We start from the raw sequence: 57,671 nt of genomic DNA, 5'->3' as shown, positions 1-57,671 counted from the left end.
AGATGGGACATAGTAGCAAATGCGTAGCATTTATCACATACGTGCAAGGAAAATTTGCTGGTGGCGGCGAACAAGTTTTTACTTATATAAAAAGTGACGGATATTGGTATCTTGGAGGAAAGCAGGGAAGTGCAGGTGCCGATATAGTCGCCAAAGCAAGATGTATAGGTTCTCCTGATTAGTGCGATCGCCAAACTGATCAAAATAAATTTTAAACTCAATATGACTCTATGGCTGACCTCATTCTCATCACTGGCGATAAAGCCATGTTTAACCCCGCTTTTGGACAAGCCATTGTCACCGTGCGTCCAGGAGATTTAATTGGCACAGGCAAGGATAAAATTAACCAGAAAGTAGTCTGTGTAGATGGCGACGAGAAAAAAATCATCGTCCCTGGTTGTAGTTATATAACCCCCCAATATACTATTCCTGGAGTGGGGATACTTTCGATTGAATCCCTTGCTGGTAATCAAAAAGCTAAAAAGACCAAATCTGCTGGTAAACCTGTATTGCTCAAGGGGGCATCATTTAAAGCCAAATTTCAAGTAATGGTTCCCGCACAACAACCCTCTGCACCCAGTCCCATACCCGATGCTACCCCCCAATATTCCGGTAGTGGTACATTTATTTCTCTGAATCTAAAAGTTAAAGGAACATAGCCCTTATCAAGCTAGTACCGCAAGGCGGAATTAAAAATTAAAAATTAAAAATTAAAAATGAAGACATCGTAAGGGTTTTGTTGATTGGGAATGGGTGGTTTATTTCCGCCGTGCTGTACTAGGTTTTTAGGACTTGTGTGTACACAGTAGTTTGAAAAGGGGGGAAACCGGAATCAAAGTCCCCTAATTTATTGGGGGATTTAGGAGGATCTAAAATTTTTGATCCTGACAAGAGGACTTTTCAAACATCTTCTAAATAGTTTTTACTCGTGCTCCTTCAATGTGTTCCGAGAGTGAGAAAAAAGGGATAATTAAATAATGAAAGAACAACTGGAAAAACGTCTTGCTGAACTCAAGGCAGAATTGGTATCAGGACAAAAAGTCATGGCAGACTTAGAGGCGAAACAAGCAAATCTGCGCGATACCTTACTACGGATTAGTGGAGCAATTCAAATTTTGGAAGAAATTACATCTTCCACTGAACAAAATGGAAATCAAAACAATACATACGTACAAGAGGAATTAAACGTTCAATAGACATTTATGGTTCAAAATTTTTCCCACATTATGTATAATTCACAGCACACTGAATTTCTTTATGAACTGGAATTTAAGCTGTGTAATACCAATTTAATGTGAGGTTGCACATATCTTGATCCCCCTAAATCCCCCGATAAATTGGGGGACTTTGATAGATGTTTTTCCGGTTTTCCCCTTATTAAGCTACGGTGTACACACAAGTCCTAAAAACCTAGCTTGATAAGCGTTTCCTCGTTCCCAGTCTCTGGCTGGGAATGCATTCATTGAGTCTCTGACTCAATATCTGACTAGAGGCAGAGCCTCTAATCAGGCATTCCTATGCAGAGCATAGGAACGAGATAAAAGAGGGATATAATTCCCCCTCACAAGGCCAAAATCAGCGAACGTACAGTAACTAGAAAAGTTTTCCCCAAAAACGAACACCATTGTTTAAAGCACGGTGCTTCTGTCAGTTCATGCTAAAACTTCTTCACAAGCAATATTCAAAGATATTTCTTTCCAAGCATCCACTTCTTCTTTGATATACGTGACCATAGCATCAATTGCTTCGACTGTATCTGCTCCTAATGCCAATCTCATTGGCGGGTTATCACTATCAACAGCTTGAATTATTGCTAGTGCTGCTTTCTTTGGATCTCCTGGTAACTTGCCAACTAACTCCTCTACACGCTGGTGGATATTACTAATTAAAGGCTTATAGTCCTCAATTTGAGTTTCAGTTAAAACAAAAGAACGTCTGAAAAAATCTGTACGCAGCCCCCCAGGTTCAACTATGGTGACTTTGATACCAAAGGGTGCAACTTCATTAGCTAATGAACCGGAAATTCCTTCTAGTGCAAGTTTGCTACTGCCATAAATTCCACCACCAGGACTTGCTGCAAAGCAAGCGATTGATGAAATATTTAGGATATGTCCACTACGTTGCTGTCGCATATAAGGTAGTACTGCCCGCAGCGTTTCTAAGACACCAAAAAAGTTTGTTTCAAATAGACGGCGAACTTCCACATCGCTAATTTCTTCCAAAGCTCCCGCAACTTCACATCCGGCATTGTTGACAAGTACATCAATGCGTCCAAAGTGAGCAATTGCCTGTTTTACTGCCTCTTGCACTTCTTTGGGTTTTGTCACATCTAGTTGCACTGCTAGGGCACGTTCTGGAAACTTGAGTGCTAAATTTTGAACCTGCTGTGGATTCCGCGCTGTTAGCACAACTGCCTCTCCCTTCTCCAACAATATCTCTGCCAACGCTTGACCAAGACCACTGGAAGTACCAGTGATAAACCATACTCGTGACTCAGAAATAGACGAAGTTGCCATAAGAGATTCTCCATTTTTAGGAAGCTTTAAGTTTTAACTAGAGTTGCTAGTTATCAAATTTTGCTCAAGGTGCAAAAGTTTTCTAAGTGTTATGCCCACTTTCCTGCATTTTTTGCCGGAGACTAAGTGGCCTCATGTCAGTCCAAACTTCTTTGATGTAATCCAGACATTCTTGTTTCAGACCATTTTTACCAACATCATTCCAGCCAGCAGGATTTTGGCGATCGCTTGGCCAAATTGAATACTGTTCTTCATGATTAACCACAACTTTGTAAATTGTCGTATCCTCTTTGTCATCTTGATACATAATTTCTTCTCTTCTAGTTAAAAATCACTTTTGATTTACTTCTGTTAGACCAATGGGGTGCAATACTGTGTAGGTTTTGCCTAACAAAGCACTCCGGGGTCGGTTGGGTTGAAGAACGTAGACCCGAAGGGGCTTCTCGTTCGCGTAGCTTCTCCGACAGGATAAGAGTAACCCAACCTACGAATCTTCTTAACTGAATCCCCGAACAATTTTCCAAGTGTTGAGTTCCTAATTCCCAGCCCCCAATCCCTTTTTCAATTCTGTGTGGCACAAATTATTCAGCTCTAAAAATGTCAATGTAAACACAATTAACATAAATAAAATATCTGCTAAAGTCATTCCATAATATATACCCCTTACTTTCCAAAAGTTAGCAAAAATTAGTACTATCGGCACATTTAAAACTAGAGTTCTAATTAAAATAACTGTTAACACAGTTTTACCTTTCCCTCTAGCTTGAAATAAAGTATTTCCAAATAATGCCAAAGGCCATATTGGTGTTAATACACTAAGAAGTCGAAAATTTCTTACATCGTAATTTGTAAAATTAACCTCTGGCAAAAGTATTTTTAAAAAAACTGTTGGTGATAATTGTAAAGGCAACCAAATTAAGATTAATAAAATAGTACCAATGATTGCAAAAGTTAAATAAGCTTTCTTAATTCGTTCATAATTTTTAGCTCCATCATTGATGCCAATAATAGGTTGTAAAGCCTGTGCAAATCCACCTATGGGGATAAATACTAATGAAGCTACTCTTGTAGTTGCCCCAAAAAAAGCAAGATCATGATGTGTACCATAAAGAGAAATTGATTTAAAAATTACCGAACCTTGCACTAATTCCATTACTGGAAAAAGTAGTGCGGATACTCCTACTGATAAGATTGCAGGTAGTAAGTCTATTGCCATCACCATTTTTTTAGGATTAACGGGAATAGAGCTTTTACCAGAAATGAAATAAGTTAAATTGAGGATTGTATTCACTGCCATTGCAATAACTGTAGCCAGAGCAATGCCTTGAATTCCCCAATGAAAAACACTAATAAATAAAATATTCAATAATATATTAACTATAACAAAACTTAAGTCAAATATTGTAGATAATCTGATTTTACCTTCTGATTTGATAATTTGGCTAGAAGCTCCCCCTAGCATATAAAATATTGAACCCAGTATATAAGTTTTAAAATATTCTGTACCCGCAATAGCAACTTCATCACTTCCTCCCATGAAGATAATTAACTCTTCACCAAATCTGTACCCAATGCTGGTAATAATTAAGGAGAATGCAGTACCCATTACAATTAAGTTACCAAATATTTGGGATTGAGTTTTGATATCTCCAGAACCAATAGCGCGACTGAGAACAGAACCAGAACCAACACCAACTAAGAGAGAAAAGCCTTCTATTATACCTATAAGTGGCAGTGCAAGTGTAATACCTGCAAGAGCCGTTTCACCAATAAATTGTCCTGCAAATAAAGTGTCAAGAAAATTGTTCAAGCTAAACATCAATATTCCCAAAGTACTAGGAATTGATAACTTGAACATCAATTTAACAAGGTTGCCTTGAAGGATTTCGTTTGTAACTTGAGACTGTAATTGTGAAGTCATTTTTAAGTTCTCGGTTTGCTGCTGTTTACTCAATCTTGACCAAACGGCTGACGCGATATTGTTTCACTGCTTGTAATTCCATATCTGTTGCTGAGTTCAATGCACTCATAACTTCACTACAAACTTCAACTCTGGCTTCATAGGCACCTGATAGACTTCCATCAGGTGCTGCATAATCAATACGTACTTCTGCCCAATTAGGCTCTTGATCTTGAGTAACTTTTTCTATGTCCAGTATTTTGCCAGCTTTCAAATAATTACGCCAAGTCCAGTCTGACTGCATCCAAATTTCCCGCTCTGTGATTTGCTCAAATTTAGTGATACCTGCCCATCCCCGATAGTATTGACGCAATCTAGAAACTGAAGCATTTTGTTTGACTAGTAAATCCAGAACTTCAGGGTTTAAATGTCCCCATAAGCACCCTTGAGGTAAGTCAACTAAAGTAGGTGCAAACTGATGCCCACCAAAGTGATTTGTTTGCCAGACTCTTAAGTTTCCATTAGCAGCAGGTGCATATTCTTTGCGTAATTGCCGATATAGAGGAGTTCCAAATTTACCACAGGCAAGGTCAACTTGAGCGTGAGTACAAACCATCAGTTCGCGGATATGACTGGTTTGTTGCTGATACTGTTGAAACTTGGATAAATCGTTGGGCTGTTGTACTAATTGTTGGAGTATTGCTGTGACTAAATTAATTGCTTCCTCTTCTGGAACAAGAAACTCTTGTTTTTCAAATTGAGAAAATTGTTGTGCGGGACGGTAATAATATAGGACACGGGTAAATTTTGGGATAGAATAATCGCGATCGCGAGCAATCAACATCGGTCTTAGTTTGATTCCATGCTTCCCGATTAACTCTTGGAATAGACCTATCAGAGGCTTTATTTGCGGATCTTCCTGAAAAATGTTTGCAGACCAAGGTTGAGGAAGTTCCATAATTAGCCAATAGTCGCAAGTACCTGCTGTTCCAATTGGGTCTTCTTTATTAGCTTGAGAAACCAACGAGCAGAAACGACAATCTTTTAGGGAAAACTGGTCGGTTTTTTGGGTCTGCATATTTAATCCCATCCCATATTTTTTTGCATCAACCCATAAAATTTTTCATAAAAATGCTCATGGGAAAATAACCTTTTGTAAAGGAAAAGTAATCTAGTTTCCCATTTGGATGGTGTGACAAAATATTGTCTTTTGGGTTTGCGAGCTTCTAATGCTTCTAAGATTGCCTCTACGACTTTTTCAGATGGCATTCCATTGCGATTGCCTTCTATAGTAAGTTCTTTATGTATTCTTTGATTTTTACCATATATGGCTTTGGCTTCAGGTGACATATTAGCTAAGGTTTTCTGATAGCTTGCCTCTACTTTTTCATGTACTTCTGTGTTAAATGATCCTGCTAGGATAGAAAGAACTTCAATTTGGCTAGAACGCAATTCCATTCGCCAACAATCTGTAAGGGATTCCAACGCAAACTTGGAAGCAGACAAGTGTCCAAAATATGGTGTAGCTACTCTGCCACCAACAGCACTAATGTTGATAATCCGACCTTTAGCTTTACGAAGCAATGGTAAGAATGCTTGGGTAACGGCAATATAACCAGTCACATTGACTTCAAATAACCATCTCACATCCTCAATGGGAACACACTCCAATGGCCCGTGTACTACTGCAACAGCATTATTTACTAAAGCAAATAATCCTTCATTGTCGGTTGCTAGTGAAACAAAGTCTAGAGCAGATTGAATCTGTTCGGCTTTTGTGATGTCTAGGATAATCGGAGTTAAATTACCAGATGCATCATGTTTTAATGATTCCGCATCTTTTTCTGTACGGACTCCAGCAAAGACTCGATATCCTTGTTTATCTAGCGTCAGCGCAGCGGCTCGACCTAAACCTGATGATGTCCCTGTAATTAGCACAGCGCCTTTTTTACTTTGAGCCATATTTGTTACCTCCATAATGAATAGATATTGGAGCCAGGATAAAGACGTGATAAGGATAAATTCAGAAAAACGAAAAACCCACTTCAGAGATTAAAGTAAGCCAGCAACAAGTGGTTGTGACTGTCCTTGATGCTGCCGCCGACCATGCATGAACATTTTTACCCCACTAGCTGGACGACAAAGGTTCATATTATCTACAATTTTTGGTTTTTCTGGTTGTTTGTTTACCAAAGTCAGTTGATAGCGTGAAAGAATTGTTGCCAACACAAGCTTCATTTGAAACATACCAAAAGTGCCTGCAATACAACCACGGGCACCACCCCCGAAGGGCAAAAATTCGTAAGGGGAGAATTGCTTTTCTAGAAAGCGCTCTGGTCGAAATTGTTGAGGCTGTGGATATAAATCTTCTCGCTGATGCGTCCGATAAATGTTACCAATGAGAACTGTTCCCGGATTCAACTCATAGCCCATAATCTCAACTGGTGACTCTACCAACCGCGGCATCATAAATAAGGCGCTTGGGTAAATTCGTAAAACTTCGTTACAAACAGCATTGACGTAGGGTAATGCCACAATGCTCATGGGGTCTGGGTTATCACCTAGGCTATCAAGTTCCTCAAGCAGTCGTTCACGAATAGCAGGTATACGGTGAGTCCAATACAAAGACCAGACAATCACAAGTGCTGCACCTTCTGTAGTTGCGAATATAGGTAATACTAAGAGGTCGCGCACTTCTTCATCACTTAATGGTTCACCTGCTTCATCACGAGCAAAGATCAGGTCACTGAGCATGTCAGTGCGTGACGTATCTGCTTGCTGGCGGCGTTCTTGGACTTCGGTATATAGAAGTTGGAAAATTTCTTGCCTGAGGTAACTACGGTATCCCCACGGACTCCACCGACCTAAATCCCGTCGCCCAAAGGGAAGTTTTGAGGTGATATCAAATAGGGGTGAAGTTACATGTTTATACATCAAAGTAAAGAGATGCTTGATTTTTTCATAGCGCTCTCCTTCACACAATCCCATCACAACTTCTATGCCTACTCGCAAGGTGATGTCTACCACTGTAGAATAGGCGAGAAACGGTTTGCCGATCGCCTGTTGATTGATAATTTTCTCTGTAAGTTCGCAGATACGTTGCCCACAGGTTTGCATCCGCGCTCCATGATAAGTCTGCATTAAAAGTTTGCGCCGATGTCTATGACGTAAGCCATCAAGTTGCAAAACTCCTTGTTCTCCCACCATAAAAGCTGCTTCTTGGTTTAATGCACCAGCAGCTGTAATTTGTTCGGTATTAGTGAACAACTCTTTAATTCCTAAAGGATTGCTAACGTAAACTATTGGTGTCGAACCAGACATTACAGTGATGATGTCACCATAGCGTTTGGCAATAGCATCCATATAGCCTAAAGGGTTAGCTTCAAATTGCAGATTTAGTAACCAGGAGGGGGTTTTTGGGCCTGGAGGTAGTTTTGTCATTGTTTTTTTACTTCTATTCTCTAGTGGATACTGCATAATTTTTTTAAATTTTAAGCATATTTTTTACTTCCATAGCGAATAGATATTGATCTACAATTTCTAGAGACTAAAGTAAGCCAGCAACAAGTGGTTGTGACTGCCCTTGATGCTGCCGCCGACCATGCATGAACATTTTTACCCCACTAGCTGGGTAAGAAATTAGACCGCCAAATTTTGGTTTTTCTGGTCGCTTGTCAACTAAGGTGAGTTGATAGTTGGAAATAATTGTTGCTAATACAAGCTTCATTTCAAATAAGGCAAAACTTCCGCCAATACAAACACGAGTACCGCCGCCAAAGGGCAAAAATTCATAAGGAGAGAATTGCTTTTTTAAAAAGCGTTCTGGCTGAAATTGTTGCGGTTGTGGGTATAAATCTTCTCGCTGATGTGTCCGATAAATATTACCAATTAATACTGTTCCTGGACTCAATTCATAGCCCATAATTTCAACTGGCGACTCTACCAACCTGGGAAAGGCAAATAATTGCGTTGGGTAAATTCGCAAAGCTTCATTACAAACAGCACTAAGGTAAGGTAGTGCAACGATATGCATGGGATCTGGATGTTCACCAAGGTTATCGAGTTCTTGCAGCAGTTTTTCTTTAACTACAGGTAAACGGTGAATCCAATATAAAGCCCAAGCGATCGCAGTTGCTGATGCATCTTGAGCTGCAAATATGGGCGATAATAGAAGATCACGTATTTCCTCATCGCTTAATGCTTCACCTGCTTCATCACGAGCAAATATCAGATCGTTGAGCATATCGGTGCGTGAGGAATCTGCTTGCTGACGACGTTCTTGGACTTCAGTCTCTAGCAAACTGAAAAGTTCCTCCCGTAGATGAAGTAGGTATCTTCTGGGACTCCACCGATCTAAACCCTTTGGGAGAAAGGGTAACTTCATCATCAGTTGGTAAAGAATTGATTGTTGATATTTAATAATTTCAGCGAATAAATACTTGATTTTTTCATAACGTTCTCCCTCACGCAATCCCATCACCACCTCTATACCTACGCGCAGGGTGATATCTTCAATAGTGGGGTAGGCGACGAAATGTTTGGCGAAAGCCAATGAACTCATAATTTTTTCTGTAAGTTCGCAAATACGCCGTCCACAGGCTTGCATTCGATCTCCGTGAAAAGCTTGCATTAAAAGCTTGCGACGATGTTTGTGGCACAAGCCATCAAGTTGCAAAATTCCTTGGTTTCCTGTCAGAAATGCGAAATCTTGGTTTAATTCACCCCTAGCTGTAATTTCTTTAGTATTAGTAAAAATCTCCTTTATCCCAAAGGGATTACTAACGTAAACTATCGGTGTAGAACCCAGCATGATGGTAACGATGTCACCATAGCTTTGGGATATAGAATCCATATAGCCAAAAGGGTCAGTCTCAAATTGGAGATTGAGTAGCCAGGAGGGGGTTTTCGGCCCTGGAGGTAGTTTCATCAGTCTTCTTGACTCCTGTTGTCTATAAATAGAGTGGCACTAAGGGACTTCCAAATAAAAAAATATCCCATCGTTTTAAGGGCAGGGGGGCAGGGAGCAGGGGGAGGAACAGTCGTGTTGAGTCCAGAAATTGGAATAATTTATTTCTTGGAAGTCCCTAAGAAAAGATACAGCCCTTGCTCTGACTGTTTCTCAGCTTCTACGGCTACGGTGTACACACAAGTCGAAAAAAGTTCGATTTCCTATTTCTCTCGTTCCCATGCAGAGCATGGGAATGGCTGATGCCTCCATAGACATTGAGTCAGAGACTCAATGAATGCATTCCCAGCCTGGAGGCTGGGAACGAGATTACACAAGCCTTTGGGCTTTTATTATTGCCATTCGTCTATAATACATTATCTAAGGCATTATCAATATAAATTCTCAATTGTTTGGCTAATTCCTGAATCTGAGGTTCGACAAAAATTGAGAAATGATCTCCTGGAATTTCCACAACTTCAATAGGTAGACGGGAATATTTACCCCAACCTAATAAAGGATCGTTAGTCTGAAATTCTGGACTCTCAAAATCATGAATAATTTCCTCACTAGCTCTAAAAAGAGTCGTTTTGTGAGGATAAATCTGAGGAATATAATCTCGCATGGCTTGGACATGGACTTTGAAAAGTTTGTAATGTTGGATAAAATCTTGAATTTCTGCATCACTAAAGATAAAGTTAGCTTTTTTATTGACTAAATGCAGTTGCTCTTTTAGTGATAAATCCCGAAGTTCTTCAAAAGGAAGGGAAAAATCGATATTATTATCGGTTTTGATTGATTCAGCAATGCGGAGTAAGAACTTAGCATCATCATCATCTGTAGGTTTAATAGCTGTTTCTGGTAATATGGCATCGATAACAACTAACAAACCCACTGCTTGACCCTGCCTTTGTAATTGTTGGGCCATTTCAAAAGCAACTACACCACCATAACAAAAACCTCCTAAAAGATAAGGGCCATGTGGTTGTACTTGACGAATTTCTTTGAGGTAGCGAGTTGCGGTTTCTTCTACAGAAATAATTTCTGGTTCTTCTTCTCCAAGGGTATGTTCTAAACCATAAAATGGGTATTCTTCACCTAGCCTTCTCGACAAGTTAAAGTAGTTATTAATGGTTCCACCAGCGCCATGCATACAGAAGAAAGGAGTCTTGGAACCAGAAGGTTGAATTGCTACTAAAGGAGAAGCAGAACCTTCACGATATGGCTGAGTGACAATAATCGCTAGTTTTTCAATTGTTGGGTTTTCAAATAAAGTAGACAAAGGTAGATTGTGCCCAAATTTGTCCTGAATTTGAGCCATTAAACGTACAGCTAAAAATGAGTGACCACCCAAGTCAAAAAAGTTATCTGTGACTCCAATAGGGTTGCTATTTAGGAGATTTTCCCAAATTTTTACTAAAGCTAATTCTGTAAAATTACGGGGAGAAATAAATGAGTTTGCAATATTTAAACGGATAATTTTATCCGTGGCAAGAGCTTGCTTATCTACTTTGCCATTGGGTGTAAGGGGGAGCGCATCTAATACCACAAATGTAGCAGGTATCATGTAATTTGGCAGCTTTTGTTGCAAATAAGGCAATAGCTGTGCTGCAATATCTTGATTATCTGTGACTAAATATGCAATCAAACAGCGATCGCCTTCAGGAGCATCGTGGATAATAATGATACATTCTCGTACATCTTTGTGTTGTGCGATCGCAGCGGCAATTTCTCCTAGTTCCACTCGAAAGCCACGAATTTTTACTTGGTCATCACGACGACCACAATACTCCAGATTACCATCGCTGAGGTAACGCCCTAAGTCACCTGTTTTATAAAGTTTTTTTCCTGGAATAAATGGGTGATCAATGAATTTTTCTTGGTTTAATTCTGGACGATGTAAATATCCTTTGGCTAATCCATCTCCACCTGTATAAAGTTCACCAATAATTCCTGGTGGTGTTAATTGTAAATGTTGATTCAATACATAAACTAGAGTATTATCAATCGGGCGACCAATAGGAACACTATTTAAATTATCTGGCAATAAACTAGTGTCGTAATAAGTAACATTAGCAGAAACTTCTGATGAGCCATAAAGATTGATTAGTTTGGCAAATGGCAGTACTTTTTGGAAAGTTTGAACTAACTCCAAAGATAGGGCTTCCCCACTAGCTATCCAAAGTTTTAGTTGCGATAAATTTCTAGTAAGATGACTGTAAGTATCTAAAAGTAACCGCAGCAGTGAGGGAACAAGTATAATTCGCGTCACTTTGTTATCTGCTAGAGCTTGAATAAATAGTTGCGGTTCTTTGACAGTTGCATTACTGATAATCACAGTAGCAATTCCCTGAAGCAAAGGAGCAAAAATTTCCCATACTGAATCTACAAAGCTAATAGCTGTCTTCTGGCAACAAACTTCTCCTGGGGTAAAGGGATAGGTTTTCCACAGCCAGTGCAAGCCATTGACAGTACCGCGATGAGTGCCAAGAACACCTTTAGGAGTCCCAGTAGAGCCGGAAGTATAGATAATGTAAGCAAGACTCTCGGCTTTTGCAGTGTTAATGGGGTTTTCTAGACTTTCTTGAGCAATTTCGTGTTCGTGAATATCCAAGCAAACAATTTTAGCTGAAGATTCAGGTAGCTTTGTTAATATTTCTTGTTGAGTGATTAACACCGCAGCTTGGGAGTCAGAGAGCATGAAATTCAAGCGCTCTAGAGGATAATTAGGATCAAGAGGAATGTATGCACCTCCAGCTTTGAGAACAGCTAAAATTCCTATAACCATTTCTGGTGAGCGTTCTAGACATATCGCTACAAGGGTTTCTGTTGTGACACCCAGTTTTTGTAAATAATGAGCAAGTTGATTAACCCTTTGGTTGAGTTGACGATAAGATAATTGTTCAGACTGACTAATTAAGGCTAATGCATCAGGCGATCGCTTGACTTGTTCCTCAAAGAGTTGATGAATAGACGCATCTTGGGGATAATCTGCATGAGTCTGATTCCAGTCAAATAAAAGTTGCGATCGCTCTTTTGCAGTTAATAATGATAATTCTGAAATAGGCTGCTCTTGATTATCAATAATATTTTCTAATAACGTCTGAAAATGTCTAATAAATTGGGTAATTGTAGCTGAATCAAAAATATCAGTGTTGTACTCTAAACACCCTGCCAATCCCTCTGGAGATTCAGACAACGACAGAAAAATATCTAGTTGAGCCGTACCACTATCGAACTCCAAAGTACGCAAAGTGAGACCAGAAACTTCCTGCACAGACATTGGTGTATTTTGCAGGACAAACATCACTTCATAAAGTGGATTCCGGCTTAAGTCTCGCTCAGGTTGCAATTCTTCTACAAGCATCTCGAAAGGCAAATCTTGATGTGCATAAGCATCAAGTGTCACTTCACGCACGCGATGTAAAAGTTCGCGGAAACTGGGATTACCACTAAGATTATTACGCAACACCAAAGTATTCACAAATAAACCCAGCATCTTTTCTAATTCGGCTCGATTGCGGTTGGCAATTGGAGAACCGATGAGGATGTCTTCTTGGTTGGTGTAGTGATATAGCAAGATGTTAAATGCTGCCAGCAAAGTCATAAACAAAGTGGCATCTTCTCGCTGACTTAATTGATTGAGTGCATCTGTCAGACTTTTAGAGAATGCAAAGTATTGTTTAGCACCAGTAAAACTCGTAATAGTAGGTCGTGGACGATCTGTAGGTAACTGTAATATGGGTAATTCGCCACTTAGTTGTTGCTTCCAGTAATTGAGTTGAGTTTTGAGCAAATCACCTTGCAAGCGATCGCGTTGCCAAACTGCAAAATCTGCATACTGGATCGGAAGTTCCGATAAGGGATTCGGCTGATTTGTTGAGAATGCTGCATACAGCGTTGCCAACTCTTTCAAAAACACACCAATAGACCATCCATCTGTAATAATGTGGTGCATGGTCAAAAGGAAAATATGTTCTTCTTCACCTAAGCGGAATAAAGTCGCTCTGACTAAAGACTCTTTAGCTAAATTGAAAGTTTTTTTTGCTGATTCTGCTGCAATTTGTTTAATCTCTTCTTCCCAATCTCCACCACATAAATGCTCAAGATTGACAATAGGTAATTCCCAGGTTACATCTGGTGTAATATGCTGGGCTGGCTGTCCATTGACGAGTATAAAACTTGTCCGCCAAACTTCATGCCGCCTGATGATTTCATTCAAACTTTGCTGGAGTGCTTTAATATTAAGCAACCCCTGTAAGTGAAAAGCGCTCGGAATATTATAGAAAGAACTCCCGTGGTAAAGTTGGTCAATAAACCATAGCCTTTGTTGAGAAAAAGACAAAGGAACATGATTAAATACTTGACGTTTGGGAATAGTATCAGCTTTAAACTTTCCTCCCTTCCATTTTTCTAAAAGGGCTTTTTTAGCTGGAGTTAAATTAGAGTATTGTTGTTCCATTGTTAACAATTATTTGATATTTTTTTAAGTAATTTATACATAAACACAGTTCAGAATGAGCAACAAAACCCTCATGTAGAGAAACGATTTATCGCTCATGTAGAGACGCGATAAATCGCGTCTTCAAAGACTACGATACACCAGCCAAAAGAACAGCAACCTGTTCTTCTGATAATTCTTCAATCTTCTCTAGAAGAAGTTGTTCAATCATTTCTGCCTGTTTAGCTGGTATCATAGCTTGCACTAACAGGTCACGGAGTGGTAACTCTACTGGAAACTTGGCTCGCAATCGAGAAACTAGTTGAGTTGCAATGAGAGAATCCCCTCCCAACTCATAGAAGTTATCGTAAATACCAACTTGTGCAATTCCAATAACTTCTTGCCATATTTCAGTTACTTGTTTTTCCAACTCATTAGTCGGAGCAACATAGGAATTACTGATATTAGGTCTGAAATAGGAATAGGATGAATCTAATTGATTAGAAGGTTTTTCATGTAATGCGATTGGTTCGCTACTAAAAGAAGGTGATGATGATTTTGCATCAATCCAATAACGTTGACGTTCAAAAGGATAAGTAGGCAAAGGCAAACGCAAATGCCGTTGATGAATATAAAACCCAGACCAATCAATCTCAACACCAAACAACCACAACCGACCTAAAGCTTGCAATAAATAAGCAAAATCAGATTGTTCTTCTTTAATATGGGGTAAACAATTCACCACCAGTTGTTTAGAATCAGATTGTAAATGCTGTTTTGTCAAAGTAGTTAACGTCCGTCCCGGTCCCACCTCCAAGAAAACACCCTCAAATTGTTGCAAAAGTTGCGATATACCATCAGAAAAACGCACAGTCCGCCGCAAATGTTCACCCCAATAGCTGGGATTAGTCGCATCACTATCACTAATCCAAGTTCCAGTCACATTGGAAATAAAGCGAATACTTGGCAAATTCAGTTTCACCTTGCTCAAAGCATTGACAAACTCCGGCAGAATCGGTTGCATCATTTCACTATGAAAAGCGTGAGATGTGTGCAACATTCGACATTCAATTCCTTGGAGTAATAATTGATTTTGCAGTGCAGTTATAGCTTCACTCTCACCAGAAACCACACAAGAAGAGGGGCTATTAACCGCTGCAATTTGCGTATCATCAGTTAAGAGCGATCGCAAATTTTCTACTGGTAGTGGAATTGCTAACATACTACCTGTGGGTAACTGTTGCATCAGTCGTCCCCTAGTGGCAACTATAGCCAAAGCATCTTCTAGAGAAAAGACACCCGCAATGGTTGCAGCGACATATTCCCCGATGCTATGCCCAATCATTGCTTCTGGATGTACGCCCCATTCCATCCATAATTGAGCTAGGGCATATTCAATCACAAATAATGCTGGTTGAGTAAGGGCGGTTTGTTGTAGTTGTTCGGTAACTTTTGTTTCGTCTTGGAAAAGTATCTGGCGGATGTCAAGATTTAGGTGTTGCTGAAGAATCTCGGCGCAAGTATCTATATTTTGCCGAAATGTCGGTTCAACTTCGTAGAGTTCCTGCGCCATGTTGACATATTGCGTCCCTTGTCCAGAAAACATGAAGATAACTGGACGGTGACTGGGTTTGTGGTGGTAGGTAAATACACGTTGCGGATTTTGGCTGGTTAATGCTTCCACCGCATCGTTTTGATTACAACATACTAATATACGTCGATGTTCAAATGCTTGACGACCAACTTGTAGGGTGTAAGCGACATCTGCGAGGTTAATTTGAGGATGTTCTTGAAGATGCCTGACTAGATTAGCTGTAGCTGTTTCTAAAGCCGTGCTAGTTTTGGCAGAAACTACCAACAATTGATACCTTCTCCCCTGCCCCCCTGCTCCCCTGCTCCCCCGCCCCTCTGCCCCCCTGCCCCTCTGCTCCCCTGCCCCTCTGCCCCTCTGCCCTAAATCCGGGGCTTGCTCTAAAATCACGTGGGCGTTTGTACCACCAATGCCGAAGGAACTAACTCCGGCGCGGCGTGGTGTGCCGTTGCTTTCCCAAGGTGATAATTTGGTGTTGACGTAGAAGGGGCTGTTGGCGAAGTCTATTTCTGGGTTGGGTTGTTGGAAGTGTAGACTAGGTGGTATTTGTTGATTTTTTAGGGCTAGGACTGTTTTAATTAAGCCTGTGACTCCTGCTGCTGTGTTTAAGTGGCCTATATTGGTTTTTACTGAGGCGATCGCACAAAAGTTTTTTTGTTTAGTACGGGCTGCAAACGCCTTTTTCAGGGCACTAATTTCAATCGGATCGCCTAAAGCTGTACCTGTTCCATGAGCCTCAATGTAAGTGATAGTTTCCGCAGCAACCCCAGCGATCGCTTGAGCCTCAGCAATCACTTCAGCTTGACCACTCACACTCGGAGCTGTATATCCTACCTTAGCCGCACCATCGTTATTGATGGCTGAACCTTTAATTACTGCGTGAATGCAGTCACCATCTGTCAAGGCATCTTCTAATCTTTTAAGGACAACAATACCCGCGCCATCCCCAAAAATCGTTCCTTGGGCATTAGCATCAAAGGCGCGACAGTGGCCATCAGGAGAAGTTATACTTCCTTCTTGATAAAAATAACCTTGCTTTTGCAGAGATTCTATAGAAATCCCACCTGCCAAAGCCATATCGCACTCATAGTTTAGCAATCCTTGACAGGCTGAATGCACAGCAACTAACGATGTAGAACAGGCAGTCTGAACATTGATACTCGGCCCTTTGAGATTTAATTTATATGAAACTCTTGTAGCTGCAAAGTCCTGACTATTGCCATATATAACTGCCAAACCCCTTGATTGGATAATATCAGGGTGGGAACTGAGATTACTCAGAAAATAGTTACTCATATTAGTTCCCACATAAACACCGGTTAAGCCTTTGCCTGAACTTGGGTTATAACCGGCATTTTCCAATGCTTCCCAAGCACACTCAAGTAGAATCCGGTGTTGAGGATCGATGATCTCGGCTTCCTTTGGTGAGAAATCAAAGAAAGGCGCGTCAAACATCTCGATATCTGACAGACGAACACCAGCTTTTACATAATTGCGATCGTTCAGCCATGCTGGATCTACGCCTGAAGCCTCTAGTTCTTCATCACTGAAGAATGAAATTGACTCCTTTCCTTGACATAAATTATCCCAAAATTCATCAATGCTTTTGGCTCCAGCAAAACGACCAACCATACCAATTACGGCTATGCCTTTGATGGAATCTTCTTGGATTTGTTGGTTATCCATTTACCTTCCTCCTTTGTTGCATTAATTGTCTTTTTTCTTGCATAGCCGCTTCTTTTCTGCTGGCACGTTGATCGGCTTGTTGAAATGTTGGTTCCTCAACTTGTTTTTTGCCGAGATATTCAGCCAAGGTACTTACGGTTGAATATTCAAATAATTCAGCAACGGACAAATTTTTATTTAAGGATTTCAGAATTTTACTGCGAACTTGAATTATTAAGAGAGAATCTCCTCCTAATTCAAAAAAGTTATCATTCAGTCCGACAGTTCTGATTCCTAGAATCTCTTGCCATATATTAGCAATATTTTGCTCAATTTCATTTCTTGGAGCAACATATAGATTTTCTAAATCAGGTCTGTCATGAAGTAATAAATTTGCTGCTCTTGCTGGTAAAGATTCCAGCTTTAGCCATTGGTCAGTTCTAGCTTTAAGTTCTCCAGTTGAGACAATTATATGATTAAACTGACTACAGTTAAAAATTCTTTTAAATGCTTTTATACCTTCTTCTGGCTGAATAGCTAATTCATCTAAACTTACACCTACAGATGTACTTTGTTTATCTTCTTTTTGAAGTTGCCAACCATCCCAACTTATGCTTGTCCATGAAACTGGATGATTTTGATTATGTTTGTGTACAAAAGCGTCCATAAAGATATTTGCTGCTGAGTATGCAACAAATCCTAATCCTCCTAATACAGATGATAAAGAAGATAGTAATAAACAAAAATCAAGCTGTTTGTCTTGTAAAACTTTTTCTAAAACTAAAAGTCCATGTACTTTTGGTTGGAATTGCTGCTCACAATCAATTTTCCGGATCTTTTCAATAGACTCGCCGCCAAGAATACCCGCAGCATGAATCACACCATTTAGATTACCAAATTGCTGTTGAGCTTGAGCGATCGCATTTTGCATTTGTTCGGGGTTGGTAACATCAGCATTCACTACCAAAACTTCTGCACCCAACTGTTCTAGTTCTTTTACTTTGCGAATTTTGCAGCTAATACTATCAGTTTCATCGTGAGCAATCAACCATTTGTCCCATTCATCTCGGCTAGGTAAAATCGAACGTCCTGTTAATAGTAGTTTTGCTTGTACAGTTTGTGCTAAATATTCTGCTACAACAAGTCCAATACCTCCAAGTCCACCTGTAATCAGGTAGGCTCCCTTTTGCCTTAATTGTGATTTTCCTAGATTAGCTTCATCAAAGTGTACTGGTTCAAAACTTTGCACCCAGCGATTCAAACCTCGGTAAGCAATCACTTTATCAGAATTAAAAATAGTTAATTCTGCCAGCAACTTTTCTACAAATTTTTCTTCTTGCCAACTACCAATATTAGGCAAATTAACATCAATGCTACGACAATTAAGATTTGAATATTCTTGAGATATAACTTTAATTGTACCAAGTAAAGTTGCTTTTTCTGGACAAAGTACTTCAGTTCCTGTTACTGCCTGTAAATTGTTAGAAATGACTGTAATTTGAAAATCATCCGTAATTTCTTGTTTTGACAAAGCTTGGGCAAGAAATAGTAGACTATAAAATCCAGCTAGCTGTGCTTTTTCAACTTCTTCTATTTTCAATTCTTTGTCATTGGCAGGTGTGACACTCCATAAATGAACAATGGACTTTGGTAATTTATGTTGTGTTAATAGTTCTTTGATTAAAGTATCGTAGTCATAATTATACTGAGGATTAAGAGTATATTCACCTTCATTAATTCTTGTGAACTCTGTTCCAACTTTAACAATAATAACTTTTTGTTTTTTTTGTTTTAACTGTTTGACTAATTTAGCACCCAAGCCACACTCATCAATAAATACTAAAGTACAAGATTGTTGAGATGTGTATTCAAGCGGTGCTGAGACTAAAGATGGTTTCCAGAAAGGAATATAGAACCAGTCAGAAATATCAGGCTTTTTACCCAGTGATACTGAACTAGGATAATTATCTGGTTTTTGTTTTTTGGGTTCAATCCAATAACGTTGACGTTCAAAAGGATAAGTAGGCAAAGGCAAACGCAAATGCCGTTGATGAAGATAAAACCCAGACCAATCAATCTCAACACCAAACAACCACAACCGACCTAAAGCTTGCAATAAATAAGCAAAATCAGATTGTTCTTCTTTAACATGGGGTAAACAATTCACCACCAGTTGTTTAGAATCAGATTGTAAATGCTGTTTTGTCAAAGTAGTTAACGTCCGTCCCGGCCCCACCTCCAAGAAAACACCCTCAAATTGTTGCAAAAGTTGCGATATACCATCAGAAAAACGCACAGTCTGGCGCAAATGTTCACCCCAATAGCTGGGATTAGTCGCATCACTATCACTAATCCAAGTCCCAGTCACATTGGAAATAAAGCGAATACTTGGCACATTCAGTTTCACCTTGCTCAAAGCATTGACAAACTCCGGCAGAATCGGTTGCATCATTTCACTATGAAAAGCGTGAGATGTGTGCAACATCCGACATTCAATTCCTTGGAGTAATAATTGATTTTGCAGTGCAGTTATAGCTTCACTCTCACCAGAAACCACACAAGAAGAGGGGCTATTAACCGCTGCAATTTGCGTATCATCAGTTAAGAGCGATCGCAAATTTTCTACTGGTAGTGGAATTGCTAACATACTACCTGTGGGTAACTGTTGCATCAGTCGTCCCCTAGTGGCAACTATAGCCAAAGCATCTTCTAGAGAAAAGACACCCGCAATGGTTGCAGCGACATATTCCCCGATGCTATGCCCAATCATTGCTTCTGGATGTACGCCCCATTCCATCCATAATTGAGCTAGGGCATATTCAATCACAAATAATGCTGGTTGAGTAAGGGCGGTTTGTTGTAGTTGTTCGGTAACTTTTGTTTCGTCTTGGAAAAGTATCTGGCGGATGTCAAGATTTAGGTGTTGCTGAAGAATCTCGGCGCAAGTATCTATATTTTGCCGAAATGTCGGTTCAACTTCGTAGAGTTCCTGCGCCATGTTGACATATTGCGTCCCTTGTCCAGAAAACATGAAGATAACTGGACGGTGACTGGGTTTGTGGTGGTAGGTAAATACACGTTGCGGATTTTGGCTGGTTAATGCTTCCACCGCATCGTTTTGATTACAACATACTAATATACGTCGATGTTCAAATGCTTGACGACCAACTTGTAGGGTGTAAGCGACATCTGCGAGGTTAATTTGAGGATGTTCTTGAAGATGCCTGACTAGATTAGCTGTAGCTGTTTCTAAAGCCGTGCTAGTTTTGGCAGAAACTACCAACAATTGATACCTTCTCCCCTGCCCCCCTGCTCCCCTGCTCCCCCGCCCCTCTGCCCCCCTGCCCCTCTGCTCCCCTGCCCCTCTGCCCCTCTGCCCTAAATCCGGGGCTTGCTCTAAAATCACGTGGGCGTTTGTACCACCAATGCCGAAGGAACTAACTCCGGCGCGGCGTGGTGTGCCGTTGCTTTCCCAAGGTGATAATTTGGTGTTGACGTAGAAGGGGCTGTTGGCGAAGTCTATTTCTGGGTTGGGTTGTTCAAAGTGTAGACTAGGTGGTATTTGTTGATTTTTTAGTGCCAGGACTGTTTTAATTAAGCCTGTGACTCCTGCTGCTGTGTTTAAGTGACCTATATTTGTTTTTACTGAGGCGATCGCACAAAAGTTTTTTTTGTCAGTACTAGCACGAAAAGCCTGTGTCAAAGCCTTGATTTCAATGGGATCTCCTAATGCAGTGCCAGTACCATGTGTTTCTATATAGGCGATCGTCTCAGGTTCTACTCCTGCTAAAGCAAGGGCTTCTAAAATAACTTCCCTTTGTCCATCGACACTGGGGGCTGTATATCCCACCTTTAAGGAACCATCGTTATTAACAGCTGAACCTTTAATTACTGCGTAAATCAAGTCACCATCGGCAATGGCATCCTCTAATCTTTTCAAAACCACTACACCCAAGCCATTACCGCCATTAGTTCCTTGAGCTTTAGCATCAAAAGCTCGGCAATGTCCATCAGGAGAATGGATTCCCCCTGGTTGATATTGATAACCAGACTTTTGCGGCACCATTATAGAAACGCCACCAGCCAAAGCCATATCACTTTCACCATTCAGTAAACTTTGACAAGCTAAATGAACAGCAACTAAAGATGTGGAGCAAGCAGTCTGAACATTAATACTCGGCCCCTTCAGATTCAATTTATATGAAACTTGTGTGGGTAAAAAATCCTTATCATTTCCAATCAAAATTTGAAAGCTATCTACTGACTCCATCAATTCCCGGTTGGGATATAAGTTGGAAAGTAGATAATTACTGGCAGCGACACCAGCAAAAAGGCCAATTTGACCATCATAGTTTTGGGAGTTATAGCCAGCATTTTCTAGAGCTTCCCAAACACATTCTAAAAAAAGACGATGTTGTGGATCTGTAATTTCAGCTTCCCTGGGAGAAAAACCAAAAAATGAAGCATCAAATAACTCTACATCTTCTAGTACACCACCTGCTTTGACGTAACTGCTTTGGTTTAGCAATGCCGCATCTATTCCAGCCGATACTAGTTCTTCATCTGTGAAAAAAGAAATAGACTCTACACCATCTCGGATATTTCGCCAAAAATCAGCAATATTTTCGGCTCCAGGAAAACGCCCTGACATACCAACGATAGCTATTTCTTCTTGAGCATTTAAGTTATTAATATCGGTTAAAAAGTTCATTACCAAAACCTTATGTAATCTTCTAAATCGTCACTATTCTAAATAAAATCGGATACATTTATTTTCGCAGCAATTTGAATTTGATCATTTAGCACTGCATCAATATCTTCTTCTTTAGTTAACGGATTAGCAATTACTGCCCGCAGAGCAATAACAGGAATTTCTTTGCCTAAACTAGTGGCTGATTTTGTAGTCCGTGAGATAAAAGTATTACCAATTTGACGCTGTCTTTTCTGCAAACATTCATTAAAATTATTGATTAGTTGATTGTCAATTTCAGTCAACTGTTTTTTGGCAACTAACTCTCTTAATGGCTCTGGAATATATCTATAGAGAAGCAAGTTAGTATCAGGTTCTGCCAACAACTCAAACTCAGGCATACTACAAATACGATCCGCCATATATTGAGTTTTCCTAATTCCTTCATCAATTAAAAATTCATATCCTTTGAGTCCCAGCAGATTCAGTCCAGCGTGTAAAAATAGAGCCATACCAGGCCGAGATCCTTCTAAAGCACGTTTACCTAAATCAAATGACCCTTTACGCATGGTATAGCTTGCTTGCTTTTCGATGGCTGTTGCTATATAAGGATCGCGCAAAAAAACCATCCCAATACCCATTGGTAGATATAGTTGTTTATGCCCATCAATAGTTACTGAATCAGCTTTTTCGATACCAGCAAGTTTATGACGATGTTGTTCAGAAAAAATAAGTGGCCCACCCCAAGCAGCATCCACATGAAAATGAACATTAGCTGCTTGTGCAATGTCGGCAATCTCAGACAATGAATCCACTCCGCCTGAGTCTGTAGTACCAGCAATGCCTACAATTGCAATAATTAGCAAGTTTTGGTCACGACACTCTTTAACAGTTTGACGCAACTTCTGGATATTAACTCGATTGTTACTATCAGTGGGGATTCTAATTAAACTCTGCGTACCAATACCCATTAAATCCGCAGCTTTATCAAAGGAGAAATGCATCAATTCAGAACCAATAATCACTGCTCCTTTGTAGCCATAGAAATCTAGAGCCGCGGCTAAACCTTCTTTTTCTATACCAAGAAAATCATTTTTTGCTGCCAAAGAAGCGTTTCGGGCACACCAAAGTGCCGTGATATTTGCCACGGTTCCACCAGAAACTAAAATTCCTAGGGTACTTAAGTTATGTTGAATATGTTGAGCGTAGAAATTATCAGAAAAGTTATAAATTAGTCGATGTAACATTGCTAAAGCTTCGCGTTCACAAAAGCTTAAGGCTTTAGCAGTTTCTATCTTGACAGCATTTTGATTCATTGCTGTCATCAATTTTGCCATTGGGCGCACAAAAGAAGGAAGCGCCGAGGTCATGTGACCAATAAATCGTGGCGAGGATGTATGGATTGAATGAGCTACAACATTGTTACTTAAATTTTGGATATAGCTCTCAAAATCAACAGGTTGGACAGGTATTTGACTATCAGAATAATTGTCTAGTAAAAAATCTAAATCAATACGACTATTAGCATCGGTTGTACTTAAGAAATCTTGAGATAAATCATTAACTATTGCATCTATTTGTTCTTCGATATATATTCCCTGGCTTGATGAACTAAATAGTTGCATCACTTGTTTTTCAATATCATCATGTAATTTTTGCTCAGTTTTCACAAAATAATTTTGGTTCGACATTTCTTGTTTACTTAATGTCATTTTATATCCTTGGATAGGTTTCTTTTTTTGTGCATTTTTGTTGAATAAGTTCGTAGTCAGCCTGGATTTTTAAGCACTAAAGTGTTTACTACAAACCTTGCAAAATTAATGGGACTTGTGCTTTGTCGCTGCTCGATGTTCTTTTCTAGCTTGTTTGCGTTGCTGTACTGAAGCTGTTCGGCTTTCGGGGCGATGAGAATGTTGGGTAAAAGATGGCTGTTCGCTTGACTCTTGAATTAGATATCTAGCTAAGTGACTAATAGTAGGATATTGAAACATTTCAATCATAGAAAAGTCTCGCTGAAATGTTTTTTGCAATTTGCTATGAACTTGAACTAATAACAATGAATGACCACCGAGTTCAAAGAAATTATCATGAATTCCTAAATTTTCAACTTGGATTACTTCTTGCCAAATATCAGCAATAGTTTTTTCTACTTCAGTTTGAGGTGGCTGATAAACTGCTTGCAATTCTGGACGTGCAGTATTAGGTGCTGGTAAAGCTTTGCGATCGCATTTACCATTGGGTGTAAGAGGTAGCGCTTCTAGCAATACAAAAGCTGCTGGCACCATGTAACTTGGTAACTTCGATTCTAAGAAATTCCGCAACTCTGAAATTGATAGTGTTTGCCCGATGTGCGGGACTATGTATGCTACTAAACTTTGAGTATCTGTTGCCACAACTACAGTTTCTCGTACTGTTGGGTATTGGCTAATGAATGCCTCAATTTCTCCAAGTTCGATGCGGAAGCCACGAATCTTCACTTGGTAGTCAATTCGACCAATGTACTCAATTTCTCCATTGGGTAAATAGCGTGCCTTATCACCTGTTTTGTACAAACGTGTTCCCGGTTGTTCGCTCAAAGGATTGGGGATAAATTTTTCTGCGGTTAGTTCTGGACGGTTTAAATAACCCCGACCTACGCCTACACCACCAATATATAATTCGCCTGGTACTCCGATGGGGACAGGGTTAAGATTCTCATCCAAAAGATAAATTTGGATATTGGCAATTGGATAACCAATGGGAACTGTCTTTTGAGTAGTAAGACTATTTTTACACTGCCAAAAGGTGACATCTACAGCAGCTTCTGTCGGGCCATAGAGATTGTGCAGTTGGGCGTTGAGTCGATCGCCAAAGCGTTGTTGTAATTCTACTGGCAAAGCTTCACCACTGACTATTACCCGCAGTAAGGATTCACAGGTTTCCAAATTTTCTGCTTCGAGAAACACTTGCAGCATCGAAGGTACAAAATGAATTGTGGTTATTTGCTGCTGTGTAATCACATTCACTAAATAATTAGGGTCACGATGTCCTTGTGCTTTTGCTATTACTAACCGCGCACCTGTTATCAATGGCCAGAAGAATTCCCAGACTGAGACATCGAAGCTGAATGGTGTCTTTTGTAAAACTCTATCTGTGGCTGTTAGTTGATATTGGTCTTGCATCCACAGTAAGCGATTGCAAATTCCTCTGTGGGTATTCATCGCTCCTTTGGGTTTGCCTGTGGAACCGGAGGTGTAGATGACGTAAGCTAGGCGATCGCTACTAAGATGGTAATCTGGGTTCTGTTGGCGATGTTGGGCGATAATTTCCCAGTTGGTATCTAAGCAAATTAGTTTGGCTTTGTGATCTGGGAGATTTTCTACTAGCTGTTGTTGTGTTAATAAGACTGTTGGTTGTGAGTCTTCTAACATATAAGCTAGGCGCTGTTGAGGATAGCTTGGATCTAGAGGTATATATGCGCCACCTGCTTTGAGGATGGCTAATAGTCCGATTACCATCAAAAGCGATCGCTCTACACTAATTCCCACTAGCACTTCTGATTCTACTCCCAATGAACGCAGGTAATGCGCCAATTGGTTAGCTTTGGTGTTGAGTTCGCGGTAGGTTAATTGCTCATCTGCAAATACTACTGCTACGGCATCGGGTGTTTTCTCAACTTGCGCTTCAAATAATTTATGAATGGATGTTTCTTGCGGATATTCAGTTTGCGTGTTGTTCCATTGGGCAAACTGTGTCTTCTCTGCTTGAGTTAACAGTGGTAATTCTGATAAACGCTGCTGCGGATTGCCTACAATGCCTTCTAGTAAAGTCTCTAAATGATTTAATATTCGACTAACAGTAGCCCTTTCAAAGTGTCGGGTATCGTATGGAATCAACAGATGCAATGAATCTGCATCAGGCTCGACTACTAAAGTTAGGGGATAGTTCGTCTTTTCAAATGAGCGAGATTCGCTGATTCCCATGCTTTGAGCTAGGTTGCTTTGATTGGAATCTACTAGATAATTATTAAAAACTAAAAGGCTATCAAATAGTGATAAACCACGAGGGATCTCACTCCATTGTTGGATTTGTAGCAGTGGGCTGTATTCGTACTGACGCATTTCCACTTCTTGGGCTTGCAGATTTTTCAGCCAAGGCAAAAGAAAAGCATTAGCAGGTACTTCTACTCGGAGTGGCAGCGTGTTGATAAAGAGTCCCACCATAGATTCTGCCTCTAGCAACGCAGCCGGCCGGCCTGAAGATGTGGCTCCAAAAACTATATCTGACTCACCGCTATAACGGCTTAAAAGTAAAGCCCAGGCTCCTTTAAGTAAAATATTTAAGGTCAACTGATGCTTGCGTGCAAAAGATTTGAGGGCGGTTGTCAAAGAAGCCGATATCTGAATCTGTTGTCGATCATAAGCTTCTTTTTGACTAGAAAAACTAGCTGAAGTTTTACTTACCGCAATTGGTGTCGGTACGGTGAATCCTTTAAGTTTCTGTCGCCAGTAAGCTTCTGCTTTCTGCAAGTCTTGCTGTTGTAACCAAGTAATATATTCTCTGTAAAGCCGCGGACGTTCTAGATATAAATCTTTACCTTGGCAGAAGGCTTGATAAAATTGATAAAATTCGTTCCACAGCCAACTAATAGACCAGCCTTCCATGAGGATGTGGTGAAAGCTGAAGACGAATTGATAAGTATCATCAGCTACCTGAATCAATGTCAGGCGGATTAAAGGAGCTTGGGAAAGGTCAAAGCCGCGATCGCTATCTGCTTTTAAGAAAGCTTTTAGCTGCTTTTGTTGCTCTTGTAAGGATAAATTTTGCCAGTCTTGAAATTCCCACGGCAAATCTACTTGCTGATGAACGACTTGATAAGGTTTATCAAGATTTTCCCAATAAAAAGAGGTACGCAAAATCGGGTGACGATCTACAACTCGTTGCCAAGCTTTTTGGAAGGCTGAGATATCAAGTTGAGTTTGCAAGGTGAAACAAATCTGCTCGAAATACACCACCGAACTGGGTGCAGCAAGTTTGTGAAAAAGCATACCCTGCTGCATGGGTGAAAGTTCATAGATATCTTCAATATTATTGTTCATGAAAAATTCCTCCTGCCTGATTGACCAACTTGAGCCAGCAACTTAGCCAAATTTTCTTGATTGATATTTGCTGCCGCAAAGTCTGAAGGGGTGTAATCTACAGTTTCCAGCGATCGGCAGTGAGCAATTATAGACAAGAGGGCTTTGATAAAATTGTCAGATAATTTTTCTATTGTCTCTAGTCGATGCACATTCTTGCTGTAGTACCAATTAAGCTGCAACTGACCTTCGGTAATTGTCCCAATTAGATGTAACTTATGAGGACGAGTTGCTTGCAGACTGCGCGTCGCGTCAGGTAAATCTTCGGTCAATTGGAACAAGGAATTTTGGGGTAAGCTTTTAGCAATTTGACCAACGTAAAGGAATGCTACCTCTGCTTGGGGAAGTGACCGGATTTTTTCTTGAACTACTGCATCTTTATTTAAATAACGCAGTACTCCATAATCAATGCCTTCACCAGAAATACTACGTAGCTGTTCCTTAACCACTTTTAAGGCATCGCCTGGACGATCAACTTTTTCCAAGTCTAAAAGTACCGGATAAGTAGTAGTAATCCAACCTACAGTCCTGGAAATATCAACATTATCTATCCCACTGGTACTGACTTCTCGCCCATTTTCTTCAAGATCAACCAAGAGTAAATTTTCGCCTGTCCATTGGGCAAAAGCTTGGGCAAAAGCAGTAAGCAGAACTTCTTGTGTATTAGTCCGATAAACTGCTGGAACCTCCTGAAGCAGGGCTTGAGTATCTTGGTTACTCAGCGTTACTGTCACAACTTGTTCTGATGCGACATCGTTGATACTCCCAGAATAGTCTACAGGCAGAGGAGAAACTTGTTTGTGGCGATCGCTCAACCAATAATTTTGAGCTTTCTGTAAATTTGCTGAGTGGGCGTATTCCTCTAACCGCAAAGCCCATTGTTTGTAAGAGGTTGTCTTTGGTGGCAGATCAATCGCTTTTCCTTGACGGATTTGCTGATAAGCCGTTTGCAGATCCTCTAATAAGATTCGCCAAGAACCGGGATCTACTCCCAAGTGATGGCTAGCAATGAACAAGTGGTTTGATTTATTTGCACCCAAGTTAAAAAGCGCCATCCGCACAATCGGCCCTGTTGACAGGTTCAGGCTAGCTTGTAGTTGAGCAGCCGTTGTCTTCAATGCCAGTTGTTGAGCATCTGATGCCAATGCCGATAAATCTATATGTGTAAATGGTACTTCTTCCAGGCTAGCGTTCACTGCTTGCCAACCACATTCTGAGAATTTGAACCGCAAGCGAAGGGCATCATGATGTAATAGTAATTGCTGCCACGCTTGTTTTAACATCGCTGGCTCGATCACTTCTGCGGCCTCTAACAAAATTGATTGGTTCCAGTGGTGTGGTTCTGAAATATTCCGTTCAAAGAACCTATGCTGAATCGGTGTCAGGGGTAATGAACCAGTTACTAAACCTTGTTCAGCCTGAACTACTTGGGTTGTGCTTACCACCTCTGCTAATTTGGCAATGGTTTGATGTTCAAATAATTGCTGAGGAGTTAACCGCAAACCGACTTTAGCAGCTCTGGCACTGACTTGAATGCCAAGTACAGAGTCGCCACCCAACTCAAAAAAGCTATCGTGAATGCCTACTTGCCCAATACCAAGGAGTTCTTGCCAGATATTGGCGATCGCTTGCTCAACTTCACTTCGAGGGGCAATATATGCGTTATCTAGATTTGGTCTTAAATAAGATGAAGCGGAACTAGTTTTAGGTGCAAGTTGAGAATCTTGACTAAATTCAAGTTGAATCCATTTTTTGATGCTAGTTTCCAAGTCTACTGTTGATGTGACTATCTGTGTAAATTTACTTACAGCTAAAGCCCGTTTAAAAACCTCTAGTCCTTCTTGCCGCGTCATCATCGAGTCCGCACCTTTAGGCAAGGTAACTATTTCAGATGATTCTTGAGTAATCCAATCGCCATAATTGATGCTCAACCAAGGAACTAGACTTGTTTGATTGTGTTTGTGTATAAAAGCATCCGTAAATATGTGTGCTGCTGGATAGGCAGCCATACCCATTACTCCCAAAACAGATGCTAATGACGATATGACTACGCAAAAATCAAGCTGTTTTCCTTGTAATATCTTTTCTAAGACAAACAATCCGTAGCCTGTGGAGTGTAATTGATTTTCACACTCAGTTTTACTAATCTGTTGAACAGTGTTGTAAACTCTCACAGTTGCAGCATGAATCACACCATGAATCTCGCCAAAGCGGTTTGATGCTTGAGCTATGACTGCTTGCATTTGTTCGAGATTGCCAACATCGGCGCGACAAATTAAAACTGATGCACCCAATGCTTCTAATGCTTGTATTTTTTGAATTTTGCGACTGATGCGATCGCTTTCATCATGAGTTGCCAGCCATTGATACCACTCTGGTTTCGCGGGTAAACTCGAACGACCTGTAAGAATCAGCTTAACACGGGCTGTTTGGGCGAGATATTCTGCTAGCACCAAACCAACATCTCCCAAACCACCAACGATTAAATATACTCCCCCTTCTCTGATGGGAATTGTTTCTTGATCTGGTTCTTCTAGTCGTATTGGTTCAAAAGTTTGCACCCAGCGATGTTTACCACGGTAAGCAACTATATTTTCGGTTGCCGTTTGAGTAAGTTCTGTTACAAGTTGTTTTACGAGTTGATTTTCTTGGGATGTTTCTGGTTCAGGAATGACTACATCAATGTGACGACAAGTGATATTGGGATACTCTTGGGGAATTACTTTACAAATTCCGATGACAGTTGCTTGTTCAGGACACAACTCTTCATCGCCATTTACCTCCTGCACATTGTTGGTTGCTACCAGAATTTGGACATCTGTAATTTCTTGTTTGCCCAATGCCTGGGCTAAGAAAAGTAAACTATAAAAACCATTATTTTGACACTCTTCAAAGAACTGATGCTTGGATTCTCCTTGTGGTTTGGGAGTCAAACTCCAAAAATGGGATATTGCATTTGGTTTGAAATCCCATAGTTCCTTCAGCAAGGCATCATAGTCACAGCTAGCTTGGGGATTAATTGTGTAAGCCAAATCGCCTAACTTGGTAAACTGCTCTCCAACCGTCACAGTAATGACATCATGCCCTTCTAATTCCAACTGTTTTGCAACTTGTGAACCAATACCAATAGTATCAATAAAGACCAAGCAACATAATTTTTGTGCTGATTTTGATGATATGTGCAAAGAGCGTTTCCAAGAAGGGATATAAAACCAGTCAGCAATATTGGGTTTTTTCTTATGTAATGTTGGTGGTGATAGCTGTGCTAAAGCAGCTTCCGGGTTAGCATCAATCCAGTAACGCTGACGTTCAAAAGGATAGGTCGGTAAGGGAATGCGATTGCATTGTTCATGAACATAAAAACCAGACCAATCTATTTTTACCCCTGCCAGCCACAGGCGGCTGAATGTGTTCATTAAGAAGGCGACATCTGATTGTTGCTCATAAGAATGCCGCAGGGAAGGCAGCATTAATGATTTAGCTTTATCGTTACTTTCTAGACATTGCGATGCAAAACTAATTAATGCTTGACCAGAACCAACTTCCAATAAAATGGGATGATCTTTTTGCCATAATTGTTGAACTCCATCAGCAAAGCGTACTGCTTGACAGAGATGCTGCACCCAATAACTGGGGTCTGTTGCTTGATCTGCTGTAATCCAAGTTCCTGTGACGTTAGATAAATAGGGAATTTTCGGGGGTTTGAGGCTGAATGTGTTCACCAAATTGTGAAAACTTGGTGCGATCGCCTCCATCATCACAGAATGAAAAGCATGGGAAGTTTGTAACCGCTTACCAACTAAACCCTGTTGGCTCAACTGTTGTTCTAAGGCTTCAATAGCATCTGTGTAACCTGCAATCACACACAACGATGAGCCGTTAATTGCAGACAGGGAGATTTTATCATTCAACAGGGGCTGAATTTCTGACTCTGAGAGAGCGATCGCTAGCATTGCCCCACTTGGCAACTCTTGAATCATTTGCGCTCTTTTCGCTACCAGAGTTAAAGCATCTTCTAGAGATAAAACCTCGGCTAGAGTTGCCGCTACATATTCACCAATACTATAGCCAATCATTGCCGAAGGACGAATCCCCCACGATATCCACAACTGAGCTAAAGCGTATTCGATGACGAAAATAGCTGGTTGAGTGAGAAAAGTTTGATTCAGCTTTTGAGTGGCAACATCTGCTTGTTCCGTCCCCCGACCTAACATTTTTCGCAAATCAAACCCAGCAGAGAAAGTATTTTGCTGATTTCCATTGTTACTGTTGCGATTGGGATACAAAACATCTCGCAAATCAAGATGAAGATGCCCTTTAAGGAATTCGCAACATTGGTCAACACAGGCACGAAATGTTGGCTCAGTTTGATAAAGTTCAAGAGCCATATCAACATAGTGAGTTCCTAGCCCAGAAAACATGAATGCTACAGGGCGTTCTTGAGTTTTTTGAGTATTGGTAAAAACTCGCTTTGGTTCTTGAAGTGCATTGACAGCATCTTGAATATCTCGGCAGACAACTGCACGCCGATAGTCGAAATTTCTACGCCCAATCTGTAATGTGTAAGCCACATCAGCCAGGTTTAAATCGGGATGTTCTCGCAAATAATTAGCAAGATTTGTTGTAGCTGTTTCCAACGCCGATTCTGTTTTGGCAGAAAGAACTAATAGATGATATTTTCTCCCCTGCTCCCCTGCTCCCCTGCTCCCCTGCTCCCCTAAAGCCGGCGCTTCTTCAAGAATCACATGGACATTCGTTCCCCCTAAACCAAAGGAACTAACTCCTGCACGCCGGGGAATACCATTTGTTTCCCACTCAGAAAGTTGGGTGTTGACGTAGAAAGGACTATTGGTAAAGTCAATTTCAGGATTTGGCAGCTCAAAGTGTAAGCTTGGTGGTATCTGTTTGTGCTTGAGTGCCAGAACGGTTTTAATTAATCCCGTCACACCAGCGGCAGTATCCAAATGCCCGATATTGGTTTTGACTGAACCAATGGCACAAAAACCTTTTTTCTGAGTACTTGAGCGAAAAGCTTGTGTCAGGGCAGCGATTTCTATCGGATCTCCTAAGACTGTTCCAGTCCCGTGAGCCTCAACATAAGTGATGGTTTCCGCTTCTACTTCGGCGACTATTTGGGCTGTTCTAATTGCCTTTGCTTGGGTATCGATGCGGGGCGCTGTGTAGCTGACTTTAAATGAACCATCATTATTGATTGCTGATCCTTTGATTACAGCATGAATAGTGTCGCGATCGCTAATAGCCTCTTCTAATCGTTTCAACACTACAATACCTACACCCTCGCCGCCTACAGATCCCTTGGCTTTGGCATCAAAGGCACGGCAATGTCCGTCAGGAGAAGCTATTCCTCCTTCTGTGTACATATATCCGGCTTTTCTTTCCGCACTGATAGCAACACCACCAGCTAAAGCAATATCACATTCCCCATTCAGCAAACTTTGGCAAGCCAAATGAACAGCAACTAATGAAGTTGAACAGGCAGTTTGTACAGCATAACTAGGCCCCTCTAAGTTGAGTTTGTAAGAAACGCGGGTGGTTAAAAAATCTTTATTACCTGCAATCACAAGTTGCTGAGAATCAACCGAGTTGATGATATTTTGATTTAAATAAATATTAAGTAAATAGGTGTTTAAACTAGAGCCAGCATAAACTCCGACAGCACCTTTATAAGTTTGTGAATCATATCCAGCATTTTCTAAAGCTGACCAAGCACACTCAAGAAAAATTCGGTGTTGTGGATCGGTAATTTCTGCTTCTCTAGGATTAAAGCCAAAGAATGAAGCATCAAATAATTCTGCATCTTCTAATATAGCCTGTGCTTTGACATAGTTAGGGTCATTTAATATAGATGAATTTATCCCTGCTGATAAGAGTTCTTCATCAGTGAAAAAAGAAATTGATTCTCTGCCATTTTGGAGATTATCCCAAAACTCATCAATATTTTTAGCTCCAGGAAATCGCCCTGATAAACCGATAATTGCTATTTCTGAGCCATTTAGAGAAGTTGAGTCTGTCGGAATACTCATAATTTTACTTTATCCTTAAATATTATTTTCAATAGATTTCAGCTTTTGCAGACGTTTTCTTTGTTGAGATTTACCGCCGGCAATTTTTTCGGTAACTATTTCTGTTACATCAGAAGATATTTGTTGACTTTTAATTTGATTAATATAATCTGCTAAAGAGCTTATGGTGGGATATCTAAATAAGTCAATTACAGATAAATCTTTCTTAAATATTTCACGCAATTTGCTGTGAACTTGAACCAAAAGCAATGAATGGCCACCGAGTTCAAAGAAATTATCATGAATTCCTACAGATTCGATTTGAAGGGCATTTTGCCAAATATCGGCAATAGTTTGTTCTACCTCTGTTTGAGGTGGCTGATAAACTGCCTCCAATTCTGGGCGTGTAGTATCTGGTGCTGGTAAAGCCTTGCGATCGCATTTACCATTGGGTGTAAGAGGTAGTGCTTCTAGCAATACAAAAGCTGCTGGAACCATGTAGCTTGGTAGTTGTGACTCTAGAAAGTGACGCAGTTCAGCAATTGCTAGTGTTTGCTCTGTTTGCGGAACTATGTATGCAACCAAACGTTGAGCATCTATTGCCACAACTACAGTTTCGCGGACTGCGGGATATTGACTAATGAGCGCTTCAATTTCTCCCAGTTCAATACGGAAACCGCGAATCTTCACCTGATCATCAATACGCCCCAGGTATTCAATATCTCCATTGGGCAAATAACGCCCCAAGTCACCAGTCTTATATAAGCGTTCGGAATTTCCCCAGCTTCCCTGCTCCCCTGCTCCCCTGTCTCTTCGGAAGGGATGAGAAATAAACCTTTGGGTTGTTAATTCTGGTCGATTTAAATAACCTCGTGCGACACCAGCACCACCAATATACATTTCACCCTTGACTCCAATTGGTACTGGTTGTTGATATTGATCTAATAAATAAACTTGTAAGTCAGGGATGGGACGACCAATGATGCTTCCTAGTCCTATTTCTAAGTCTGCCTTTGTTATTGGCCGATAGGTAACATGGACAGTTGTTTCTGTGATCCCGTACATATTGACTAACTGAGGAAAGCTATCATCATGACGCTCAAACCAAGGTCTTAAACTTTCCAGTTGCAGCGCTTCTCCACCAAAGATCACCAATCGCAGATTTAGCTCTTTGGCAGTTCCCAAAGATTCTTCTACCTGTATGAGTTGAGAGAAAGCGGAAGGTGTTTGGTTAAGTACCGTCACTTGCTGTGTTACCAACAATTTGTAAAAGTCTTCGGGCGAACGACTTAGCCAATAAGGTACTATTACTAATTTTCCGCCATATAGCAGCGCCCCCCAGAGTTCCCAAACGGAAAAATCAAAGGCTATGGAATGAAACAGTGTCCAGACATCATCTTGATTAAATTTATACCAGGGTTCAGTTGCTATAAACAGACGAACAACATTGCTGTGATTGACTAACACGCCTTTGGGTTGACCTGTTGAGCCAGATGTATAGATGATATAAGCCAAGTTATCAGTTGTACAATTACTGATTGGATTTTGTTCGCTGTGCTGAACTATTGTTTCCCTATCTGTATCTAAACAAATAATCCTAGTTTGATCTTGGGGTAAATTCTCTATCAGGTGTTGCTGGGTTAGTAATACTGACACCTGAGCATCCTGCAATATGAAAGCTAACCGTTCTGGTGGATATGCCGGGTCGAGTGGGATATATGCACCGCCTGCTTTGAGGATGCCTAATATTGCAATCACCATAGAGAGCGATGCCTCCGGCAACGTCTCCGACGAACGCTCTACACAAATTCCCACCAGTACTTCTGATTTTACTCCCAATGAACGGAGATAATGCGCCAATTGGTTAGCTTTGGTGTTGAGTTCGCGGTAGGTTAACTGGTGATTTTCATATACTACTGCGATCGCATCGGGTGTGCTTTCTACCTGAGACTCAAACCATTCATGAATGCATTTTTCTGGCAGATACTCACTCTTAGTATCATTCCACTCCACGAATAGCTGATGTTGTTCAGGTTGTGTTAATAGTGGTAATTCTGAAAGCCGTAGCTTCGGATTTGCCACAATACCTTGAAGCAATATCTGCAAATGTCCGGCTATTCGGCTGATGGTGCTGGCTTCAAATAAATCAGTGTTGTACTCTAGTGTGCCAAATAGTCCCTGTTGTGTTTCTGTGATTTCTAAAGTCAAATCAAATTTGGCACTACCACTTTCAATAGCCAAAGAACTTAAAGTTAGACCAGGCAACTTTAAATCTGACATGGGTGCATTTTGCAGCACAAACATCACTTGAAATAGTGGTGTGTGGCTCAAGTCTCGCTGTGGTTGTAGTTCTTCTACCAAAAGTTCAAAAGGCAAATCTTGATGTGCATAAGCTCCCAATGCCACTTCCCGCACACGGGTTAGTAACTCTTCAAAGGTAGGATTACCAGCGAAATTAGTTCGCAAGACCAAAGTATTGACAAAAAATCCAATTAACCCTTCTATTTCTGCCCGATTGCGGTTAGCGATGGGCGAACCGACCACAATATCTTCGCTGCTAGTGTAACGCCATAGCAGAGTTTGGAAAGCTGCTAACAAGGTCATAAATAAAGTACTTCCTTGCTGCTGGCTGAATTGATTCAGAGCTACGGATAACTCTGAAGATAGTTCAAATGAATAGGTTGCACCCCGAAAAGTCTGAATCGCTGGTCTGGGATGGTCAGTGGGTAACTCTAATACTTTTGGTGCGTTTTCTAAGTGCTTTAGCCAGTAAGATATCTGAGATTGTAGGACTTCTTTTTGCAGCCATTGCCGCTGCCAAGCTGCAAAGTCTACATAGTGAACAGGAAATTCAGCTAAGGGTAAGGGTTGCTCATCGCAGAAGGCTTGATAAAGTGTTACCAACTCACGTACCAGCACACCGATTGACCACCCATCAGAGACAATGTGGTGCATTGTGAATAACACTACATATTCTGCTTCACTCAGGCGTATTAGTTTCACCCGCAATAACAGGTCATTTTTAAGATCAAATGGTTGTTGTGCTTCTGCTAATGCTAGTTGTCTAACTTGAGCTTCTTGTTCATTTGTAGACAATTCACTGATGTCAAATATGGGCAATGTTAATGATGTCTCTGAAGAGATGATAGCTACGGGTTGCCCTTCTTTTGCCTGAAAGTTAGTCCGTAAAGCTTCGTGACGGCGGATAATTTCGTTGAAACTTTGTTGTAGTGCCTTGATGTGCAATTGTCCTTGGAGTCGGACAGCCGCAGGAATGTTGTAGAAGGAACTATTGGGATCTAACTGAGCCAGAAACCATAACCGTTGCTGGGCAAAAGATAGGGGTAATTCGTGTAAACGCGAAATTCGCTCAATGTTTGCTATTTGACTTTCTGAGCCTATCCTGGTGGCTTTTTCGATGTCTTTAGCCAGCCCAATTATTGTTGGTTTTTCAAATACGCGCCGTAAGGGAAACTCTACTTGAAAGACTTGCCGAATTTGAGAAATTAGACGAGTCGCTAATAGGGAATGCCCTCCCACTTCAAAGAAGTTATCGTAAATGCTGATCTCAATACCAAGTAACTTTGTCCAGATACTAACTAGTATCTCTTCAATTGGTGTAGAAGGAGCGACAAAATTTGATTGAGATATTAACTGTGTTTGACTAGGTGTAGGTAAAGCTTTGCGATCAACTTTACCATTAGGTGTGAGTGGTAGTGCTTCTAGGATCACAAAAGCTGTTGGCACCATGTAGCTTGGTAACTTCGATTCTAAGAAATTCCGCAACTCTGAAATTGCCAGCGTTTGCTCGGTGCGTGTAACTATGTATGCTACTAAACTTTGAGTATCTGTTGCCACAACTACAGTTTCTCGTACTACTGGGTATTGGCTAATGAGTGCTTCAATTTCTCCGAGTTCTATACGGAAGCCGCGAATCTTCACTTGGTAGTCAATACGTCCCAGGTACTCAATCTCTCCATTGGGTAAATAGCGTGCTTTATCTCCGGTTTTGTAGAGACGTGTTGCTTCTTGGCTAAAGGGATTGGAGATAAATTTTTCGGCTGTCAGTTCTGGACGGTTGAGATAACCCCGTGCCAATCCTTTGCCGCCAATACACAGTTCGCCTGGTACACCAACAGGAACTAACTGATGATATTGATCTAGGATATAAAGTTGTGTATTAGCGATCGCACCACTTATTGGTACAGTACTGTTAACTGTTTTTACTAGACTAGCTGCTGACCAAATGGTGGTTTCAGTCGGGCCATACATATTCCACAGGGCATCACATCGGTTGAGTAACTGATTTGCTAATTGTCCCGGTAAGGCTTCGCCACCACACAAGATTTTTAACGAATGATTGCCACTCCAACCAGCTGCCAAAAGTAACTGCCAAGTAGCTGGTGTAGCTTGCATGACTGTAGCTTTTGAGTCAGACAATTTTGCTGACAACAATGCTCCATCTGAGGCAGTTTCTTGACTGGCAATTACCAAACAAGCGCCTGTGATGATTGGTACAAAAAGTTCTAACGCCGCAATGTCAAAGGATATGGTAGTAACAGCTAGTAAGATATCTTGCTCTGTTAACCCTGGTTTTTGGCGCATAGCTTGCAAGAAGTTGCTTAAAGCGCTGTGGGGAATCTGGACACCTTTAGGTTTGCCTGTGGAACCAGAGGTATAAATTACATAAGCTAGGTTGTCAGCACTTAGTTTACGAAGTATATTGTCTTGGCTCTGTTGGGCAATCAAGTGCCAATCAGCATCTAAACATACTACTTTGGCTTTGTGTTGGGGCATTACCTCCATTAGTGAGGCTTGCGTCAGCAACACTGCCACTTGCGAATCTTCTAGTATAAATGCTAACCGTTCTTGGGGATAACTTGGATCTAATGGTAAGTAAGCACCACCTGCTTTGAGGATGCCTAACAATCCAATTATCATATCAAGCGAACGCTCTACACAAATCCCTACTAGTACTTCTGGTTTGACACCTAAAGTTTGCAAATGGTGCGCTAACTGGTTTGCTTTAACATTTAGTTGCCGATAAGTAAGTTGTTCTTCCTCAAAAACCACTGCCACAGCGTCCGGTGTTCTTTCTACCTGCGCTTCAAATAATTCCTGGATGCACTTATCTTGAGGGTAATTGATAGTAGTATCATTCCAGTCAAGCAACAGAGTTTGACGCTCTGTCTCTGTCAACAGTGGCAAATCTAATAAGCGCTTCTCTGGATGGGTGACAATAGCTTCGAGCAAATTAGTAAAATGCCCAATCATCCGGTCAATAGTGGCAGCATCAAACAAGTCTGTGCTGTACTCCCACCAACCCCAAAGTTCTGGATTGGCATCTACCACAGACAGTGTTAAATCGAATTTTGCTGTTTGACTATGATTTTGCAGCCATTTTAAAGTCAAATCAGGTAACATCAAATCTTTTTTGCTGTCTTCTAGCCAATCAAACATGACTTGAAACAGAGGTGTCTGACTCAGATGGCGCTCAGGGTGAAGTTCTTCTACTAGTCGCTCGAAAGTTATATCAGCATGAGCATAAGCATTTACGCAGACTTCGCGTACTCGCTTGAGTAATTCTAAAAAGCTTGGATTCCCAGAAAGGTCAGTACGTAGTACCAGAGTGTTGACAAAAAAACCAATTAACCCTTCTATATCAGCATGGTTGCGGTTAGCTATAGGGGAGCCAATGCAAATGTCTTGTTGGTTTGTGTAACGGTACAACTGTGCTTGAAATGCCGCTAATAGGGTCATAAATAGAGTGACCCCTTGGCGGTTGCTTAAAGACTTAAGCTTTTGAGTTAAGCCTGATGATAGCTTAAAAGTTGCGATCGCACCCTTGAAGCTTTGCACCGGGGGGCGAGGACGGTCTGTCGGCATTAAAGTAGTAGAAGCATCTGCTAATTGTTGCTTCCAATAAGCAAGTTGAGTTTTTTCTCGCTCCCCTTGTAGCCACTGATGCTGCCAAACAGAAAAGTCTGGATATTGAATGGGCAGTTCTGAAAGTGGGGAAGATTTTCCAGCACAGAAGGCTGCATATAGTGCTGCTAATTCTTGGGTTAGCACTTGTACCGACCAGCCATCACAAACAATATGGTGAATACTGAATAACAGTAGATGTTCTTGTTCACCTGTCTGCAATAACATTCCTTGCAGCAAAGGGCCGGATGCTAAGTCAAAAGGTTTTTGGATAATATCATTCGTCAATCGCTCAACTTCAGATGCTTGCAATGCTGCTGTTTGTTCACTCAAGCTCACTACTGGCAAGGCTACAGTTAAAGTTGGATGAATCACTTGAACTGGTTGCCCTTCTAACAACTCAAAGGTTGTACGCAGAGATTCATGACGACTAACAATTTCATTAATACTTTTATTTAATGCTACTAAATTCAATACACCTTCTAAGTGTATTGTTACTAATTCATTATAAGCAACGCTTTGGGGTTCCAGTTGTTGAAAAAGCCATAACCGCTGTTGAGCAAAAGACAGAGCCACAGGACTCTGCTGAGAACGTCGAGGAATAACTATTTGTGGGGTATTAGACTCAGATTCACCCCGTAAACGCTTTTCTAAAATTGCTCTTTTTGCAGGTGAAAGTTGAGAACGTCGTTGAGAAATAGTGTCTTTTCTAATATTCATAAATATTGTGTTGAATTTTTAATAAATAATTACTATGACACTTCTAAGTCACTTGCAAAAAATTCTTTATTCCTCGAAGTCTCTGTCTATTATGATTTAAGTATTTATCTCAAACTTTACATAGGGAGGTACTGGCTGTATTCGTTTTAAATCGTTCTCAAAAATAACTATATTGCCACTATTTTTAATTTCTTTAAAACCTGCAAATTTATAAGCTATATACATCATGCGATTACGATTATTTGACACAAACTCTGCAAGCAAACGCACATTGTTACTTTGCGCTAGACTCATGACATAGTTCAACATAATTGTGCCAACTCCCCTAGACATAACGCGACAAGACATTAGCAATAGCTTGATTGTCCAGACATTTGCTTGGCATTCAATCAAAACTAATCCTATTTGACCGTAGCTCCCATATTTATCTTCTAAACTGGCAATTAGCAGTTTGTGGTTCTCCGAGGAGCGAAAATGATTGAGTTCATCATAAGAGTAGGTGTAACCAGTTGTGTTTAATTGGTTGGTTCGTAATGTTAATTCTTCTGCTCGTTGTAAATCCTCTTCTTTGGCAAAAGATATCGTGAAATTCATATTGAGAGTAGCTAAGAATTCCTCTCCTGTGCCAATAAATTCTTTTTCTGCTTGTTGACGTTCTATATCACTAAGATACATCAATCTTCTCATGCGAGAATCTTCTGTAATAAAACGGGGATTCATCACTGGCATATCTAAAATATGCTCTATTTGATCTGCATTGATACAGAGGATATCTGGCAAAGAAAACTTGACTTCTTCGAGTTCAAATATCTGGTCATCAATGAAAGCGATCGCATCCAGACCAATATTTAATAGTTTAGCAATTTCTTGTACAGAACTAACTTTAGAATTCCAATTAATTTGAGGATATAAAAAGTATTCTTTTAGCCCAAATTCTTGGAGTTTAACTAAAGCTGTAGAATCATCATTCTTACTGGCAATTGATTGTAAAAGACCGCGATTATCCAAATCATGAATAATCTTAACTATACCTCTTCGTAAAGAGACTTGCTCATCTTCCAACAAAACTCCATGCCAAAGTGTATTATCTAAATCCCAAATCACACATTTAATAACTTTTTTATCTGCCTGTTGAAGATTTATAAGTTGGCTGGTATCACTAATCATATTTTAAACTCTCTCTACTAATTTCTTACCCATAACATTAGGCACTGTTGATAGAAGATAATTCTGATAGCCTGACTCAGCAATAGTAATTTCTTGAATTTGCGTACTACCTTCAATAACTTCCATAATTTTAGAGTCTCGTAAATACCTTTCAACTGGGTATTCACTACTACACCCATTACCACCATGAATTTGTACAGCATCATTCGCTATTTTTGTAGCTGTTGTAGAAGCAAAATACTTAGCAATTGAAGTCTCTATAATCGAGTTGGGATCGTTAATCTCTTTGAGATAACCAGCTTGATAACATAGCAGTCTTGCAGCTTTGACATTAGTTATCATCTGAGTGATCTTTTGGCGAATTAATTGATGCTCTTTCAGATAAACATCAAACTGTTTTCGCTCGCTTGTATACTGAATACAGGCTTCTAAACAAGCTTGGGCAATACCTACACAACCCCATGCTACACTATATCTCCCATAATCAAGTGCAGAAGCAGCAATATAAGAAAATCCAAAACCTAATTTACCTACTAAATTTTCTAGAGGCACATAACAGTCAGCAAACTGCAATTCTGCTAACATTGAAGCCTTAACACCTAAAATCCCAGAAATTGGTTTGATTGACAACCCTGGACTATTTTTTTCAACCAAAAAAGCAGTAGGTTTACCTTCAAATTTGGCAAATACTAAAAACACATCTGCTATCTGTCCATAGGTAATCCATTTCTTTTGCCCATTTAAGATATAACCATTTCCATCAAGTGTTGCTGTTGTTTCTACACTTTTAGCATCGCTACCTACATTTGGTTCGCTTAATGCAAAAGCGCCGATAATTTCACCAGATGCTAATTTTGGCAGCCAATATTCTTTTTGAGATTTAGTACCCCATTTACTAAGAGTATGAGCAACCATGCTGTGAACTGTGAGCAAACTCCTAATAGAAGAACATCCTCTGCCAATTTCTTCGTTGAGAATCCCATAGGTGATCATATCCATTTTTTGACCACCAAATACTTGAGGTATCATAGCACCTAAAAAGCCATGATTAGCTAATTTTCTAATAATTTTTGGTGGCGTAAATTCCTGGCGATCGCATTCACTTGCATGAGGGCATATTTCCTCGTTTACAAAGGCTCTAAATTCAGCTTGAGCATTTTTTTGCTGAGTAGATAATTCTAGTTTCATATCCTGAATTTCGCAATTTTATCTCTGGACTAAGATAGCGGTTTTACGTTCAATTAAGTTGACTATAGAATTGATAGTTCGGAAATTTTCAAACTCCAAATCTTCGTTTTCTATCGCAATCTGAAACTCTTGTTCTACAAACAAGACAAGCTGCATAGCAAACATAGAATTCACAAAACCTAGAGCAAAAATATCTTCGTCTGGCTGTAAATCGTGATTACCAAAAAAACGAGAAAGGAATGTTTGGACTTTAGTGTTAATTTCGCTCATTTCTGAAAAATCCTATTTATTGATAAACGTAAAAGCCTTTACCACTTTTCTTACCATGTAATCCGGCATCTACCATTTTTTTGAGTAAGGGGCATGGTCTGTACTTGCTATCATTGAAGTTTTCATATAAAACTTCGATAGAAAATAAAATGGTATCTAGTCCAATTAAATCTGCTGTTTCTAGAGGCCCCATCTTATGACCGAAACAGCCTTTAAATATTTTGTCTATATCTTCTACAGCGGCGACTTGATCTTGCAATAAAAACACAGCTTCATTAATAGTTAACATCAGTACTCGGTTGGAAACAAAACCCGGCGAATCATTGACGAGTATGCATTCTTTCCCCATCTGAGCCAGAAACTTTTTGCCTGTTTCAATTGTTTCATCAGAGGTATGATAACCGCGAATCACTTCCACCATCGGTTTCATGGGGACAGGATTCATAAAATGCATCCCAATAATTTTATCGGGACGCTTAGTAACTGAAGCAATGCGGGTAATGGGAATTGCTGATGTGTTAGCTGCAAATACACAATCTGCTGGACAAATAGAATCTAGCAGGGGATAGACCTGCTTCTTAATATCCCATTTTTCTGTGACATTTTCTACTACAAAATCAGCATTTTCCAAAAATTTAAAATTTGTAGAAAACTCAATTTTATTTAAGATATCCTGTGGACTTTCTGTACTATCACTTTTTTTGAAAAAACTTTGGAAGCGAATATTATTTCTGATCTCTTGTTTAGCTTTATCTAGAATATCTTCAGAAATATCTACTAAAACTACCTGATGACCTGTTTGGGCGAGGTTTTGTGCAACCCCTACGCCCATGACTCCTGCTCCCACTACGCCTACTACTTGAATATTCATAATTGAAACTCACCTTCCTTTGATATCTAGTACAGCTTGGCGTAAATCAGCCACCCATTCGGGTTCGCAGTCGCTTATGGGGGAAACCCCCAAGACCGCGCTGTCTCACCATTTTAAATGTCTGAAACCTTTGCAAACAATTAATTACGAATTACGAATTCCGCCTTGCGGTACCAGTGGTTTATCGCATTAGTTCCGAGTGATGAATAAGTTCGTAGTAAGGACTTTAGTCTGGGATTTTTAAGCACTGAAGTGCTTACTACAAACTCATCAAAATTAATAGGACAGACTACTAGTAACGCATGGCATAAATAAGCCATTACGAATTACGAATTCTGCCTTACGGTACTACTTTTTGAATTTCAGATGCGGATGGCATAAACGTTGTACATAATTGAATGTTGATATAAATCTTCTTGTTCAGTTACAACGTTGTAACCTTGTTTTTTCAGCAGACTGGTTATATTTTCTAGCCGTCCATCTGTGTCATGTACTTCGATCACAATCTGCTGAATTTTTTCCCAATCTTGCTCTTGGATACCTTGAATAACATCAAGTTCGCTTTTTTGGACATCAATTTTTAGTAAATCGATGCGCTCAACTTTTTGTTCACGGATAATTTCGGAGAGAGGTTTTAACTGACAGGTAAAATTCTGCTCTCTCAACCTTTCTCCCAATAATTCATCAGCATATTCCATCACCTCATTCATGCCATTCATACCACGTTCTAATTGATTGACCATGATGGCTTTTAAGACTTCTTTCTCTTCTTCTTTTTCAGCATAGAAGGAAGACATCCCGGAACTATGAGGATAAAAGGTAAAGGTTGCAGTTTTAGGTTCGTTAGAAATTCCTAAGTTGAATAGCTTAACATTTACCTCATGTAAAGTAGTGTTGAGACGTAAAATTTCAAACAAAGGAGGTGCTGGTTCAAAAGCATAAATAGTAGGGTTTTGGCATTGTTGAGATGCAAAAAGTGTAAACATACCTATATTTGCACCTACGTCAAATATACAGGCGCGATCGCACAACTTAATCCCATGTTTGAGATACACTTGATTATTAAATATGTCCTCATAAAAATAGTCAACTTCAGCTTTGCTTTGGTAAACAATTTCTAGATTATTGGGCAGTTTGTAGCGTCGCTGATTGACAACTTGAGGTACTTGTTGTTCTGGAGTAATTGTAACTTGATTTGCCGCTTCATTTTCGGTTAATTCTTCTAATTCTCCAATTAACATATCTTCAATTACCAAGGATAACTCGGATACAGTTGGCGCTTCAAAGATGTGACGCAAAGATAGTTCGACCTCAAAATCTTTACGAAGCTGGGAAACCATCTGAGTTGCTATTAAGGAATGTCCACCCAAATCAAAAAAGTTATCATCAATGCCGATTTCTTCAACACCTAGTAATTCCTGCCAAATATCTGCAATTTTTTGCTCAAAAGCATTACTAGGAGCAATATATGCAGTTCCTAAAATAGGCCTGGGATGTGCTTGTTTGCTTTGATGAGACTGTTTGGAATTTTCTAAGAACAGGGGTACTGCAAAAACTTGATGTTCTGCGATCGCAGTTTGTAGGTTTTGCGTTGATACAATTATTTGAGGTAGTGTTTTAGACAGAATTCGGTTAAATGCATCTATACCTTCTAAAAAAGATATACCATATTGCTGTCGCATTTGCTTAAATTCGGCTTGCATAGTTGGTGCAAATGACAACAATGATTCTTGCCAACTGTCCCATTGCCACCAATCCCAATTAATTGAGACAGTAGGAATTTGCTGTTGGTAAAAATTGTAATGAGCAAAAGCATCTAAAAAAGCATTAGCTGCACAATAATCTACTTGTCCTATACCACCTGTGATTGCAGTGTTAGAAGAAAATAAAACCAGAAAATCTAAATTTACTGCTTGCAAAACAGCATTTAACACCAGTGTACCCTTGAGTTTGGGCTGAAAAACTTTTGCCGAGGATTCGGTAGTTTTGAGTTGAATTAAACCTGCACCTGGGACTCCTGCTGCATGAATCACACCGTTAATCTTGCCAAAGCGATCGCGTACTTCATTAATCGCGTTCTGCATTTGTTCAAGGTTTGCAACATCTGCTTTCAGAACTACAACCTCAGCACCTAATTCTTCTAATAGCTGAATTTTTCGGATTTTTGTAGTTAAAAAATCCTCTTGTTCGTGACTTGATAAAAATTCCTCCCACTCGACTTTTGGGGGTAATTCCGAACGTCCAATCAGGACTAATTTTGCTTTTACTGTCTTTGCTAAATATTCTGCGATCGCTAATCCAATTCCTCCTAATCCACCTGTAATGACGTAAACTCCTTCTTCCCGTAACTTAGTAGATACGCTTGGTTTTTCGATTGCTAATGGTTCAAAATATTGAACCCATCGCTGATTGCCACGATAGGCAATAACTTGGTCAGAAGTTATTGTACCAAGTTCTATCAAAAGATGATCTATTAACTGCTGCCATTGCTGTGTACCAATTTGGGGAAGTGCAATGTCAATACTGCGGCAGGAAATGTGGGAATATTCTTGCGGAATAACTTTACATACACCAAGGATAGTTGCCTTCTCTGGGCATAAATTGCTTTCATCGAATAACTGCTGCATATCATTAGAAATAACACTAATTTGCAGCGAGTCGTTAATATTTTGTTCTCCTAGTGCTTGTACTAGAAATAGCAAGCTATAGAAACCGATATCTTGAGTTGCATCAAAATAATCAAGTCGCGATGCTATATTTTGCTGTGGTGTAATGTTCCACAAATGAGCAATTTGTTGAGGGATTTTGCCTGAATCACGAATGCTTGTTAATAATGCCTCATAGTCATCTCTACTTTGAGGATTAATTGTATATTCCCAATCACTAATTTGACAAAACTCCTCACCAATTTTGACAATTATAACATCTTGATGTTTCTCTTGTAGCTGTTCTATTATTTGGTTGCCAATACCACAAGTGTCAATAAAGACTAACCAGATTAACTTTTCTTGTGCAAGATATTCAGCAGGAGCAGAACGTTTCCAAGAAGGAATATAAAACCAGTCGCTAACATCCAGCTTTTGTTTTATGGCTGCTTGATTAGTTTGGTCATTTCTGATGGATTCTTTTGGTTCAATCCAGTAGCGTTGACGCTCGAAAGGATAAGTAGGTAAAGGAATACGATAACGATGCTCATGTTTATAAAATCCTGACCAATCTATTTGGAATCCTGCTAACCACAGCCGGCTTAATGTGTTGAGTAAAAATGGTAAATCTGGCTGTTGATCGTAGGAATATCTCAGGGAAGGTAGGACAATCTGATTGATTGCTGGATTATTTTCTATACATTGGAGTGCAAAGCTACTAAGAGTCTGACCAGTTCCTACTTCCAACAAAATTGGATGTTGTTGTTGCCACAATTCTTGTACACCCGGAGCAAATAATACAGGTTCGCATAGATGCTTAACCCAATAATTGGCATCTGTGGCTTCTGCTGCTGTAATCCAGGTTCCTGTAACGTTTGATATATATGGAATTTTTGGTGCTTGGAGGTTGAATGTTTTGACTAACTCATGTAAATTAGGGGCGATCGCTTCCATCATCACAGAGTGAAAGGCGTGAGAAGTTTCTAATCGGCGACAAGCTAAACCTCTTTGAGTTAACTGTTGTTCTAAAGCCTCTACAGCGTCAGTTTCACCAGCGACTACACACATCGATGAGCCGTTGACTGCTGAGAGTGAGAGTTTGTTACTGAGTAGAGGGGATATCTCTGTTTGGGAAAGCGGAACCGCCAACATTGCTCCACCCGGCAATTGTTGAATCATTTCTGCTCTGGCGGCAATCAGTTTTAAACCTTCTTCTAAAGATAAAACTCCTGCTAAAGTTGCTGCTACATATTCACCTATGCTGTAGCCAATCATTGCTTGGGGGCGAATTCCCCAGGATATCCATAATTGTGCTAGGGCATATTCAATCACAAAAACCGCTGGCTGGGCTAGATAAGTTTGATTGATTTGTGCATCTGTTTTTGCCTCGGTGCGACCCAACATTTTTCGCAAATCCACACCGGGAGATGACTCTTGATTTATTTGTTGTTGAGAATTTCTATTTGGATAGAGTACATCTCGCAAATCTTGATTCAGAAGTGGTTTGAGGAATTCACAACAGTAGTCAATTTGTTGCCTAAATGTCGGTTCAACTTGATAAAGTTCAAGAGCCATGTTGACATATTGAGTACCAAGTCCTGGAAACATAAAGGCTACAGGACGTTCTTCAGTTTTTTGAACAGTGTTAAGTACACGCTTTGGATCTTGAAGTGCAGCGATCGCATCTGCGATATCATGACAAACAACCGTCTGCCGATGCTCAAAAGCTTGTCGTCCACACTGCAATGTGTGAGCAACATCCGCAAGCTTTAAATCAGGATGCTGTTTGAGATAATCTACTAAATTTGCAGTAGCACTTTTGAGCGCTGAATCTGTCTTTGCAGAAAGTACCAATAACTGCCAGGGACGAGAAGAACTAGACTCTGGAAGGATAGGTGCTTCTTCTAAAATGACGTGAGCATTAGTTCCTCCCAGACCGAAAGAACTGACACCTGCACGTCGGGGAGTACCATTCCTTTTCCATTCGGACAGTGTGGTATTGACATAAAAAGGACTGTTAGCAAATTCAATTTGGCGATTGGGCTGCTCGAAGTGCAAGCTAGGAGGGATCTGTTTGTGTTTGAGGGCTAGGACGGTTTTAATTAGACCTGTTACCCCAGATGCAGTATCTAGATGACCAATATTAGTTTTTACTGAACCAATAGCACAAAAGCCCTTTTTATCAGTACTAGCTCGAAAAACTTGTGTCAGCGCTGCAATTTCAATCGGATCACCCAACGCTGTTCCAGTTCCGTGAGTTTCAATGTAGGAGACGGTTTCAGGTTCAATGTCAGCTAGAGCCAGAGCTTCTGCGATTACCTCTTTTTGACCATTCACACTAGGCGCTGTGTAACCAACTTTCAGCGAACCATCGTTATTGATTGCTGAACCTTTAATGACCGCATGAATACAGTCGCCGTCAGCCAAGGCATCCTCTAATCGCTTCAAAACCACAATTCCTACGCCGTAGCCAGGGAAAGTTCCTTGTGCTTTGGCATCAAAGGCGCGACAATGCCCGTCTGGAGATAAAACTCCTCCATGTTGATAGAAATAGCCAGTTTTTTGTGGTACAGATGTTGTAACGCCACCAGCTAAAGCCATATCACATTGGTAGTTTAGTAGGCTTTGACAAGCTAAGTTAGTAGCAACCAATGAGGTGGAGCAAGCCGTCTGAACATTAATACTTGGCCCCTTTAAATTTAAGTGATAAGAAACGCGAGTTGTTAAAAAATCTTTGTCATTTCCGATTAGCGTTTGCTGACCAATGAGTGATTCTAGAAAATCTCGGTTTGGAGCAATATTAAAAGCTAAATAACTATTCCAGCCAGTACCTGCATAAGCACCAATTCGACCAGGATAAGTTTCGCAGTTGTAACCAGCATTTTCCAAAGCTGACCAAGCAGATTCTAAGAAAATCCGGTGTTGGGGATCTAAAGTAGCAGCTTCTTTTGGAGAAAAGCCAAAAAAAGCAGCGTCAAATAACTCTATATCTTCTAGTATGGCTCCAGCCTTGACATAATTTGGGTCATTCAAAACAGCAGAGCTTATCCCAGCTTCCAACAATTCTTCATCTGTAAAAAAAACGGTTGACTCTACCCCATCCCGAAGATTATGCCAAAATTCATCAATACTTTTAGCCCCAGGAAAACGCCCCGTCATGCCGATAATAGCTATTCCTTCTAGAGAATTTGGCATTTCTGAAATACTCATACTTTTGTCCCTAATTCTGGTTTATTTGCGTGATTTATGAGCTTGTTTTTGTCGGTTTAGAGCCATTTTTTGTTTATCAGAACGGTTACGAATCTCTTTAAGGGAATGTTGTTCTTGCTGTTCTTGACTCAGATGTTTTGCCAGCAAACTGATACTAGGATATTGAAACATTTCTACCACTGAAATATCGCGTTGCAATTTATCTCGTAGTTGCGCGTTTACTTGAGAAATCAGCAAAGAATGACCGCCTAAATCAAAAAAGTTATCGTTAATACTAACTTTCCCAATACCAAGTACTGTTTGCCACGTACTAGCAATGGTCTGCTGTAGCTCTGTTTCGGGCGCTACATAAAGATTGTTTTGAGTAGAGTAACTTTCCGGTAACGGTAAGACGCGACGATTGACTTTGCCATTGGGGGTCAAAGGAAACGCGTCTAAGAATATAAAAGCCGTTGGCAGCATATACTCAGGTAGCTTTTCTCTCAGAAAATCTCGGAGTTGAGGTACTCGTTCACGCGCTAAACTTCCTTGCCAAGGAGTATTAGCGTAATCGTGCCAAGGACGAGACAAAGGAGGCAAAGCAGCAGGTAAACAGAAACACCGAGCAGCATTAGGTGTAGAGCGTTTGAAGATCACGTCATAGCGATCGCCTATATTATTACCTGACCAAGTAATTTGGACTGAGTAAGGAAAGTCTTTTTCTAATGTCCAGAATACTTCCGGTTCTATCCCTTGATCTTCAAAGGAGCTTAAAATCTGCTTGATCTCACCTGCGGTTTCTGGTACTTCACTGTTTTTTAACCACTGCACTAGCTGAATATCTGCGATCGCACGGGCATTTGGCACACCGCTAAGACCTAAAAATTGCGGTGCAGTTTCTCCCAAAATACGACGGAGAGAGGAAAGAGTTACTTTTTCTTTATCCCAATCCAACCAAGGTATTTCCGCTCTGGGAACTTGTTTATCGTCTATATGGAGAACGACATCGTAACGGAACTTAGTTAATTCATTCTGGGAACAACCACGCTCTAGCAAAATATCAACATGACTAATTTTAGGTAGATGCTGTTTGAGAGCAGTAAAGAAAGCAGGATCAATGACTAATTGTTTTTCCTCAAACAACTGTTTCTGCACACGCTGTTGCAATTGTTCTTTAGAAAGAGTCTCTGCTGCTCGATAAAGTTGCACTGAGGCGTGAAATGCTTCTAATAAAGGCAGACTGCGAACATCTCCTAAAAAAATGAAGCCGCCTGGTTCTACAGCATTAACTGCCTTTTCCAAAACCTGAAGCAAATAGTCAATGCTGGGAAAGTACTGAGCTACAGAGACAATCAATACTGCATCAAAGCTATTCTCTGCCACATCTTCAAAATCTAAAGCACTTCTCTGGCTAAGTGTGACTCCTGCTAATGATTGCTCTAGCTTCTCCAACTGCTGTTGTAGAATTTGCAGGGCATTTTGTGAGGGGTCTGTTGCCCAGTATTGCTGGCAATGAGGAGCAATATTCAAAAGCATCAGACCGCTACCCCCACAACCGATTTCTAAAACACGGTTGGGCTGCAAAGCTAAAATTCGTTCGGTGGTTTGTTCCATCCACTCGCGCACTTCTTCATCTGGAATAGACGCTCCTGTATAACTACTTTCCCAACCCTTGACATAGAAGCCAGAGTTTTGAGTGTCATCAAACTGGTTGTAGAGGCTATCAAAGACCGTTTGCCACTGCAAGGTTTGCTGAGTATCTAATGTTTCTACCGTTTCCAGTTGATACTGCCCGACAACATAAGCAAGCAAACGCTGATGGCTTGAGTCATCATTGTGAGCAACAACCACTGCTTCTCGAACAGCTGGATGTTGATTAAGTAAGGCTTCTATTTCTCCTAATTCAATGCGGAAACCCCGAATTTTGACTTGATAATCAATACGTCCGAGAAATTCTAGGTTGCCATCGCTTAGGTAGCGAACTAAGTCGCCTGTCTGATAAAGACGTTCCCCAGGTTTTGAACTGTAGGGGTTAGGAATAAACCTTTGTGCTGTTAAATCTGGTCGGTTCAGGTAGCCTCTAGCAACACCAAAACCTCCAATGTACAATTCGCCAGGAGTTCCTAGAGGTACTAGTTGTAGATAAGGATCGAGGACGTAAGTTTTAACTTGGGGAATAGCTTTGCCAATCGGCACTTCGCTAGCTGTCGATACTGATAAGTCACAGAGGGTTGCCACAATTGTTGTTTCTGTGGGGCCATAGCTGTTGACAAGGCGTATCCGTTGCCCAACCTGCTGCTGCCAAGTTGTTAGATGTTTTTTGTCGGCTCTTTCACCACCAATAATCACTAACCGTAGGAAATCGGGAAGTGCTAAATTTGCTGTTGCTAATTCAGCCGTTAGTTGATGCCAAAAGGCAGTAGGCAAATCTAGGACAGTTACTCCCCAATTACGACAATGCTGTAAAAATTGAGGTGTCGAACTCAGCATTTCATCTGTACGCAGGATGAGAGCAGCACCGCAGATGAGACAGGGAAAAATTTCTTCCGCAGCGGCATCAAAGCTGATGGAAGCGAATTGCAGTACTCTATCAGTTGCTTCCAATCTGTACTCTAAACAGGCAATTTTGGCATAACTAGCCAAAGAGTGATGCTGAATTGTCACACCCTTGGGAGTTCCCGTCGAGCCAGAGGTATAGATAATATAGACAAGGTTTTCTGGTTGCGTTTGATTGACAAGATTTTCCTGACTTTGTTGAGCGATCGCACTTTTTTCTCTATCAAGGCATACTACTTGCGACTCAAGCACAGGCAAAACAGCCAAAAGTGATTGCTGAGTCATAAGGACTGACACCTTAGCATCATTCAAGATTAAAGCAAGACGTTCTTTTGGATAGGCTGGATCTAGAGGTATGTATACTCCTCCAGCTTTCAGGATCGCTAAGAGTCCAATGACCATCTCTAAAGAACGTTTTATGCAGATACCAACTCGGACTTCTGGCCCAACTCCCAGCGATCGCAAATACCTTGCTAACTGGTTCGCCTGCTGATTCAATTCTGCATAAGTTAAATGCTGGTTTTGAAAAACTACTGCGATCTCATCTGGTGTCCGTTCTACTTGTGCTTCAAATAGTTGATGAATGCATTGTTCAAATTGGGAATTGGGAATTGGAGATTGATTATTACTCAGTTCCAGGAGCAAATCATGCTCTGCGGCACTCAAAAGGGGTAAGTCAGATAGGCGAGCTTGAGAATTAGCAGCAATGCCTGAGAGTAAATTTTGAAAATGCCTCAGCATTTTAGTGATGGTGGCAGCATCAAACAGGTCTGTATTGTAATAAAAAGATGCCGCCACTTCTTGTTCTGTAATTTCAATAGACAAGCTCACATCAAACTGTGCTGTTTCTGTTTCTATTTTTACCAAGCTCAAAGCCAAACCAGGTATTTCTGGTAACTGCGAGTAATCCTGGACATTGAACATGACTTGAAACAGCGGTGTACGACTGGTATCACGCTCTGGTTGTACTGCTTCTACTAGTTGGTCAAAGGGCAAATCTTGATGTGTGTAGGCTCCTAAAGCCACGTTTTTAACTCGCTTCAGCAACTCATCAAAAGTTGGGTTGCCACTCACATCTGTACGTAGCACTAGGGTATTGACAAAAAAGCCAATTAAGTCTTTGATTTCTTGACGTTGACGGTTGGCGATGGGTGAGCCTACAGCAATATCATCTTGTCCTGTGTAGCGGTAGAGGAAGGTCTGAAATGCTGCTAATAGCAACATGAATAGAGTTACACCCTCTTGACGAGCGATCGCCTTCAGTTGCTTAATTACTGCTGGGGATAACTTAATAGATTCTTCAGCGCCGTGTGAAGTTTGCACCGCCGGCCGTGGTCGGTCTGTGGGTAGTTGTAATGCTGCTGGTATACCCTCAAGTTGTTGCTTCCAGTAAGAGAGTTGGGTTTGCAGAATTTCACCTTCTAACCATTGTCGCTGCCAATATGCAAAATCTTTGTATTGGATCGACACTTCTGGGAGAGGTGAAGAACTTCTAGTTAAGAATGCTTTGTAAAGTAATGCAATTTCTTGTAAAAAGACCTCAGTAGACCAGCCATCAGAGATGATGTGGTGCATCTCCAGCAAAAGAATATGCTCTTGCTGTGCTAGGCGCAAAACTTTAGCACGTAATAATGGCCCGTGCGTTAGGTCAAAAGGTCGTTGACTTTCTTGAGTTAATAATTTTTGAACTGCAACATTGCTCTGTAATTCTATATTTATTACTGATAAAGATAATTTTAGGGAATCAGCAATAATTTGTACTGGCTGTCCGTTGACTGTTGTAAATGTGGTTCTTAAAGTCTCGTGTCGCCGGATAATTTCATTCAGACTTTGTTCTAGTAAAGTAATCTCAAGCTGACCTTTGAGATTAACAGCTAAGGAAATATTGTAAGCTGAATTTCCTGGTTCTAATTGGTCAAGGAACCATAGTCGCTGCTGGGCAAAAGATAGAGGATATACTTCAGTTGGCTGGATTTGGCTTAGAGACACTGAGGGGATAGCAGATGCCGTTGTCAGTTGAGCGAGTATTTTTGTAGCGAGCGATCGCGCACTGATCCCTTCAAAGAAGTCTGCTATAGATACTTCTATTTCTAGGTCAACTTCAATCCTGTTTTTTAACTCAAAAACTTTTAAAGAATCAAGTCCAAAGGTACTTAAAGGCTGTTCAGACTTGACTTCATCAGGTGCAATTGCTAGTACCGTAGCTACCTGTTCTATAAGATATTTTTCTAAAACTAGCTGACATTCTTGTGGGACAAGCTCTAAAACAGTGGAACGTTTTAAACGAGTTTCATTTCTGACAATATCACTACTTTTTAAAATATTACAGCCAACTATATCTAATTCCCCTTTTTGCCATTGCACGCGAGTTGCACGGCGTTGAATCTTGCCACTGGAAGTTTTAGGAATACTACCTGGTTTAATTAAAACGACAGCATAAACTTGTACTTCATGTTCTTCTGTGACTGCTTGACGAATGGTAGCAATAACCTCTTCTAAGTTTGGCTTGACGCGAAACTCTAATTCTTGGACAACTACTAGCCGTTCTTCATTGTTAACTTCTACTGTGAATGCTGCACCACTACCAGAACGCAACGATGAATGACTACACTCTACGGTTATTTCTATATCTTGTGGATATAGATTTCGACCACGAATAATAATTAAATCTTTGACTCTACCTGTAATGAAAAGTTCTTCATTCTGCAAAAAGCCTAAATCTCCCGTCCGTAGAAAAGGCCCTACACCGGTGTCTGATAGATAAGCATGAAATGTGTCTACTGTCTCTTGAGGACGGTTCCAATAACCTTGACCAATACTCGGCCCAGATACCCAGATTTCCCCAATTTCATCAGGTTTGCAACTACTCAAGTTTTCTGGATTGGCAATTACTACTTTTTGGTCTGGGATGATGTTACCGCAACTTACGAAATTGTAGATATCTTGATCTTTAGCAGTTGCTTCAACTACTCGATTGAATTCTAATGCAGCTTTCTGGACTGTTTTGATAATTGGTGATGTTGCGTGATCAACACCAGAAACCATCAGAGTTGTTTCAGCCATGCCGTAACAAGGATAAAATGCCTCTTTACGGAAGCCACACTCTACAAAAGCCGTTGCAAATCGTTCTAAAGTATCATGGCGAATAGGTTCAGCCCCGTTAAATGCAACACTCCAACTACTTAAGTCAAGAGTTGCTTTTTGTTCAGGAGTAATTTTTTGAATGCATAACTCATAGGCAAAGTTAGGGCCACCACTGGTTGTGCCTTTGTAGCGAGAAATCGCTTGCAACCAACGATAAGGACGTTGAAGAAAGGAAGTTGGGGGCATGATGATGCAAGGAAAACCTCCATACAAGGGTTGTAAAATTCCTCCAATCAGACCCATATCGTGGTACATCGGCAACCACGTTACAAACTTACTTTCTGGGGAATGCTTCATGAATTGGTAAGTTGTGACAGCATTGTGCAGTAGGTTGCCATGACTTACCATTACACCTTTGGGTGTCCCTGTAGAACCAGAGGTGTATTGCAAAAAAGCTAATGTATCTTGATTAATAAAAGGTTCTTGCCAAGTATCTTCTATTCCTTCTGCAAGATTATCAGTAGTTAGCCAGTGTAAAGATTCTAGGTTGGTCTTTTCTGTCATTAAAGACCGGACTGTAGACAAAATCTCTGTTGTGGTAAGAGCGATCGCTGCTTGTGCGTCTGCCAAAATAGCTTGTATTCTAGGTGTGTTGCGCTGATTACGAGGCGGATATGCAGGAACAGCAACGACTCCTGCATACAAGCAACCGAAAAAAGCTGCCAAGTAATCTAGTCCTGGTGAATACAGCAATAAGGCTCGTTCCCCAGTTAAACCTAATGACTGTAATTGAGATGCTATTCGACGCGATCGCTTATCTAATTCTTGATAAGTAAGTGTGGCTGTTTCTGTTTCGCCATCTTGCAAGAAAGTAAAAGCCTCTCTATTTGGCTGCGTCAATTGTCTTAAGCGTAGCAGCTCAATCACAGTAGAACAATTGCGGGAAACTTCTTGGAAGCTATTGGAAAATTGATTCATTTCTACTCTTAACAGTTAGATGCAACCCTGATGTAATTCTTTCTTATATATCCACTCGTAATACAGTTTGGTTAACCATAAGTGCTGAGTCCTGAGTATTCCAGCACTTATGGTTAACCGCTGCATTCTGCTCTGATCCCCACAAAAGCAATAGAAAGAACTGATACGAATGGCACTAACAAAAGCCCAAAGGCTTGTGTAGTCTTGTTCCCAGCCTCCAGTCTGGGAATGTATTTAAAGTGGGCTTCTGCCTCTTGTCAAGCTACTGGAGGCGGTAGCCCTTCAAAATGGTTGCCCTGACTTTAGGCTTGTTCCAGCCAGAGCAAGGGCTGTATTTTTTCTTAGTCTGATACTTCCATCGCATCAGAATCTAGGTGAAGTTCTTATTTTGCCTGAGACTCAAGTCATCAAAAAACGCTAAGGAGCGCAAAATCAAGTTTAGCTAATTGCAATTAATTTTCAATTATCTGAAATTACTATAATAGGAATTGTTGCGTTTGACAACTAGGCTATTTATAATTAATTCTTATTTGTATTAAGTTTTAGTATAATTAAAAACTATAAATATTTCTATATCAGCAATCAGAACTGTTTCGATAACTGACAATCCTTTACCTTCTCCCAAAGGGAGAGGTTAGCGCTAAGGCAGAAGTTTCTCGATAATTTATTTTTTTATTGTATTCATTTGCAATAAGCAGACATTTACCCTAATATATATTATTGCAAATCAATGTTAATAAATAGCTGCGTCATCGACTAGGAACGAGTGGCATATTTGGTTGTGAGAAAATTAATGAAATTAGAGCAACTATTTCAAAGCCTGTTGGTTACAGGCTCATTTTTCGTATTGGTAACGACTCCTGCCTTGAGTGAGGAGGGACGAGATGATGTACAGCGTTCTTTTCCATCAACTAGTGCAAGCACGAGTTCCGATCAAGCATTACCCCGATCAACTTCAGCAGAGCTTCAACCAATCATAGAGGTTCAGCCACTCTCAAAATTGAAACGTCCACCTACCAGTGGGCAAAAGCTAGTGCAATCACCAGCACCAACACCAGGTTCAGCTGCTTCCCAAGAAGTTATCCAAATTACTGGAGTCAAAGCAAATCCTACGGAAAAAGGCGTAGAAGTGATTTTGCAGACATCCAATGGGGAACAGTTACAAATCTCAAATGTTAGTACTGGCAATAGTTATATCGCCGACATCCCTAACGCCCAACTACGTCTGCCCAATGGTGATGGATTCGTATTTCGTTCGGAAAAACCGACTGCGGGAATTAGTGAAATCACAGTTACTAATCAGAATATCAATACAGTCCGGGTGACGGTGATAGGTGAAGCGGGGTTGCCACAAGCTGAATTGTTTGATGGCGATGAAGGTTTAATTTTTGGTTTGACACCTGCTGCATCTACAACCCAACTACCACCGCAACCAGAAGCGCCACAAAATTCTGAGTCAGAAGAACCTGCTAGCAACACTCCTCCAGCAGAACCATCAGGGCAGACTGATGAACCAATTGAGTTGCTGGTGACAGGAGAACAAGACGGCTATCGCGTGCCTGATGCTGCTACTGCTACTAAAACAGATACACCTTTACGCGATATTCCCCAGTCAATTCAAGTCGTTCCTCGACAGGTGTTAGAAGATCAGCAAGTAACAAACTTGGGTGAAGCCCTCAGAAACGTATCTGGTGTATCACAGGGGGATGGCTCACGATCGCGCGGGGCTGCTAATACTCCGAGAATCCGAGGGTTTGATTCCCGCTTTGATATTTTGACAAACGGGTTGAAAGATTCGACGAATTTATTGTTTGGTTATGATCCTGCAATTATCGATCGAATTGAGGTACTTAAAGGCCCTGCTTCTGTTCTCTACGGCCAAGGTTCGACTGGAGGTGTGATCAATCTTGTCACTAAACAACCTCTGAGAGATCCTTTCTACTCAGTCGAATTTTCCGCTGGCAACTATGATTTCTACCGTGGTGGGATTGATCTTTCAGGCCCACTCAATGATGACCAAACAGTTCTGTATCGCTTGAATGTAGCTGCTCAGACAACAGGAAGTTTTGTTGATTTCTATGATGGGCAACAGTATATTGTTGCTCCGAGTCTCTCGTGGCAAATTAGCGATCGCACCAAAATAACTCTCAGCAGCGAATATATTAATCGCCCCAAAGATTTTGGTCAAAT

24 protein-coding genes (2 of these 24 running past the window's edge) are annotated in these 57,671 nt (G+C 40.5%); 4 read left to right on the top strand and 20 right to left on the bottom strand.

The genetic code is table 11. The annotated features are described in order from the left end of the window. The 3 genes from ACWATR_RS26225 to ACWATR_RS26215 form a co-directional block, all read left to right on the top strand. A protein-coding gene (locus tag ACWATR_RS26225; RefSeq protein WP_460338778.1) for a hypothetical protein crosses the window boundary here: on the top strand, positions 1-182 show its final stretch. Its footprint begins 1,780 nt before the window's first position; the window shows 182 of its 1,962 coding nt (coding positions 1,781-1,962); its start codon lies beyond the left edge, outside the window; the stop codon is at positions 180-182. A gap of 48 nt (positions 183-230) precedes the next feature. Continuing rightward, positions 231-659, top strand: a complete 429-nt coding sequence (locus ACWATR_RS26220) for a hypothetical protein (RefSeq protein ID WP_460338776.1) — start codon at positions 231-233, stop codon at positions 657-659. Positions 660-977: 318 nt separating this feature from the next. Further along, positions 978-1,196, top strand: coding sequence for a hypothetical protein (locus tag ACWATR_RS26215; RefSeq protein WP_460338774.1), 219 nt, complete (start codon positions 978-980; stop codon positions 1,194-1,196). A 456-nt stretch (positions 1,197-1,652) separates the two neighbouring features. Here the strand turns inward: ACWATR_RS26215 and ACWATR_RS26210 are convergent, their stop codons facing one another. From ACWATR_RS26210 to ACWATR_RS26115, 20 genes are all read right to left on the bottom strand, one after another. Then, a complete protein-coding gene (locus ACWATR_RS26210) occupies positions 1,653-2,516 on the bottom strand; it encodes an oxidoreductase (RefSeq protein ID WP_460338772.1) in 864 nt (287 codons plus the stop codon). A gap of 82 nt (positions 2,517-2,598) precedes the next feature. Further along, entirely contained in the window at positions 2,599-2,823 is a 225-nt protein-coding gene (locus tag ACWATR_RS26205; protein WP_460338770.1) for an MbtH family protein, read from the bottom strand. Between the two features lie 228 nt (positions 2,824-3,051). Beyond that, entirely contained in the window at positions 3,052-4,437 is a 1,386-nt protein-coding gene (locus ACWATR_RS26200) for an MATE family efflux transporter (protein ID WP_460338768.1), read from the bottom strand. A gap of 25 nt (positions 4,438-4,462) precedes the next feature. Then, complete coding sequence (locus ACWATR_RS26195) at positions 4,463-5,494, bottom strand: sucrase ferredoxin (RefSeq protein WP_460338766.1); 1,032 nt, start codon at positions 5,492-5,494, stop codon at positions 4,463-4,465. Positions 5,495-5,496: 2 nt separating this feature from the next. Further along, positions 5,497-6,378: an SDR family oxidoreductase gene (locus tag ACWATR_RS26190; protein WP_460338764.1), complete on the bottom strand. Its 882-nt coding sequence runs from the start codon at positions 6,376-6,378 to the stop codon at positions 5,497-5,499. A 90-nt stretch (positions 6,379-6,468) separates the two neighbouring features. Continuing rightward, positions 6,469-7,857, bottom strand: a complete 1,389-nt coding sequence (locus ACWATR_RS26185) for a cytochrome P450 (RefSeq protein WP_460338762.1) — start codon at positions 7,855-7,857, stop codon at positions 6,469-6,471. Between the two features lie 106 nt (positions 7,858-7,963). Next, positions 7,964-9,343: a cytochrome P450 gene (locus ACWATR_RS26180; RefSeq protein ID WP_460338760.1), complete on the bottom strand. Its 1,380-nt coding sequence runs from the start codon at positions 9,341-9,343 to the stop codon at positions 7,964-7,966. Positions 9,344-9,728: 385 nt separating this feature from the next. Continuing rightward, positions 9,729-13,823: an amino acid adenylation domain-containing protein gene (locus ACWATR_RS26175; RefSeq protein ID WP_460338758.1), complete on the bottom strand. Its 4,095-nt coding sequence runs from the start codon at positions 13,821-13,823 to the stop codon at positions 9,729-9,731. A 130-nt stretch (positions 13,824-13,953) separates the two neighbouring features. Next, entirely contained in the window at positions 13,954-17,079 is a 3,126-nt protein-coding gene (locus ACWATR_RS26170) for a type I polyketide synthase (protein WP_460338756.1), read from the bottom strand. Then, a complete protein-coding gene (locus tag ACWATR_RS26165; RefSeq protein ID WP_460338754.1) occupies positions 17,072-21,769 on the bottom strand; it encodes a type I polyketide synthase in 4,698 nt (1,565 codons plus the stop codon). The genes ACWATR_RS26170 and ACWATR_RS26165 overlap by 8 nt, the downstream gene beginning before the upstream one ends. 38 nt (positions 21,770-21,807) lie before the next feature. Continuing rightward, a complete protein-coding gene (gene panP, locus ACWATR_RS26160; RefSeq protein WP_460338752.1) occupies positions 21,808-23,439 on the bottom strand; it encodes a pyridoxal-dependent aspartate 1-decarboxylase PanP in 1,632 nt (543 codons plus the stop codon). A 126-nt stretch (positions 23,440-23,565) separates the two neighbouring features. After that, positions 23,566-26,826 (bottom strand): amino acid adenylation domain-containing protein, encoded by a 3,261-nt coding sequence (locus ACWATR_RS26155; protein WP_460338750.1) that lies wholly within the window; start codon positions 26,824-26,826, stop codon positions 23,566-23,568. Then, on the bottom strand, positions 26,823-32,909 hold the full coding sequence (locus tag ACWATR_RS26150) for a type I polyketide synthase (RefSeq protein ID WP_460338748.1): 6,087 nt from the start codon (positions 32,907-32,909) through the stop codon (positions 26,823-26,825). Before ACWATR_RS26150 ends, ACWATR_RS26155 begins: the two co-directional genes overlap by 4 nt. Before the next feature lie 15 nt (positions 32,910-32,924). Further along, the gene (locus ACWATR_RS26145) at positions 32,925-39,533 is read right to left on the bottom strand and encodes an amino acid adenylation domain-containing protein (protein WP_460338746.1); all 6,609 of its coding nucleotides are present in this window, start codon (positions 39,531-39,533) and stop codon (positions 32,925-32,927) included. Between the two features lie 96 nt (positions 39,534-39,629). Further along, positions 39,630-40,700: an HAD-IIIC family phosphatase gene (locus ACWATR_RS26140; protein WP_460338744.1), complete on the bottom strand. Its 1,071-nt coding sequence runs from the start codon at positions 40,698-40,700 to the stop codon at positions 39,630-39,632. Between the two features lie 3 nt (positions 40,701-40,703). Then, positions 40,704-41,888 (bottom strand): acyl-CoA dehydrogenase family protein, encoded by a 1,185-nt coding sequence (locus ACWATR_RS26135; RefSeq protein WP_460338742.1) that lies wholly within the window; start codon positions 41,886-41,888, stop codon positions 40,704-40,706. 18 nt (positions 41,889-41,906) lie between these two features. Then, on the bottom strand, positions 41,907-42,158 hold the full coding sequence (locus ACWATR_RS26130; protein WP_420760746.1) for an acyl carrier protein: 252 nt from the start codon (positions 42,156-42,158) through the stop codon (positions 41,907-41,909). Between the two features lie 16 nt (positions 42,159-42,174). Then, the gene (locus tag ACWATR_RS26125) at positions 42,175-43,029 is read right to left on the bottom strand and encodes a 3-hydroxyacyl-CoA dehydrogenase family protein (protein WP_460338740.1); all 855 of its coding nucleotides are present in this window, start codon (positions 43,027-43,029) and stop codon (positions 42,175-42,177) included. A gap of 362 nt (positions 43,030-43,391) precedes the next feature. Continuing rightward, positions 43,392-48,884, bottom strand: a complete 5,493-nt coding sequence (locus ACWATR_RS26120; RefSeq protein ID WP_460338738.1) for an FkbM family methyltransferase — start codon at positions 48,882-48,884, stop codon at positions 43,392-43,394. Positions 48,885-48,905: 21 nt separating this feature from the next. After that, positions 48,906-55,481: an amino acid adenylation domain-containing protein gene (locus ACWATR_RS26115; RefSeq protein ID WP_460338736.1), complete on the bottom strand. Its 6,576-nt coding sequence runs from the start codon at positions 55,479-55,481 to the stop codon at positions 48,906-48,908. Between the two features lie 793 nt (positions 55,482-56,274). Between ACWATR_RS26115 and ACWATR_RS26110 the strand changes: the two genes are divergently transcribed. Continuing rightward, positions 56,275-57,671 carry the 5' portion of a TonB-dependent siderophore receptor gene (locus tag ACWATR_RS26110; protein ID WP_460338734.1) on the top strand. Its footprint extends 1,321 nt past the window's final position, so 1,397 of the gene's 2,718 nt are visible here — the first part of the coding sequence; the start codon lies at positions 56,275-56,277; its stop codon lies off the right edge, out of view.

Source organism: Nostoc sp. UIC 10890 (assembly GCF_054786515.1).
The sequence above is the reverse complement of the archived record's forward strand: the minus strand, read 5'-3'. Positions and strand labels throughout refer to the sequence as shown.

Bases quoted from the DNA above. Each gene is read 5' to 3' on its own strand.
- ACWATR_RS26220 (WP_460338776.1), top strand. From the start codon at position 231: ATGGCTGACCTCATTCTCATCACTGGCGATAAAGCCATGTTTAACCCC.
- ACWATR_RS26215 (WP_460338774.1), top strand. From the start codon at position 978: ATGAAAGAACAACTGGAAAAACGTCTTGCTGAACTCAAGGCAGAATTG.
- ACWATR_RS26210 (WP_460338772.1), bottom strand. From the start codon at position 2,516: ATGGCAACTTCGTCTATTTCTGAGTCACGAGTATGGTTTATCACTGGT.
- ACWATR_RS26205 (WP_460338770.1), bottom strand. From the start codon at position 2,823: ATGTATCAAGATGACAAAGAGGATACGACAATTTACAAAGTTGTGGTT.
- ACWATR_RS26200 (WP_460338768.1), bottom strand. From the start codon at position 4,437: ATGACTTCACAATTACAGTCTCAAGTTACAAACGAAATCCTTCAAGGC.
- ACWATR_RS26195 (WP_460338766.1), bottom strand. From the start codon at position 5,494: ATGCAGACCCAAAAAACCGACCAGTTTTCCCTAAAAGATTGTCGTTTC.
- ACWATR_RS26190 (WP_460338764.1), bottom strand. From the start codon at position 6,378: ATGGCTCAAAGTAAAAAAGGCGCTGTGCTAATTACAGGGACATCATCA.
- ACWATR_RS26185 (WP_460338762.1), bottom strand. From the start codon at position 7,857: ATGACAAAACTACCTCCAGGCCCAAAAACCCCCTCCTGGTTACTAAAT.
- ACWATR_RS26180 (WP_460338760.1), bottom strand. From the start codon at position 9,343: ATGAAACTACCTCCAGGGCCGAAAACCCCCTCCTGGCTACTCAATCTC.
- ACWATR_RS26175 (WP_460338758.1), bottom strand. From the start codon at position 13,823: ATGGAACAACAATACTCTAATTTAACTCCAGCTAAAAAAGCCCTTTTA.
- ACWATR_RS26170 (WP_460338756.1), bottom strand. From the start codon at position 17,079: ATGGATAACCAACAAATCCAAGAAGATTCCATCAAAGGCATAGCCGTA.
- ACWATR_RS26165 (WP_460338754.1), bottom strand. From the start codon at position 21,769: ATGAACTTTTTAACCGATATTAATAACTTAAATGCTCAAGAAGAAATA.
- panP (WP_460338752.1), bottom strand. From the start codon at position 23,439: ATGTCGAACCAAAATTATTTTGTGAAAACTGAGCAAAAATTACATGAT.
- ACWATR_RS26155 (WP_460338750.1), bottom strand. From the start codon at position 26,826: ATGAACAATAATATTGAAGATATCTATGAACTTTCACCCATGCAGCAG.
- ACWATR_RS26150 (WP_460338748.1), bottom strand. From the start codon at position 32,909: ATGAGTATTCCGACAGACTCAACTTCTCTAAATGGCTCAGAAATAGCA.
- ACWATR_RS26145 (WP_460338746.1), bottom strand. From the start codon at position 39,533: ATGAATATTAGAAAAGACACTATTTCTCAACGACGTTCTCAACTTTCA.
- ACWATR_RS26140 (WP_460338744.1), bottom strand. From the start codon at position 40,700: ATGATTAGTGATACCAGCCAACTTATAAATCTTCAACAGGCAGATAAA.
- ACWATR_RS26135 (WP_460338742.1), bottom strand. From the start codon at position 41,888: ATGAAACTAGAATTATCTACTCAGCAAAAAAATGCTCAAGCTGAATTT.
- ACWATR_RS26130 (WP_420760746.1), bottom strand. From the start codon at position 42,158: ATGAGCGAAATTAACACTAAAGTCCAAACATTCCTTTCTCGTTTTTTT.
- ACWATR_RS26125 (WP_460338740.1), bottom strand. From the start codon at position 43,029: ATGAATATTCAAGTAGTAGGCGTAGTGGGAGCAGGAGTCATGGGCGTA.
- ACWATR_RS26120 (WP_460338738.1), bottom strand. From the start codon at position 48,884: ATGAGTATTTCAGAAATGCCAAATTCTCTAGAAGGAATAGCTATTATC.
- ACWATR_RS26115 (WP_460338736.1), bottom strand. From the start codon at position 55,481: ATGAATCAATTTTCCAATAGCTTCCAAGAAGTTTCCCGCAATTGTTCT.